The following is a 57671-nucleotide window of genomic DNA, read 5'->3' as shown; positions in this document are numbered from 1 at the left end:
CCGCAAGAAAGCCTGGAGGCTGCGCGCAGCAGCTTCTTTACCGCAGCCAAACGCATTGCCGACCAGGCGCGCGATACGGGTTTTACCTTGCGCCAGGCTGTTGAGTTTGGTCGACAACTGCGTCCGGGTGCCTTCGTGGGCACCGCCGACACCGTCGCGGGGAAAATGGCCGAGTGGTTCGAGGCGCGCGCCGTGGATGGTTTCAACCTCTATATCGGGCACCCAGAGCAATTCAAGCGGTTCACCCAGGAGGTCATTCCGTTGTTGCAGGAACGAGGCGTGTACCGCACGGCGTACGAAGGTACGACATTGCGTGAAAACCTGGGGCTGGACATTCCTCGGTTTGCACGCGGCCGCTAGCGATCCAAGCGCTGTTCAGGCGGGCGGGTGGCTGCCCGGCGCTGACGGCTTGTGTCGTCGGCAACGCTGCGAGCAGTAGCGCACCTCGTCCCAACAGCGCGCCCATTTCTTGCGCCAGGCGAAATCCAGTCCGCAGACCACGCATTTTTTCACCGGGAGTTCGCTCTTCTTCACAACGACTCTCCGGCATCGAGCCTGGCGAGCAGTGTCTGGCCGCGGTCCCAGAGCGCTTGTTGTTTGGGCTCAGTCATCCGGTCGAGGTTTTTGTAGACCATGCCCATGCGCGGATTGCTGCGCAGGAGGTTGCCGTGACGCATGAGGAAGTGCCAGTAAAGCGCATTGAACGGGCAGGCGTCGTCAGTGGTGCTTTCACTGACCTTGTACGCGCAGTTGCCGCAATAATCGGACATGCGTTTTATATATTGGCCACTCGCGCAATAAGGCTTGGAGCCCAGGTAGCCGCCGTCTGCGTGCATGACCATGCCCAGTGTATTGGGCAACTCGACCCAGTCGAACGCGTCCATATAAATCGCCAGGTACCAGTCGCAAATCTGATTCGGCGTGATGCCGGCCAGCAGCGCAAAGTTGCCGGTCACCATCAGCCGCTGGATATGGTGGGCATAGGCATGCTTCAGGCTTTGGCCGATCGCCTGGCGCATGCAGTTCATTTGGGTCTCGCCCGTCCAGTAGAACTCCGGAAGCGGCCTGCTGTTGCCAAACAGATTGCCGCTGGCGTAGTCCGGCATTTTCAGCCAGTAGACACCGCGGACATATTCGCGCCAACCGATGAGTTGGCGGATAAAACCTTCGGCGGCGTTGAGGGGAATCCTCTGCGCCCAATACGCCGACTCGACGTCCTGGCACAGCTGGCGCAGGTCCAGCAGGCCGATATTCAGCGCGGCGCTGATCCGGGCATGAAACAGGAAGGGTTCATCGCTGGCCATGGCATCCTGGTAGTCACCGAACGCCGCCAGCCCCCAGTCGAGGAAGTACTCCCACAGCGCCTGGGCGTCTGCGTGGGTCACCGGGTAGTCAAAGGTGTCAAGGTCGCCATAATGCTCGGTGAAGTTTTTCGCCACCAGCGCCAGCACCTCCTGGGTGATGGCATCTGCGGTAAAGCGCATCGGCAAGGGCGCTCTCACCTGCTTGGGCAGGGCCTTGCGGTTATCGGCATCAAAGTTCCAGGCGCCGCCCACCGGGCTGCCGTCACCATTGACCAGCAGGCCGCTCTTGCGCCGCATCTCACGGTAGAAAAACTCCATGCGCAGCTGCTTTTTGCCGGCGGCCCAGGACGAGAATCCGCCGCGGGTGCAGAGGAAGCGGCTATCGGTATGCCACTGGATGGCCAAGTCGCATGCCTTGAGGGACTGCTCCAGGCGCCAGTCACCGCACTCGGTCAGATGCAGCGAGTCGGGCTGCAGCAGCGACTGCCAGCGCTGCAACTCGCCCGGCACCGAGCCGCTGTTGTGCGGATCATCGAGGGTGACGTAATGCACGCGGATGCCCCGCTGTTGCAGCGCCTGGGCGAAATGGCGCATCGCGCTGAAGATCAGTGCGATTTTCTGCGGGTGATGGGCCACGTGGCTGGCTTCCTCCATCACCTCGACCAGCAACACCGTGTCGTGCTCGGCATCCAACGCCTTCAAGGAGGCCAGGTCAAAAGACAACTGGTCGCCCAGGACCAGGCACAGTCGGTGAGTCTTATCCATTGCAGAACATCGCCGACCACTGCGATTTGTTGTACATAGCCTATGTCCTTGTATAAGTCTTTAACAAGATAGGCTTAAAGGGATGGACTGACAATCCACCATAAACAGAAAACCCGACACAGCGGTCGGGTTCTCTATTGAAGCGTTTTTATTCCCCGCTCGCTTTAGTTGCCCAGGGCCGCACGCGTGTGTTCGCCGTCGACCAAGCGCGCAATACCAAGCGGGTTGGCATCTTGAAGCGCTTCAGGCAAGAGGGCGTTGGGGTAGTTCTGGAAGCAGACCGGACGCAGGAAGCGATCAATCGCCAAGGTCCCCACCGACGTGCCGCGCGCGTCGGACGTCGCCGGGTAAGGCCCGCCATGCACCATGGTGTCGGTGACTTCGACGCCCGTTGGATAGCCGTTCAACAGGATCCGTCCGACTTTCTCCTGCAGCAAGCCGGTCAACCAGCTGTACTCGAGCAACTCATCGGCTTCGCCGAGCACGGTGGACGTCAGTTGCCCGCGCAGCCCATTGAGTGCCGCGACCAATTGCGCCTGGTCGGCGACTTCAATAACGATCGTGGCAGGGCCGAACACTTCTTCCTGGAGCAATTCGTCACCGTTGAGCAGCAGGCTGACATCGGCTTTGAACAATTGTGGCTGGGCCTGTTTCCCTTGCTGAGGATTGCCCGCCAGGTGCTCCACGCCCGGATGCGCGTGCAGGTGCTGCAAACCGCTGGCATAGCTGGCCAAGGCGCCTGCATTGAGCATCGTCTGGGCGGGCTGGTCATGCATCTGCGCGGTGAAGCGTTGCAGGAAGGCGCTGAAATCCGCTGATCGCAGGCCAATGATCAGCCCGGGATTGGTACAGAATTGCCCGCAACCCAAGGTCACCGATCCAGCCAGCTCCTTGGCGATGGTCTCGCCGCGCACTTGCAGGGCCTGGGGCAGAATGATCACCGGGTTGATGCTCGACATCTCGGCAAACACCGGAATCGGCTGCGGACGTTGCGCGGCCATCTTGCACAGCGCATTGCCGCCCTTGAGCGAGCCGGTGAAGCCCACGGCTTGGATGGCGGGATGTTTCACCAGCCACTCGCCGACGCCCCCGCCATAGATCATGTTGAACACGCCGGCGGGCATACCGGTGCGCTGCGCGGCCCGCATGATCGCGTCCGCGACCCATTCAGCGGTCGCCATGTGGCCGCTGTGAGCCTTGAACACCACCGGGCAGCCCGCTGCCAGGGCAGAAGCGGTGTCGCCACCGGCAGTGGAAAACGCCAGCGGGAAGTTGCTCGCGCCGAACACGGCGACGGGGCCCACCGCGATCCGGAACTGGCGCAAGTCAGGGCGGGGCAGGGGCGCCCGGTCCGGCAGGGCGCGGTCAATGCGCGCACCGTAGAAGTCGCCTCGCCGCAGTACCTGGGCGAACAGGCGCATTTGCCCGCTGGTGCGGCCACGCTCACCCTGGATACGCCCGGCAGGCAAGGCGGTCTCACGGCAGACGGTGCTGACGAAATCGTCGCCGAGGGCATCCAGCTCGTCAGCGATGGCCTCCAGGAACTCGGCGCGGCGCGCGGCTGGCAGGTTACGGTAAATCGGGTAGGCGGCGCCTGCCGCCTTGGCTGCCGCGTCGACCTCGTCTTGTGTGGCCTGGATGAAGTGGCCCGGGAGGGCTTCGCCGGTTGTCGCATCGAAACTGTGCAGCTGCACGTTGCCCGCGCCAAGTCGCTGACCACCGATGTAGTTCTGACCGAGAATCTGAGTCATGTCAGGGTTCCTGATTGGAGGATGAAGAGAAATGCCAGGCTCGACACCGGCAAAATAAAGCGGCTCCGCATCGTGCGGGACGACGGGAGCCGGCGTGTCGAAGTGAATGCAGGGCCTTAAGTGATCGCACCGATCTGCCACGGCACGAATTCGTTCTGGCCGTAGCCATGCTGTTCACTTTTGCTTTTGTCGCCTGAGGCGATGCGCAGCATCATGCGAAAGATGTACTCGCCGCGTTCCTCAATGGTCATGGTGCCGTCGGCAATCCCGCCGCAGTTGACGTCCATGTCTTCTTCCTGGGTTTCCCACAGACGGCTGTTGGTGGCGAGCTTGATCGACGGCGAGGGTGCACACCCATAAGCCGACCCGCGCCCCGTGGTGAAGGCAATCAGATTGGCGCCGCCGGCGACCTGGCCGGTAGCGGAGATCGGGTCATAGCCGGGGGTGTCCATGAACACCAGGCCGTGGGCCCTGACGGTTTCAGCGTATTCGTAGACGTCGACCAGATCGGTCGAGCCGGCCTTGGCCACGGCGCCGAGGGATTTTTCCAGGATGGTGGTCAGGCCACCGGCCTTGTTGCCCGCCGACGGGTTGTTGTTCAGCTCGGCATCCATGCGCTTGCAGTAGGCTTCCCACCAATGAATGCGCGCGATGAGTTTTTCACCCACTTGCTGGCTGACGGCGCGACGGGTCAGCAAGTGCTCGGCGCCGTAGACCTCCGGGGTTTCCGACAGGATAGCAGTGCCGCCGGCGGCCACCAGACGGTCCACGGCATTGCCCAGTGCCGGGTTGGCGGTGATGCCCGAGTAACCGTCCGAACCACCGCATTGCAGGCCGATAATCAGGTGTTTGGCGCTGACCGGCTCACGCTTGACCTGATTGGCTTCGGCCAGCAGCGACTTCACTTGAGCAATGCCACTGGCAATGGTCTTGGAGGTGCCACCGGTGCCCTGGATGGTAAATGTGCGCAACGAATCGCTGCTTTCAAGGCCCTGGGCGGCGAGCAATTCGGGAATCTGGTTGGTCTCGCACCCCAGCCCAATCAGCAGCACCGAGGCAAAGTTGGGGTGGACGGCGTAACCGCCCAGCGTCCTGCGCAGCATGGCCAGCGCCTCGCCGCCAGGGTCGACTGCGCAGCCAACGCCGTGGGTGAGTGCAACGACACCATCGACGTTGGGGTACTCGACCAGCGCTTCAGGATGAATGTCGCGGCGGAAGTAATCGGCAATCGCACGCGCCACCGTCGCCGAGCAATTGACCGAGGTCAGAATGCCGATGTAGTTGCGGGTCGCGACACGGCCATCGGCACGCACGATGCCCATGAACGTCTCTGCGGTGGGCGCAGGACTGCCTTTGGCATCGACGCCGAACGCATAGTCCCGAGAGAAATCGCCCATTGCGACGTTGTGAACGTGCACATGCTGTCCCGCTTCGATTGGCTGGCTCGCGAAGCCGATGATCTGCCCGTAGCGGCGCACGGGTTGGCCCACGTCGATATGACGTGCAGCGACTTTGTGGCCGGAGGGCACCGGCTCAAGTACCTGGATGCCTTCGGCCTTGAGCTCCAGGCCCTTGATCAGCGGTTGCCGCGCGATCAATACATCGTCGAGCACATTGAGTCTGATCACGGCATTGGCAGCGGTCTCGCTGCCTGTTGTAGTTATGAGTTGCATGACGGTTGCCTCGGTTTTTCAGGGAGCGCTATGGAGTCGGGCAGGTCAGGCCAACCCACGCTCGCGATAATCAATCAGGCTGGAGAACAGCATCAATCCTGAGGCCATGACGACGAAGAAGATCAGCGCCAGGAAGTACGAGCCGGTGAATTGCACAATCAGGCCGATCAGGATAGGCACGATCACCCCGACCATATTGCCGCAGAAGTTCATGCTGCCGCCCAACACGCCGGCTTTGGACTGGCCGCCGAGAATGGCGGGCAGGCACCAGTACATGCCGCACCAGCGAATGAAAAACAGCGCGACACAGAGCAGCGAGATAACCACGACGGCATCACTGCTGTAGGCCACGGCGAGGATACAGATCGCGGCAATCGCGGCGGAGCCTGCGAACATGCTGCGCATGACCGTGTTGGGTTGGCCGCCGGCAGCCTTCCATTTATCCGACACCCAGCCGCCAAACAGTTCGCCGATGAAGCCGCATATGAAGATCAGGAAGGTGGCGCCGCCCATGGCCTTGATGTCGAGGTTATGGGCTTTGTGCAAGTAGCTCGGCATCCAGGTCAGCAGGCCGTAGAACACACTGTTGTAGCACGCGTACCCCGCGAACATGGCCAGTACCGAGCGACTCTTGAGCAGGTCCTTGAGGATCGCCTTGCGCCCACCGGTGGCTTTTTTCGCGGCTTCGTTGGCGTCGGTGATGTAAGCCAGCTCTGCAGCATTGACTTTCGGGTGCTCACTGGGATGGTTCCTGATGTACCACCACGCCCATATGCCCACGACCATGGTGCCGACGCCCGCGATGACGAATGCGATCCGCCACGAATCAAACCAGGTGATCAGCCCTGCGATCAGGATCGCGCCCAGCGCAGTGCCCAGCGGCGCGCCGCCGTCAACCAGGGTGGCGCCGCGCCCGCGTTCATTGGGCGTCAGCCAGGCACCGTTGAGCTTGGCGCCGGCCGGCATGATCGGCGACTCCGCGACACCCAGGCCGATGCGGGTGATGAGCAACGTGATCCAGTTGTGCGCGCCGCCCGCCAAGGCCTGGAACAGGCCCCAGCCGACCGTGGCAATGCCGACGATATTGCGCGTCTGGAAACGGTCGAGCAGCATGCCGCCGGGGATCTGCATCAGCGCGTACGACCAGAAGAATGCACTCAGCATCAACCCTTCGAGCGCCGGCGTCATGTTGAAATCAGCTGAAATCAGCGGCAGTGCAACCGACAGTGACGCCCGGTCGATGTAGTTGATGGCCGAGAGCAGCAGCAGGAGCAGGAAAATCCTCCAACGTACGGTGGTCGGGCGGGCGGTGATGGCGGGACTCGCTGTCGTAGCGGTAACGACCTGTGCATTGCCAGTGGTCATTTTCATCTCACTCTTATGTTTATTATGAAATGCAGCCTTGCTTGAGGCCCGATCAAGGGCCGCATCGGTCAGAGCGTCTGTACTTCTCCAGTGCTGAAGGCGGGTGCAACCACTTCGATGGTGTTGCACAGCGGTTCACCGAACTCACGCATGCTGACTTCGAAACGGTCGCCCGGCTGGGTCTTGATGTTATCCGCTACCGACAGGGTGGCGGTGCCGAAGAAGTGCACATGCACATCGCCTGGACGCAGGAACTGGGCGTACTTGAAGTGGTGGTACTCAAGGTTCTCCAGGCTGTGGCACATGTTGTCCTCGCCACTCAGGAACTCTTTCTCCCATAACACGGTGCCGTCGCGCCAGATCCGGCTGGTCCCCGCCAGGTGCCGGGGCAACTCGCCCACGCGCAGCTCTGGCCCATAGGAGCAGTTACGCAGCTTGGAGTGTGCCAGGTAGAGGTAATTGCGACGCTCCATGACATGGTCGGAGAACTCGTTGCCCAAGGCAAAGCCCAGGCGGTAGGGCTTGCCGTCTTCGCCGATCACGTAGAGACCGGTCAGCTCTGGTTCTTCACCCGCATCTTCGGCGAAGTCCGGCGACTGGAAGGCCTGGTTCGGGCGTACCACAATGGAACCGTCGCCCTTGTAGAACCACTCCGGCTGGGCGCCCACGGTACCTGCCGCCGGACGGCCGCCGTCGAGGCCCCATTGGAACATTCTGGCGGTGTCGGTAAGCGCGGCCTTGTCGTCGACCTTTTGCTGGTGCATCTGGTCGCGGGTGGAGGCGCTCCCCAGGTGGGTGAGGCCAGTGCCGCTGATCAGGCAGTGCGCGGGGTCTTCATGGTCGAGGGGCGGCAGGACTCGGCGAGCTTCCAGCACGTGGGTATAACCTTCAGGACCGAGGGTGGTGCCCCTGGCCTCGACTTCCTTGAGCAGGCTGCGACCATTGGCAATCGCGGCGAGGGCAAGCGTGCGGGTGCTGGATGCACCGTTGACGACTTGAATCGCGTCGCCTTCGACGACGCCGACTCCACGCTGGCCGGTGGTGTCTTCAAATTGGATTAATCGCATGGAGGAGCCTCAGCTTGTTGTTATCGTTGGGGCCACTTTAAATTTCCAGGCTGTTGCTGCCTAATGAGAGTTACGACCCGAGCGATAACTTTCAGGTATACCCATGCTTCCGTCCTTCTCATCCATCGTATCTCGCCTGAGGCTCAAGCAACTGCGCCTCTTGATTGCCCTCGACGAGCACGGCTCGGTGCGCAAGGCGTCGGAGATCATGGCGCTGTCTCAACCCGGTGCCACCAAGGCATTGCAGGAAATCGAAACCATCTTCGGCTCAAGCCTCTTCGAACGCACGAGCAAAGGTTTGGAAGCCAACGACCTTGGCCGCTGCGTGATTCGTTATGCGCGTTTGATTCACACCGACCTCGAGCACCTTCGCGAGGAAATGGTCGGCCTTCTCAAGGGACACGGTGGACGCCTGGCGGTGGGCACCATCATGGGGGCCGTGCCGGCATTGGTGGAGAGCCTGGCGCGCCTTCGCGATAAACAGCCGGAGTTGTCGATAGCGATTGTCGAGGACACCAGCTCGCGGCTACTGAGCTTGCTGGATCAGGGGCGGTTGGATGTGGCGATCTGTCGAACCAGCGTCAGCCCGCGCCCGACGGCTTACCAAACCCGTTTCCGCGCACAGGAACCGCTGGTCGTGGTGGCCAACCCGGAGCATCGACTGGCCAGCGCGCAGACGCTGCAACTCGCCGACCTCATGGACAGCCATTGGGTAGTCTTCCCGGTGAATATGCCCATGCGTCTGACTTTGGAACGCGAGTTTCGCCAAGTGGGGTTGAGCTTCCCGCTGTACGCCATCGAGACCTCATCGACATTCACGACCTTGTCGCTGTTGCTCAAGGACCCGAACCTGGTCGCCGTCATGCCGAACGATGTGGCGCAAATGGCACTCGACCACGGCATGTTGGTCAAGCTGGCGTTGACCATTCAGTCGACCAGCGAGCCCTATGAAATCGTCACGCGGGCCGATGTGGAGTACACGGCGCCGATGGTTTTGTTGATTGAAGAACTCACCGGTGCAAGCGTGAGCCTAGCAGCAGGCGTTTGATAGGACTGAAGCTTGCCGTGTTCAAGTACCTGCGCCGTTGAACATGCTCACCAGGCTGTGCGGTGCGTCGTCACCAAACAGCAACTCATGCAGTTCATTGCACTCTGCAGCCGTTTGCGCGCTGCGCGGGAACATCGCCTGTTCGTACGCATGCAGCGCGGCTTCGACGTCATCCGGGTGTGAGGCGATGGCTTTGCCGAGTTCGGCGCCATCGTACATGGCCAGATTGGCACCTTCGCCATTCGGGGCTGCAAGGTGTGCGGCATCACCCACCAGCGTCACGCCCGGCACTCGGTTCCAGTGGTGTTCAACCGGCAGCGTGAAGAGCGGGCGCCATATCAGCTCGGTGTCACTGTGGGTAATCAGTGCCGTGAGGGCAGGGGACCAGCCTGTGAATACCTGCGCGATCCGTGCTGCCGCTGTTGGCGTGTGAGTGAAATCGATGGCAGCAAACCATTCCTGGGGCGCGGTGATGGCGACATAGGTGTGCAGCGTGGAGCCCGCCTCACGGTGCGCCTGGATGCCTTTTGCGGGTTGCAGGGCGAACATCGCACCGCCCCCTACCGCCTGGGCGGTGGCGGGGTGGCGGGTGTCGCTGTCGTACAGGTAGGTTTCAATGAACGAGCGGCCCATGTACTCGGGCACGGCGGTGCTGAGCAGCGGGCGGACTTTAGACCAGGCACCGTCGGCCCCCACCAGCAGGTCGGTGACAACGTGAGTGCCGTCGGCGAAGGTCACCTCATGGCGGCCCGCGCCCAGGGCGCGCACGCTGTTGACCTTGTGGCCCCAGCGCACGGTACCGGCAGGCAGTGAATCGAGAAGCATCTTGCGCAGCTCGCCACGCATGACCTCGGGACGCCCGCCAGTGCCGTCGTCGGGTTGGTCCAACAGAACGGTGCCGTCCCAATCAAGCACTCGAGTCGCCTCGCGACCTTCCAGGACAAGGGCGCGGAATTCATCCGTCAGGCCCGCCGCCTGCAAAGCCAGTTGGCCGTTGTAGTCGTGGATGTCGAGCATCCCGCCTTGTGCGCGTGCGGTTGCCGACGGCTCGGCTTCATAGACCGTGGCGGCAATGCCGTGGACGTGCAGGACACGCGCCAGGATGAGGCCGCCCAGGCCAGCCCCGATGATTGTGACGCAGGTGTGCATAAGGTACCTGTTGGCTATGAGAAAGGGGCCGGCGGCGCGGCATGTCCCGGCCATCGTTGGCCGGAGATTTCTACCCTATTTTGCCGGCAGAAAGGGGTAGCCCTGCAACAAATGATTGTTCAGCCAAGCCGCGGGGCGCTACAGATCAGGCACCGTCATTCCAGCGGGGACGTGCAGCGCATCTCCACAGCCTGCCAGCAATACCAATCCATTCCTCGCAGGGCTGATAGGAATAGGCAAGCCTCACAGATGATCCGGCATAGGTCGGCAGCGGTGACTTGACTACCATCAGTACTCATCAACCGAGAGGCATATGCATGAGCACTCACAAAACCCTGTTCATCACCGGCATCAGCAGCGGCTTCGGCAAGGCCCTCGCGACCGAGGCATTAGCGGCCGGTCATCGTGTGATCGGTACCGTGCGTAATGAGGCAGCCCTTGAAGCATTCGAGGCGTTGTCTGCCGAACGTGCCCACGGGGTGATTCTGGATGTCACCGACTTTGCGCGGATCGACAGCGTCGTCGCCGAGATGGAGACTCGCTACGGCCCGGTGGACGTCCTGGTGAACAACGCAGGGTACGGCCACGAGGGGATTTTCGAAGAGTCGTCGCTGGAAGAAATGCGCCGCCAGTTCGACGTCAACGTGTTCGGCGCAGTTGCCGTGACCAAGGCCTTTGTGCCGTATTTCCGCCAGCGTCGCCGCGGACACATCATCAACATCACGTCCATGGGCGGCACCATCACCATGCCGGGGATCGCCTACTACTGCGGCAGCAAATTCGCGCTCGAAGGCATCTCCGACACGCTGAGCAAGGAGCTCAAGCCGTTCAATATCTTCGTGACCGCCGTGGCGCCGGGCTCGTTTCGCACCGATTGGGCCGGCCGCTCCATGCAGCGTACGCCGCGCAGCATTGCCGACTACGACGCCAGCTTTGATCCGGTGCGCCAGGCGCGTGAAGCCAAGAGCGGCCACCAACTGGGCGACCCGCAGAAGGCTGCGCACGCCATGCTGCAGTTGATCGCAAGCGACAATCCACCGGCCCACCTGCTGCTGGGCAGTGACGCGCTGGGATACGTGCGCGAAAAACTTGAGCAATCCCTGCGCGATATTAGCCACTGGGAGGCTCTGACGCGTTCTACGGATGGTTAAAGTTCTTTGAGCGGCAGGGCGGGAATCGGGGGCAAGGAGGAGGGTGGTCGTCTGACATAAAGTGAACGCGGATTTAGTCGGCGCGATGGAGTTGACCACGCCCATTAATCAAGCACAAATGCCGCCCATCAGGTGAGGGCGGCCTTGTCTCTGCGTTGGGTAGACGCTCAATTGCCTCTGTAGGTCGAGAAACCGTAGGGACTGAGCAGTAGTGGGATGTGGTAGTGCGCAAGGGTACCGTCTACCTCAAAAATGACCGGTACTTCGGGGAAGAAACTCGAGACCTTGTGAGCCTTGAACCACTCACCGGTTTTGAAGGTGACACGGTAGGTGCCTTTCTCCAGCGCCTTACCTTCCGGGTACAGGCCGGGAATACGTCCTTGCTCGTTGGTCGCAGCGCTGTTGAGCAGGTTCCAATTGTTGCCGTCCTGTTTTTCCAGCGTGACATTGACGCCTGGGGAGGGCAGACCATCTTGCAGGTTGAGTACATGCACGCTCAGCGGGTTTCCTGCCGCGAATGCCAGCGAGGAGGCGACACTCAATACAACGCCAGCGAACAACGATTTTAATCCAGTCATGAGGATGTCCTTAGTTTTTGACGGTAGGTAGAATTTTGTTGATCGCGGCTAATGCGCAACCTTCATCGGTTGCTGCACCACCGGCGCCGGCCACGCCTATGGCGCCAATGACTTGCCCTTCAAACAGCAATGGCACTCCGCCGCCTAGCAGCAATAGCTCATGCAGGGTGTTGAGGTTTTCCGCATCGGGGGTGCTGCGGGCACGCTCTGCCAATAGCCGTGTCGGGGTCTTGGTCGATAGGGCGGTATAGGCCTTGCGTTGGGCTGCCAATGTATTGTGTGGGCCAACGTTATCGTCACGCTGCAGGGCGACTAAATTGCCTCCTCGGTCGACGATTGCCGCAACACCTGTACGACCATCGGCATGACACGCTGCCAGCGCGGCATTCAGCAAATCATTGGCCATTGCCAGTGATACGTCGTTGCGCTGCACAACCTGATCCGCAGATGCAACCGCGAGCGCAGAGCTCATAGCGAGTGGCATCAGCAATAAGTTCGATAGGCTTGTCCGCATGCTTTTTCCTTTGTTGGGTCTGGCTGAGTCGTGGTCAGGCAGGATGACGCGTGCGGGCCGTCAGAATGATTGCCTGATGATTACCAAGATGTAATGTGCCAAAACGCTCAGGCGCGCTAGCCTATGCTCCAGTTCTGGAGGAAAAGATGCGTATCCTGGTTGTTGAAGATGAAGCGAAAACCGCGGATTACCTGCACAAAGCCCTGACTGAATCGGGCTACGTGGTAGAGGTCGCCCTGGATGGCCTGGAGGGCCAGTATCTGGCGCAGGAAAGTGAGTTCGATTTGATCATTCTGGACGTCATGCTGCCGCGACTGGACGGCTGGCAATTGCTCCAGATCATTCGGCGCAAGTGGCAAACCCCGGTGCTTTTCCTGACCGCCAGGGATTCTGTGGAGGATCGGGTCAAAGGGCTCGAGTCAGGCGCCGATGATTACCTGGTCAAACCTTTTTCCTACGCCGAGCTGTTGGCGCGCGTACGTACGCTGCTGCGCAGGGGGCCGCCCCGTGAAGTCGAGCAGTTCCTGGTTGCAGACCTGAGCCTGGACCTGTTGCGCCGCAAGGTCACGCGCCAGGGTGAACGGCTGACCCTGACCAACAAGGAGTTTGCCTTGTTGCACCTGCTGGTCAGTCGGGAAGGCGAGGTGCTATCTCGCTCCTCGATTGCTTCGCAGATCTGGCAGATGAACTTTGACAGCGATACCAATGTGGTCGACGTCGCCATTCGGCGACTGCGCGCCAAGGTTGACGATCCTTACCCGCTCAAGTTGATACACACAGTGCGGGGCATCGGCTACATGCTTGAGGTGCAATCCTGAAACTGTTTCCGCGTACCCTGAGCTTGCGCCTGGCGGTCATGTTCGCGTTGGTCAGCGCGCTGCTGCTGGGCTCCATTGGGTTTTATCTTTATCAGTCGTTACAGCGAGAGATCGCGTGGCGCGATGACCAGGCGCTGCTCGGGCGCCTGGAGCGCATGCAAGCACTGATCAACGACAGTGTCAGCGTCGAGCAACTCAGAAATCGGCCCAAGCTCTACGAAAACATGCTGGGCAATCGCGACAACCTGCTGTGGATTCTCGATGACACCGGCCAGGTACTGATCGAAATCAACCCCGTCAGTATGCGCTTGCCCACGTTACCGGCTGCAGCCCAGGCTCAGCTCGGTGACGGCGACTCTTCGGTGTCAGTGCGGCTTGCCTGGCAGCATGTCATGCAGGGTGGTCGCGGCTTGACGCTGATTGCCGGCAAGTTGTTGAGTGAGCGCGAGCAGATGCTGGCGGCTTACCGTCTCAAGCTCTGGCTCGCCCTGTCAGTCGGCGCGCTGCTGGCTTTTGTGCTCGGCGGGTGGGTCAGTCGACGAGGCTTGCAGCCTGTGCGCAGGCTGGCGCAGCGCGCCGCCGCGATTGATGTGCAACATCTGCATCTGCGGCTGGACGAGTTCAACGAGCTGAGTGAGCTGCAAGTGCTCAGCCATGCGCTCAATCAAATGCTTGCACGTCTTGAAGACGGGTTCGCCCAGCTATCACGCTTCTCGGAAGACCTCGCCCACGAGATGCGTACCCCGTTGAGCAACCTGATGGGGCATACCCAGCAAAGCTTGAGGCACAGCCGCTCCATCGAGGACTATCAAAACCTGCTGGTGTCGAACCAGGAAGAATATGAGCGTCTGGCGCGGATGATCGACAGTATGCTGTTCCTCGCACGGACTGAGCAGCCGCAAGCATCCGTGCAGGACGAACTCATCAACCTGCATGAACTGGTCGAGCAACTGTGTGAGTATTTCGAAGGCGTGGCGCAAGAACGCGACGTCACCCTGATTAATCAGGCGCATGGCGAGTTGCGTGCCGATCCGGCCTTGATCCGTCGAGCATTGGCTAACCTGGTGGCCAATGCCCTGCGCTACGGTTCTCCCGCGGCGGAGGTGATTATCCGCAGCGTGGTGCGCGAGGCTGGGGTCGAAGTCTCTGTACACAACCAGGGCCCGCCCATTGCCGCGGAGCATCTACCGAGACTTTTCGAGCGCTTCTACCGGTGCGACCCGTCACGCAATCAGCCAGATGATTCCGGGGGCCTGGGGTTGGCCATCGTGCATTCAATCATGCACTTACATGGCGGCCGGGTGACCGTAGACAGCCGCTCATCAGGAACGAGCTTTCGCCTGGAGTTTCCTGCGCAAAACCCTCGAATTGTCTGACTCAGCGTCTGACGACTCAGCCTAAGCAGAGAGGCGCTTTTCGCAGCGCCTCTTTTTTTGTGGGCCTCAATGACCAGCGGTGGTCATAAAAAGTGGAACTCCCACTCATTCCGACCGGTCAACTTTTCTGTCCCGATAAGACGCCTATTCCTCTGGTCGCCAGAGCAGTTGGCTTAATTTGAGTTTCCACTGACACGAAGGTGTATGAATCATGAAAAGTGAACAGGTAGAAGGTGTTGCAGAAAAGCTGACTGGCAAGGCACAAAGCGCCGTGGGAAAACTGTTCGGTGATTCGAAGCTGGAAGCCGAAGGCGCCGGACGCCAAGCGGCGGGTCAGCTGACCCAGACATACGGCGACGCACTGGACAGCGTATCGACGTTCGTTAAAGAGAAGCCTGTTGCCGCACTGGCAATCGGCGCAGTAGCACTGCTGGTGCTTGACCGTCTCCTGCGGCGCTAAGCCAGGAGTAGGCCGTCAATAGCTTTCCAGAAACCTTCCCTCTGACTCTCCAGGGCTTCCCAGCAGGAGAGGGGGAGGGAGGCGATTCAGGCAGGCATCCACGCTGCTGATCTCGCTGGCTCGCCGCGTCGTAGAGGCCTCTAACAGCTGCGCTGGGTCGAATCCGGAGTTGTCAGCTGTGATTGATCATCCAGAACATAATGGCCTGTTCGCCAGGAGCTTTCGAACCTCGGCGATGATCAAGTCGATATCGAATGGCTTGGCCAATACTGCATCAAACAAATCTGATCTCTGCATGCCGATATGTGCCTGAGCACCGCTCATCAAGATAATCGGCAAATGGCCAGCGGACGGGAGGGCTCGGACAGCTGTGGCGAATTCCAGGCCGTCCATGACCGGCATCATAAAGTCGGTAATGATCAAGGCAGGCTGCTCTCTATTGAGCACCTCGAGTCCTTTTTGACCATTGCTGGCGGTCACCACCATGAACCCCTCATCCTCCAGCGCGAAGCAGAGAATATCAGCGATCAAATACTCGTCGTCGACGACCAGGATGGTGATCATGTTAATACAACCTGCTCAAAAGCTTAAAAAGTTGAACCGGGGCATGAATCAGTGGGGACTGAGGGTTCATGTCTTAAAGCCTTTTTCAGGAAAACATCATGATCACGGATGACGACCTCAAATCGAGAGGGATCGTAAGAGCTGTCTCTTACTTTAAGAATGGATAGCGTCCGGCTTAGTTCAGAGTGATTCTCAGAGAACCGCATCAGCATCAGATTGTCGACGATGCTTGACAGGTCAGAGTTCGGTGCACTGACCTCTGAGCCAAAAAGATCGCGCATTTCCCAGGACGCAAATACCGTAACGCCCCTGGATCGCAACTCGTTCATCAGCGCACTGAAGAAGTCAGTGATACGCGCGGGATTTGTCGAGACTCTTGTCATACCGCTGAGGCTATCGATGAACAAGCGCTTGATGCCCTTATCTTCAACGATACTCAGCAATCGCGCACCCAGGCCATCCAGCAGGCCTTCGGTAGTAGGCTGCCAGGCAATGCTCAGGGCGCCACTGTCTTCCATACCTTTGATATCGATACCCAGTGATTGGCCTTTAAGCCGCAACCGCTGTGGGCTCTCGTAGAAACCAAAATGCAGTCCCGGAGCCTCCACCGTCGATTCGGCCAGGAATTTGAGGCCCAGCGTGGTTTTGCCAATTCCTGATGGGCCAATGACCAGAGACACACTGGAACTGTAAAGGCCACCGCCCAATATACCGTCCAGTGAGTCAATGCCACTGGCAATGCGCGTCATGTCGGCGCTGTCTGGGGCGGACGGGTGGCTGTAAAGACTTTCGAGTCGAGGGTAAACCACCAATCCGTTGTCGGTGATCTCACATTCATGAAGGCCTGTCATTGCCCCACTGCCGCGAGTTTTACGCAGTTGAATACGGCGCACCGAGCGAGTGCCATATAGCTCTTCACCCATCTCAATCACGCCGTCTACCATCGTGTGCTCAGGGCTGCCGTCATCAAGTCGCGAACTGGTAAGAAACAGGACGGTGCAACCGGCGAAAGCCGCATGCCCTTGCAGCTCTGAAATGAATTTCTTGGTGTCGATGTGCGAATCGGCTTTTGAGCGCGCATTCAGCAAGCCGTCGACTACCATCACGGTGGCTTTTTGGCGACTTATCTCGCGCCGAAGCAGCTTTACTACTTCATCCAGGCCTTCGTTTTCCAGGGTGTCAAACGCACTGACAAATTGAATTTCGGCGCCAACTTTGGACGAGTCGAAAAAACTTAGCGTAGAAAGAAACTGAAACAGACGGTCATGTGACTCGGCCAGTAGCGTGGCGACCAGAACCCGGCCTCCATTGCTCGCATGATGGAACCCAAGTTGGTTGGCGAGGATCGTTTTTCCAGATCCCGGGCGCCCTTGGATTATGTATGAAGCGCCTGCGACCAGCCCTCCCTTGAGCAGAGCATCGAGCCCTTCGATTCCACTTTGGAGGCGTTTTAGCTTTTCCACGTTGCGACCCTGATCTGAAAAAACAAGCTGTTTAAGCCGAGTAAGGCGGAATGCTAACGCCATTTTCGCTCTGGGGCCATTTTCGGTTAAAGCATGGCTGACTAAGAGCGTTAAATGCCCCATTCCAGCTGCTTTGAACTCGGACTTCGCCCCTCCAAAGTTACGGCGAAATCAGCCTTGCTAGCAGATGACCCTTTAATCTCGCAGTGATTCAATTGCAGTAAAAGACAGCGAGCGTTTGCGACAAGTGGAATGAAGTCAGGCAAAGCGTAGGAGGGGCGTTGAGCTGGCCTGATCTTCATCGCATCGCAAGCGTCATGTTGATGAACTCTTCATTCTTGCTGATTGTGTCCAAAGCACCACGTACGTTGCCAACGACCTCTGCTGATCCGCGCTGTTCGACCCACAGCGTCAGCTCCATGATCGCGGCTTCGAGGGCCAACTGATTCTGATTGATTTTGAAGAGTAGGGAAGGGAGCAGGTCTGTGTCCGACATCGTGACTCCTCCGTGGAAGGGCTCAGCCTAGCAGGTGAATACTATTCCCATTCAAGTTGCCTGGCATCGGAGGTGACCGCTTCCATGATCGATACCAGCTCCTCCAACAGTTCTGCATAGTAGCGGCTCAGATAGCTGGCACTGACGTCACTTACCTTTTTCTTTACCTCCAACCATCATTTCGGGTCGCCACACCGCCAAAACCATTCGATCGTAATTACGCGTAAAACAGTTAGCGGAGATCATCATTTCAACTGTTTCGATCTGTCGAAGTTGCTTCATCTGTCGATAGGAGCGAAACCCTCCAGCGAATGTTTAGCTGTTTCCCATTACCGGGTTGGTCTTCAATCGCCAGAATATCCCTGTCGAAAACAGTGTTAGAGCGCCCATGAAAGCGAATGTAGCGCGAAACGCCATGCCTATCACTTCAGGCTGCCCCGCAAACCAGTGGCTGAAAAACACTAGCAGTCCCCCTGCACATGACACGCCCATGCCCATGGATAACATTTGCACCATGGTCAGCGCGCTGTTGCCACTGCTGGTCTGATGGGTGCCAAGATCCTTGAGCGTCAGCGTGCTCATGGCGGTGAGTTGCAGGGAATTCAGCGCGCCGAAAATGCACAGCGCCAACACTTGCAACGCGACACCCCGTGGCTCGTGCCCGCTCGCGAAGCTGCTGATGGTCAAGCCAATGAGCAAAGTATTGGCGACCAGAAAGCACCGGTATCCCATGCGCGTCACCAGCCGGTTGGTCAACGACTTCACGGCGATGCCGGTCAATGCGACGGGGAGCATCAGTAACCCGGCGTTGAGCGGTGAGTAGCCTTGCGCGACTTGCAGGAATAGTGGCAGCAAAAACGGCGTCGACGAACAGCCTAGGCGTGCGACGAAATTGCCGACCAAGCCAATGCGCAAACTGTCGACCGTTAATAAATTCAGCGGGTACAACGGCGCTCGATGGCGACGAGCATGTTGCCAATAGCCCGCAAGAGCAGCCAGACCGGCTATAGCCAGCGTCGATGCCACACGCCAGTCAAAACCGAAACTGGCAATGCCATCAAGTGCGAGGGTGAGGCAGAACATGCCCGCGCCCAGCAAGCCGTAGCCGACGAAATCGAAACGGCCGAGCCCGGTCAACGGTTGCCCCGGCATGTATTTCCAGGCGCCGAGCACGCCAAGTAGTCCCACCGGTACGTTGATCAGAAAAATCCACTGCCAGCTGGTGAACTGTACCATCCAGCCGCCCAGTGCCGGGCCGATCAAAGGGCCGATGAGACTGGGAATAGTGACAAAGCTGATCGCCGGCAACAGGCGGCTGCCGGTAAACATACGGATCACCGCCAGCCGTCCGACCGGCAACATCAACGCACTGCCCACGCCCTGCAGGATGCGAGCAATCAGCAATTGATCAAGCGATTGCGCCATCCCGCAGCACAGCGAACCCACGGTGAACAAGGCAATCGCCGTGATGTAAGTGCGGCGTGTGCCGAAACGATCCGCCAGCCAACCCGAGGCCGGAATCAGCAGGGCCATGGTCATCACGTAGGCGACGATGACCGATTGCATGCTCAGCGGACTTTCACCGAGGTTGCGTGCCATCGCCGGCAGCGCGGTAGTGACGATCGTGGCATCGAGGGTGAGCATGAAAAGGCCGCCCGCCACCAGCCACAACAACGACCGGCTGGTTTGCGGTGTTACTTCTGTGGTCAACATCCACGAGGTTCCTGTGAGGCAACACGGCTCAAATATCAGCGATCCAGAGGTTCAGGCGCTCGGCAATTTCCGCGCTGTTATGCTCCAGCATCAGCATGTGACCGTTGCCGGTGATGCCAAACTCTTCGAGCTGCCAGTGAGTCACCGGCACGCCGGCCTGTTGCAGATACGCGGCAGTCGCGTGGTCGTAAAGCGCATGGAAAGACGCTTCGCCAGTGACGATCAGAAACGGGATGGCTTGCAGATTGATCAATTGCCGCGCCGGTTCCTGCTGCAACCAGCCGGGCAGCCGATCGGCTCGAGTGGCTGGGCTGCGAACCACCGCCAATTGCTGGTCTGCGAGCAATGGCGGCGCGTAGGTCAACTCAATGTCGGCAATGCCCCAGCGACGGCGCTGTGTGTCGTCCAGCGTCTGGCTTTCGCCTTTCTGCGCCTGCTGCATCGACATGTTCACCACCGGCGGGCCTTGTGGCTCGATGGACACCACGGCTTTCACCAAGGACGGGCGGACATCCGCCAGCAGCCAGCCATAAGGCCCCGACTGCGAGTGGGTGATCAGAATCGCTTCACCGATTTTATCCAGCAACGCCGCCCCGGCGTTCTGGAACAATTGCTGACTTTTTGCGCTATCGGCAATGTAAGGCACATGCGTGGCGTAAAAAGCATCGAACACTGGATCGCCTTTGCGACCGGTGCCGGGCCACTGCGTGTGCTTCTTCGCTTGCGGCCATTCACCTTGAGTGGTGGCGGTGAAGTAGCGCTCGACAACCACCACCGGGGCAACACTCAACTCACCGTCCAGTTGCGCGTGCCAAGGCGAGCGGCCGCGCGCTGGCTGATCAACCAGATAAACCTCATAGCCGAGATCGACGAAGATCCGCGCCCAGCCCGGGCGACCGTCCGGGGTTTTCAGCCAGTTGGTCGCGGTTTGCGCGGTGCCATGCACGAACATCAGCGGATAGCGGCGCGTCACCGTGGCGGGCCTGAGTACCTCGACATACATCTGCCCGCTCATGACTTCTTTGCCGGGCGGGCCTATGTATTCACCGCCGATGTAGAAAAAGTCGTGGGCAATGGTTTCAGTCTTGTTGTTATTCATCATTCACATCCAAACAACGGGTGAAAAAACACACGGGTTTCAGTCGTTGATCTGTTCGAGTGTCTGGTCACGGGTGAGCGGCCCTAACAATGCCACCGACAGGGCACAGATGACCATGCACCCAGCCACCGCAATCAGCGCGGACTGCACGCCGAAGTGGCCCATGGCGAAGGCAATCATGAAACCGCTGAGACTGCCACCGAGGCGGCCGGTGGAATAGACAAAACCTACCGCCATCGCGCGAATCCGCGTCGGATACAGTTCCGACTGATAAGCGTGATAGCCGACCGAAAGAATCGTTGTGCCCATGGTCAACAGACCGCCGCAGGCAATGATCAGCAGCGGCACACGGAACTCGGCAAACGACAGGCCCGCGACGGCGATCAGCATGGCACCAAAAACGATCTGCCATTTGCGCTCGATGCGATCCGCAAAGAACAGCGCCAGAATCGGCCCGAGCGGTGCGCTGCATCCCATCACCACCGTATACGCCAGGCTTTTGCTAACCGTCACACCCTGTTCGATGAGAAATGTTGGTGCCCAATTCAGGAAGCCATAAATGCCCATGGCCTGGAACACGTGAAAGAGCACCAGCATGATCGTGCGCGTGCGGTAACGCGGGCTCCATAGTTCGCGGAAACTGCTTTTGTGTACCACCTGCACCTTGGTCGTCGGGATCGCCGCAGGCAGCGGCCGGCCGGTTTCCTGCTCAACCGTACGCTCCATGCGGCTGACTTCGGCATCGGCTTCTTGCAAACGACCTTTGTCTGCCAGCCAGCGCGCGCTTTCTGGCAGCTTGCGACGCAGCACCCACACCAGCAACGAACCGACTGCGCCAATGGCGATCACCCAACGCCAGCCATCAATGCCCAGCGGTTCATGCGGCACAAACAGGTAGGCGGTGATGCCGCAGGCTGGAACGGCCAGATAGGACATGATCCGGTTGATGGCAAATGCGCGTCCGCGCAAGGTCGGCGGCACCAGTTCACTCAGGTAAGCGTCGATGGCAATCACCTCGACTCCGAGGCCAATCGCGGTCATCAGGCGCCAGAAGTTCAAGCCCAGCGGGCCGGTCTGGCAAGCCATGATCAGCGAACACAAGGCATAGCCGATCAGGGCGTAAGTGAACACCGCACGACGGCCAAACTTGTCGGCGATCATGCCGAACCCCAGCGTGCCGATGAACAGCCCGATAAAGGTTGCGGCAATGTAAGCCGCCGCGCCGTTGAGGGCAAAGAAGCTGTCGGTGGTGCTCAACAGCACGCCACTACGTACCATCCCGGGGATGACGAACGAGGTGGAAAACATCTCGAAGGTTTCAAAGAAACCACCGAGCGCCAACAGCGTGACGAAACGCCAGAGGCTTTTGCTGGCCGGCAACCGGTCAAGGCGCGCAGCGATCATTTCACCACTCAGCGCACTGGGCGTGGCGGTCGCGACAGAACCTAAAGCAGCACTCATTTTTTTATCCTTATTATCGTGTGAGTCTGGCTAAACCGACTTACTCCGGAACGGCGATGGACAACAGCGGCACGTACTGTTGGCCGCCGTAGCAGTCGCTGTCGGCGAGTTCGCCTTGATACACCGGGCGCGGGAACGACGCTTTGATCGCGCGCGCAGCATCGTGATAGACCAGCACGATGTCTTCTTCTTTCTGCTGATAAAGCTCCGCCAGCAGGGCGCGAGTGATTGGCTGCGTACGCCGTACCCGGGCGTAGTTGTCTTCGTTGGTGAACATCAGGTCGAAGGTCAATACAAACGGGCCGGCGTTCTTCGAACGCACCAGGCTGCAGAGTTGCGAAACAGTGGTCATGGGTCAAACCTCCAAGAGCTTGGTGCGGAACATTTCCAGCGGATTGTCGGGGAGCAGCACGTGGTTGACGCTGAAGCGATAGACCTGGCCGCGCTCCATTTCCGGTGGCGAGAACGGGTAAGCGATGGTGCTGATCAAGCCTTCGTAGCCCGGCACCGGCAGGTGTGCGCTGACGTGGGCGACGAAACTGGCGATCTTGCTGGCGTATTCCTGGGTCGGCGCAGTCACGGTGATCAGTACGCCGATTTCGTTGGGCGAGGGCGCCTTCTCGACTTCCAGCGGGCCCATCACCACGCCCATGCCATACAGGCGGAAATTGATGTCGTAGTCGCCCGGCTGCAAGCGGCCGCCGAACAGATCGGCGATGCGCGCGTTGAAGTATTGCTGGGCTTTGGGCAGCAGTTTATCCAGCGCCATAAACACGTTGGGATCGCGAATCCCGCCGACCACCACGGTCTGAAAACCGTTGGGCTGCGCGCCTTCCAGTTTGATCGTATAGACATCCGCCGGGTGAAATGCCGAACCACTGACTTTCACCGTGCGATCGCTGAGCGCCGTATAGACGGCGGCTTCGGTGTCGACGACGCCGGACGGCTCAGTCAGCAGGTATGGGTTGGCGTTCTCATAAAGGGTGTGCGCCGCGACCGATAGTGGAGTGACTTTAGCGTCAAGATCCAGCGGCTCGATTTCGAAATGATCGTCGCGGATATAGGCGATCAAGCCATCGGCTGCCGGGTTGACGCAGCACGCCGCGCCGCACTCGATGGTCTTGGCGGCGTGCCAGGTCAGCCCACGGTCGGCGCCCATGCGCTCCGGCACCACGGCGTACAACGCCGAATCACTGGCGCGACCGGCGAGAATGACTTGCGCGCCTTGATCGAGTGCTGCGCTCAACGGTTCGGTGCCCATCATGCCGACGATGTGGCTGCTATCGATAACGGCGGCGTCCAGTATTGGCGCAGGGTTGAGCGGTTTGATCCGGCCTTGTTCAAGGCGCTGGTGCAAATAGGCAGCGGGCTGGTCGGCGTAGATCAGGCCGAGTTTGAAATGCAGGCCTTCTTCGTCAGCAATTTCCAGGGCGATGTCAGCCATCCAGTCGACGCCGCTGTCGCGTCCGCTGGTGCCGCAGGAACCGATGATCAAAGGGATTTGCAGTTTGTCTCGGCCCAGTAACAGCAGACGCAAATCACGTTTGCAGGCGTCGCGTGAGAGTTTGGCGCGGCCACTGCCCAGGGCTGAAGGGCCGGAATCCGTGGAGCCGGCATCGCAGGCGATGACATGAGGGGCGAGGGCGAGGCCCCGTTCCAGAGAAGTTGCCTTGAAGCCGGCGCCGATTACGCCGGTAGGTGCCAGAACGCGTATTTCCACAATGCTCCCCTTTACGCCTACATATATAGATCAATATATGTACTTTATTTTTGTTGGGGCGAAGATATAGTGCAGTCTGCACGCTGTAAATCTGTACAAAATTCATCAACGCGAGAGCCTGAAATGGAAACTCCTGAAGACGGTTTATACCTGTCCGCCGACGAGGCTGCGGCGATTCTTGGCATCAGCCTGGCGACGCTGTACGCCTACGTCAGTCGCAAAAACATTCGTTCATTGAAGGTTGATGGTTCACGCAGTCGCCGATATTGGGCAGCGGATATTCAGCGTTTGGCCAAGCCGAAAAACGATGTGATCACCACGGTGACCGAGCCTCCGCGCGTCGCTGCTTCAAGTGCGATCACGCTGTTGACCGACAAAGGTTTGTACTACCGGGGCCAAGATGTCGCGCAATTGGCGGAGACTGCCAGCGTTGAAGAAGTGGCCGAACTGATGTGGCAATCGCCGGGAGCGTTCGGTGACACGTTGCCCAAGCGCCCGAAAGCTGCAACCCCGTTGCTGAAGGCGTACGCGGAGATGCACCCGGTCGAAAAAGCCATTGCCTTGTTCCCATTGATCGAGCGGGAAAACCCCAAGGCTTACGACCTGTCGCCCGAAGGCTATGCCCGCACCGGTGTCGACGTTGTGCGTTGGCTGGCGGCGCTGATGGTCGGCGCCGAAGGGCCCAGTACGCAACCGTTGCCGACGTTTATCGTGAACGCGTTGGGGGTCGACAGCGCGTTCGAAGACCTGGTACGCCAGGTGGTCATTCTGTCGATGGATCACGAACTCGACCCGTCGACCTACACCGTGCGCGCAGCCGCCAATACCGGCGTTACACCGTACTACGCGGCGATCATCGGGCTGGCCGCTTCGCGTGGGCGGCGACTTGCCTACAGTCGCGGTGAAACCGTTGGTCGTCTGCTGGAAGAAATCTGTACAGCGCACAATGCTCAGGATCCGGTGTTGCAGCGCTACCGGGAAGGGGAGGCGATCCCCGGTTTTGGCTCGAACATGCACGGTGTCGCAGACCCCAGAGCGCAAAGCCTGTGGCTGACGCTGCAAGATTTGTTCGCCGGCGATATTGAGTTTCAACGCTTGCTGAAAGCCGCGCAGATCGCCCAGGAATTGCTTCAGCAACCACCGGATTTCATCCTGCTACTCAGCTTCGTCGGGCGCAAACTAAAGCTCGAAGGGCGCGAGTTGGCGTTGCCGGGAATCGGCCGGGTAATCGGCTGGCTGGCCCATGCCAGCGAACAATATCACCACCAAACGCTGATCCGCCCCCGCGCTAAATACACCGGCATCCTGCCGGACTGATCCTCCCCAGCCCGCCACGTGCGGGCTTTGCACTCCTATTGAGTCACGGTGGCCATCGCCGCTTCGCACAGCCCTGAGCATTGACAAAATTCGTACAGATTTACACTGATTACTTGATTGATTAGGCTCGCCGTCGTCAAGTTGAAATCAATGTATTTTGTATTCGTCAATGTTTAAGCCTGACTGACGATCACGAAATGCCGCGCCACAACTCAAAACAAAAATAATAGGAGCTGCTGCATGTCACCACGCACGCGTCTGTCATTTACTGACTCCCCTTGGCTCGGCACCACGTTGCTGGCCTTGACCCCGTTAGCCTGCGCCATATCGTTCAGCGTCCACGCCGACGATTTCGAATTCGGTGACATCACCGGTCGCTACAACGGCAACATCACCGCCGGCGCGATCTGGAGTACACAAAGCCCGACGACCTCAGCGATCAACCAGGGCAGCGCCAACAGCATCGGTTATGGCCATGCCGGTCAGTTCAGCAACGGCGGCGGGCGCACGTCGGACGACAGTCGCCTGAACTTCCACAAACCCGGCGAAGTGGTTTCTTCGCCGGTGACCTTGCTGGCGGAAACCGAGCTCAAATGGCAGAACTACGGATTATTCCTGCGCGGCAAGGCTTGGTACGACTACACCCTTAATCACAAGGAAGTCGACTACGGCAGCTCCGCCAACGGTTACCAGCCCAATCACACGCTCAACGACGATCACTACGATAAGCTTGCCAAGTTCCAGGGTGTCGAGTTGCTGGATGCCTATGTGTACGGCAACTACGACATTGACGGCCGTCCGCTCAATGTTCGCCTCGGTAATCAAGTGGTGAACTGGGGTGAAGGCCTGTTCTTCCAGAACGGTATCAATGCCGTCAACCCGATCGACGTCGCGGCCCTGCGCCGTCCGGGTTCGCAACTGAAGGAAGGCTTGCTTCCGGTGCCGATGCTGTACGGCAACTTCGGTTTGACCGACAGCCTGAGCGTGGAATCCTTCTATCAGTTGGAGTGGCGCAAAACCGTGCTCGAAGGCTGCGGCACGTTCTTTTCGACAAACGACTACATTCCTGACGGTTGCTACGGCGTGCCACGCGCCGGCGCCAATGATCGCGAATCCTTCGCCAACGGCCAGATCATCCAGCGCGGGCCAGATAAAGAGCCGCGGGACATGGGCCAGTTTGGTGCGGCCCTGCGCTATTTCTCAGACACGCTTGATACTGAGTTCGGCGCGTACGCGATGAACATTCACTCGCGCACGCCGTATTCCAACTCGGTGATCGGCACGCGTTCGATTGCCACCGGGCCTTATCCCGGTTGGGTTAGCCCGACCAGCAGCCCCGAGCTGGCGGCGGGCAACGGTGCTTACAGCGTGAGCTATCCGGAAGATGTGCGTATTTTCGGCCTGAGCTTTTCGACCACGTTGTTGAGTACGTCGGTATTCGGCGAAGTGAGCTATCGCCCCAACCAACCGGTGCAGTTGGCTAGTGCTGACCTTATTGCCGGGTTCGCCGCGCTGCCGCCAGATCAGGGTCGGGCGCTGGGCATCACCCTCGCGGATCAGGCGTATCAAAACTACGCGCCGGGCACGGTGGTCAACGGTTATGAACGGCTCAAAGTGACCCAGATGTCGATTGGTGCGGTCAAGTCGTTCCAGAACGTGTTGGGTGCCAACGCGTTGAACCTGGTCGGCGAGTTCGGCATGAAGTACATGAACAACCTGCCGAGCCTGGACGACGCGCGTTTCAATCGTACCGACCAGTACGGTTCCGACCTATCCAACGGGAGTGCGTTGGGTTGCGCACTGGGAACACGATCCAACCCTACATACGCCAAGCTCGGCTGCTCGAAAGACGGCTACACCACGAAATTTTCTTCGGGGTATCGCCTGCGTGCACAGCTGACCTACAACTCGCTGCTAGCCGGCGTCAACGTCTCGCCTTACGTGGCCTTTGGTCAGGATTTGCAGGGTTATTCGTACGACAGCAACTTCATTGAAGGGCGCATCGCCGGATCGGCGGGCGTCAAGGCTGATTACCTGCAGAAATACTCTGCTGACCTGTCGTGGTCGGGCAGTGGAAGCTCGCCGTGGGCGTCAACCGACAAAGACTTCGTCGCGCTCAGCGTAAGCATGGGTTTCTAACCAGCATTCGGACAACGAGGCATCCAATGAAAACAACAAAAATGATTTGCCTGACGGTCATGGGCAGCATGCTCTCCGTCATCAGCGCCATGGCGCTGGCTCAAGCAAGTGCCGTCGATGTGGCACGTCTGGGCCAGGATCTGACACCGTTCGGTGCACAGATGTCCGGTAATGCCAGCGGCACGATTCCGGCCTGGACGGGTGGTCTGACCCAGGCGCCGCAGGGTTACGTCGCCGGCAAGAGTTATGGTGATCCGTACGCCAATGACAAGCCGCTGTACACCATCACTGCCGCGAACATGGGCCAATACGCCGACCAGTTGACCGCCGGCTACAAAGCCATGTTGCAGAAGTTCCCCGGCTACAAGATGCTCGTTTACCCGACCCATCGATCAGTCGCGTTGCCGGCCAGTGAGTACGCGCAAATCAAGCAGGAGGCCGGCAAGGTCGTCCTCAATGACAGCGGCTCGGGCATGGCCAACTACGAGAAAACCAGCGTGCCGTTCCCGATTCCGACCAAGCCGCAGGAGTTGCTCTACAACCACTTGGCGCGCTATCGCCAGGGAGGCTACCAATATTTTCCGACGGAAATGGTAGTCAAACCGGGCGGCAACTTCACCGTGATCCATCGCGACGCAACACTCGCCATGGCCTCAGCGCTGGGCAATCCTGAACCGAATCGGCTGTATTACTACCTGCTTAAAGTGACCGGGCCGGACAGCGTTGCTGGTCAACAAACGCTGCTGCACGAGCCGATGGATCAGGTCAAGGAACCGCGTCTGGCCTGGCAGTACAACCCAGGGCAACGCCGCGTTATGCGCGCGCCCGAGTTGGGTTACGACAGTTTTGATGGTTTGTCCGACGGGCTGCGCACCTATGACATGTACGACATGTACAGCGGCGCTTTCGACCGCTACGACTGGAAACTGGTCGGCAAGAAAGAAATGCTCGTCGCCTACAACACTTACAAGCTGGCCGACCGTTCGTTGCAGTACAGTGACATCGTCAAGCCAGAGCATCTCAACCAGGATCTGATTCGCTATGAAACCCACCGTGTGTGGGTGGTGGAAGGGACGTTGAAGCCAGGTGCGCGCCACATCTATGGCAAACGCACGCTGTACATCGACGAAGACAGCTGGGCGATTCTGGCCACTGACTTGTTCGATGGTCGCGGTGAATTGTGGCGCATGCAGGAAGCGCATTCGTTGCAGCGTTTCGATGTTCTGTCGAGCATCGCCATCAGCGACGTGGCGTATGACCTGCAATCGCGCAGCTACGTGGTCAACGGCCTGGCCAACCAGGAACGTGCCGAGCGTTTCGGCGTACACACGACGTTGCAGGACTTCAGCCCGGCGGCCCTGCGCCGCGCCGGTAACTGATTGCTGACGAGTGAATAAGCGTGGTCGTGCAAACGGCCACGTCGAGTGTTGCGCCCTTTATTCCAGAGACAACTTCGCGATGAAAAGTTTGATTTCGTTGCCGGCGCTGGGCCTGGCGTTTTTGTTGAGCGCCAGTCTGGCCGTTGCGGCCCCGGATCGTCTGCAACGCCCGTCGCCGATGTCGGATGCAACCAGTCGCTCGGCGCTGACGTCGATTCAGACATTACCTGACCTCCAGGTGATGGTCGGTGACAGCGGCCATATTCTGTTGCTCGGCGCGGATGGCCGGGTCGAACAAGCCCAAGTGCCCGTGGATTTGTTACTGACGGCCGTGCATTTCGTTGACGGCCAAAACGGCTGGGCGGTGGGGCATGACGGGGTGATTCTGCACAGCGCTGACAGCGGCAAGACCTGGCAAAAGCAGCTCGACGGCAACGAGATCAACGCGCTGCTCAATGAGTCTGCGGAAGGTGAAGTGAAGCGACTGCTCGAGGAAAAAGCCGCCCATCCGGATGACAGCGCGCTAGGCCTCGCTCTGGAAAACGCGCAGTTCGCGGTCGACGACGCTAAGGCGGCGACTGCCGGCGGCGCGTCGCGGCCCTTGCTCGACGTGTGGTTTCGCGACGCCAATCAAGGTTGGGCGGTGGGTTCTTACGGGGTGTTGTTGTCGACGATCGATGCTGGCCGTCGTTGGCAATATCAGTCCGGCGTGGACAACCCGGATCGCTTGCACCTGAATGCGCTTCTCGGCCTGGCCGATGGCACCTTGTTGATCGCGGGTGAGGGCGGGCGCGTGTATCGCTCAGCGGACAACGGTGCGCATTGGCAAACACCAATTACGCTCGGGCCTGCATCGATCTACAAACTGTTGGCGTTGAAAAACGGCAACGTACTGGCCATGGGGTTTGGCGGCGCGCTGTTTACCAGTCACGATACCGGCGCCACTTGGCAAGCGCTGGTCAACCCAGTCAAAGCTGCGTTGTATGGCGGGCAGCAACTTGTGGACGGCAGTGTTTTGCTGGCCGGGCAGGGTGGCGTGGTGTTGTACAGCGACGACGGCGAACACTTCAAAGTCTGGCGTTCGTCTAGCCGCTTGCCGTTGCTTGGCGTGGGGCAGATGTCCGCCTCGCAAGTCGCGCTGATCGGCAGTGGAGGTCTAAAAGTCCAATCCTTGGCAGAGCTCAAGGAGCACCTGCAATGAACGCCAAACTGAATGTCGATGTGCATCACGCAGGCCTCGCTTCGCGCCTGGTTGGGCATCTTGAACATGCGTTGTTCGGCTACCGCAAAACGGTGCTCGTTGTGTTTGCACTGGTGTCGCTGTTGCTCGGATTCGCCGCGCTGTCGTTGCGCCCGGATGCCAGTTTCAACCGGATGATTCCGATGCATCATCCCTTTGTCGCCAACTACCTGAAATTCGAAGACGTGCTGCGCCCGCAAAGTAACGTATTGCGCGTCGTGGTGGAAAATCCGCAGGGCGATATCGTCAATAAGGCGTTCCTTGAAACCCTGCGCGAAATCAATGATGCGATCTTCTACGTGCCTGGCGTCGATCGCGGCAACCTCAAGTCACTGTGGACGCCAAATGCGTTGTGGGCCGAAGTCACCAACGAGGGCATCCGTGCCGGGCGGGTGATTCCAGATGATTACGACGGCGGGCCGCAGGCACTCGCGCAAGTCAGGCAAAACATTGTTAGGGCCAACATGCTCGGTAGCTTTGTCGGCAACGACTTCAAGTCGGTGGTGATCCGCGTACCGCTGCTGGAGAACGACCCGCAAACCGGCAAGCCATTGGACTACGGCGTACTCGCACAGAATCTGGAGCAGCAGGTACGCGAGCGCTTCGACGCCCAGGGCGTGCATATCCGGGTCATCGGTTTCGCGCAGATCATTGGTGATCTGTTGGCAGCGTTCGGCGATATTGCGCTGTTCTTCGCCATCACCGTCGGGCTCATCACTCTGTTGCTGTACGCCTATTGCCGCTGCTGGCGAAGCACCGCTGTCACTGTGTTGACCTGTCTGCTGACGGTGCTTTGCCAGCTTGGCCTGCTCAGCCTGTTTGGACTCGGCCTCGACCCGTATTCGATTCTGGTGCCTTTTCTGGTGTTCGCCATCGGTATCAGCCACGCCGTGCAGAACATCAATCTGATGGTGGTGGAAGTGGATAAGGGCGTGACCTCGTTGCAGGCTTCACGCCGCACTTTCAGAGCGTTGTTCCTGCCGGGTTCGACGGCGTTGTTGGCGGACGTCGTGGGCTTCATTACCTTGATGGTGGTCGACATCGGCGTGATCCAACAATTGGCGATCACCGCGAGCATCGGCGTATTTGTCGCGCTGTTTACCAAGATGTTCCTGCTGCCGGTGTTGATGTCGTACGTCGGTGTCAGCCCGGCCGGGTTGCGCAAACAACAACGGCGGATGAACTACACTTGGCCGCTGTTCACCCGACTGTCGCGCGTGTGCGAACCACGCTTCGCCTGGCCACTGATTCTCGCCTGCCTAGTGTTGCTCGGTTACGGCTACCACGCGCGTCAGACCTTGCAGGTCGGCGACCTCGACAAGGGCGCGCCGGAGTTTCGCGCGCAAGCGCGCTACAATCTCGACAACGCTTATCTGCTCGATCACTACACCACCAGCACTGACGTGTACGTGGTGATTTTCAAAACCCCGCAAGAACAATGCGCACGGTTCGCCGCCGCCGATCTGGCCAACCGCTTTGCTCGCACCATGCGCCAAGTGCCGGGAGTGGAATCGGTGCAATCGCTGTACGACGCGATGCGTTTCAAGATCATGGCGACCAACGAAGGCAACCCGAAATGGGCCGAACTGTCGCGTGATCCCTACGTGATGAACACCGCGCGCTCCGGTGCCGCCAGCGAGTTCATCAACAGCGATTGTAGTGCCGCACCGATCAGCCTGTACCTCGCCGATCACAAGGCAAAAACCCTGACCGGCGTGGTCAACGCCGTCAACGCTTTCGCCGCCGAGAACAACACCGGTGAGCTGAAACTGTTACAAGCCGCTGGCAGCGCAGGCATCGAGGCTGCTACCAACATCGTCATCGAGCGCGCGGAAACGCTGATGCTGATCTTGGTGTTCATCATTATTACTGCGGTCGTGTGGTGGGAATTCCGCTCGCTGAAAGTGGCGTTTGCGTTGATGGCGCCGCTGTATCTGTCGACAGTCCTGTGCGAAGCGGTGATGGCGAAAATGGGGCTGGGGGTAAAGATCGCAACGCTGCCGGTGATCGCGCTGGGCGTGGGGATTGGTGTGGATTACGGGATTTATCTGTATAGCAAGATTGAAAGGTTTCTGCGTCAGGGGCTGGCGCCGCAGGAGGCTTTTCTGGAGTCGCTGAAAACGACTGGTACTTCGATTGTATTCACCGCGCTGACGCTGGCGGCGGGTGTCGCAACGTGGATGTTCTCGGCGCTTAAGTTTCAGGCGGACATGGGCATGCTGCTGATGCTGCTGTTTATCTGGAACATGATAGGGACGTTGGTGCTGACGCCAGCGTTGGCTTCGGTGTTGGTTTTCGGCAAGGCTGGGAAAAGGGGGAATGGATAAGCGGGGGTGATACGTTGGGAAGTAGGTCGTTTATAAAAATTTGAAACGCTAAAATCCTGGGCTATGAGCCGCTGCTGGGCGGTTTAGAAGCATGCATTTTTTGAAACGGTACTCGGTTGCTATCGGCCCAAGGGCGGACATTCGTAAATGCGCGTGGGCGGCATCGACATTTGAAAGAGTCAAACCTTTCGTGCCCAGCTTCCGAACATCATATCGCCGATGTAGAGGCCTGATGAGGCTGAACGCTCCTGATCCAGACGCTCTTGCAGCGTTTTAATTTCGACTTCTTCTGCACTGCCCCCCTAATGTGATGATTCGCGGCAAGCAGGCTTGAGCAACGTTACCAAGACCGTAAGGAGTATCAGATGTTTGTATCAGGCATTCTGCCCGCACGCTTTCAACGGTCAAGCCTGCTTGGGTAAAAATGCCGTGCAGATTAAAGCTGATGTATTGCAGGTTGATAATCCTGGTAAGCCTATCAAGGCGTGGAGGCAATCGTCTCTGATGAAAATGATGTCATAGCTCCAGTGTTGGATGCAGATTTCGAGATGACCGAAGTAGCCAAACATTCACCTGCCGTTTTGGTTGCATGCTCAGAGCTCAGAGCTCAGCGAGCAGTCGCTCAAGCTTTTCTCGCTCCCAGACGCTCAATAGCTCGACAGGATCGGCGCCGTCGCGCTGCCAGAGTTCAAGCGTGCCGAGATAATTTCTGTTTTTGTCCTGAATTCGCAAAGTAGGCCGGCGACTCGGTTTTTGTCCTCATATCTCAAAAAGCCGGCTGGAGGCCCCGGTTTCATTGGGTTTCGATGGCCCCGAATCGTCGCGCAGATTCGGTAGTAGTGTCCGCAATTAAGCGATATTGAAAGAAACGCCTCATACAACCGTTTGAACATGATTCCATAAAAATCAATGGGTTAGAGAATCCATGCCTGCCGATCAGTGTCCGGATATCGTTAAAAAAAGTGAGCTTTGGCACAGGAGAAGTGGGCTGAACGCCTTTATTCACAAGGCCTCCAGAGCGACGATCGCTCATTTTGTCCTCGTTTCGCAACGGTCACAAAGGCGGTTAAACCAGCGGCGACGGCTCTCAGGAAGAAGGCGGCTTTAACATAGCACCTCGTTTAACATAATATACATTATGCGTAATACGACATTGCGTAATCAGGGGCAGTGCCCATCAGATTTCAACGGGCAAAACCCCTCTCTGGATCAAACCTGCGCAAAGCCTCCATCCACGAACATTTCGCTGCCTGTCATGAAGCTGCTTTCATCCGACGCCAGGAACAACGCCGCTGCTGCGACTTCTTCAGGTTTGCCGATGCGGTCCAGTGGGATCTGCGCAACCATCGCGTCGATGATCGCATCTTTCTGTCCTGTGCCGGAAAGCGCCAGGTCCAGGCCCGGTGTCGAGATTGGCCCGGGTGAAAGTACGTTGACGCGGATGCCGGTGCCTTTGAGGTCCAGTGCCCAGCTCCTGGCGAAATTACGCAGTGCGGCTTTGGTGGCGCTGTACACGCTGAACGCCGGCGTGCCCATGGTGGCTGTGGTTGAACCGGTCAGGATCACCGAGCCGCCTGCGCTCATCAGTGGCAAGGCCTTTTGCACGGTGAACAACGTGCCTTTGACGTTGATGCCAAACGTGCGATCAAACGACGCTTCAGTGATGGCGCCTATGGGCTGGAAATCGCCGAGCCCTGCGTTGGCGAACACGATATCGATCCGGCCCTTGGTCGCTTTGACTTGAGCGTAGATGCGATCGAGGTCCGCCAGGTTGGAAATATCGCCCTGGATCGCGATGGCTCCAGGCCCGATCAGCTGTAACGCCTTGTCCAATTCCTCTTGGCGACGCCCCACGATAACAACCTGTGCGCCTTCTTCTGCAAAGCGTATGGCGCTGGCCAGGCCGATGCCGCTGTTGCCGCCGGTAACCACTGCGATTTTGCCGTTGAGCCTGCTCATGATGAACTCCGGGAAAGGTTGAAGCCCAACTGTAGATCCACGCTATTATTTTGAATAGTATGCACCTTTAAGTAAGTACCCCTTGGGAGCAACCCCCCTCATGGCAAACAATTCGTTCAACTGCGGGCTTGAAGCTGCGCTGGCGGTGATTGGCGGTAAATGGAAGCCCTTGGTCCTGTTCAACCTGGCGCAAAATGTTCACCGCTATGGCGAGCTCAAACGTGCGATTGGAGGCGTGACCGATAAGGTCTTGATTCAGCAACTCAAGGAACTGGAGCGTGATGAAATCATTGCGCGCGTCGACTTCCAGGAGATTCCGCCCAAGGTCGAATACTCCCTCACACCGTTCGGCCGTTCCCTGGCCACGGCGCTGGGTGGGCTGTGTGCCTGGGGTACCGAGCATATGCAGACGGTCGAACGCATCAGTGAACGGCGTACCGCCGCCCTCTCCCAGGCCTGAGCCCTGCCCCGATAGCCAACTCAACTAAATGACTATTTAGTTGAATTAAATCATATAGTTACGAAACAATCACAAGCTTCACTGCAATCCCCCGCACCGCGCAAACATCAAAAAATCCAGATGCCAGCCTACAAACATATGGATTTTCCCAAATGTTTGCCTCTCTTAAGCTCTCCTCACTCCTCCCCGTGATGGAGGATGCGTCGTCGGTACGCCCTGAACACAAGGGCGATCCTAAAAATAATGTGTCTGCCGACCCAAGGAATACCTATGTCCTCTCATTTGTCTGACCGGCAAAACGCCGATGAGCGCCTGCTGCACAGCCAGGGTTATGACCAGCAACTGCATCGCGGCCTGTCGCTGTGGTCGTCGTTTTCGGTCGGTTTCGCCACGGTCTCCCCCGTGGTGGGTATCTATTCGGTGATGTCGCTGGGCGCCATGAATGCCGGCCCTTCCTGGGTGTGGATCGTGCCGTTGTGCCTCGCCCTGCAGCTGTTGGTGGCGTTGGTTTACGCCGAGCTTGCCTCGCAGTACCCGTTGGCCGGTGGCTGTTATCAGTGGGTCAAGCGCCTGGCTGGCGAACGCCTGGCCTGGTTTACCGGGTTCATGTACCTCGCCTCCGCCCTGGCTTCCTTGACCACCGTGGCGTATCTGGGCGGGTTTTGGCTGTGGCTGTTCGTTACCGGTGAACCGCCGGCGGCGAATGCCCAGGTGTTCAGCGGCGCAGTGCTGTTACTGCTGGGGCTGGGGGTGAACCTGTTCGGGATCAACCCGCTGAAGTATTTCGTCAACGCAGGAATCGTTGCGGAAGCCATCGCCTCGATTGGTATTGGTGTGCTGTTGCTGCTGTTTTTCCGTAACCATTCGTTTTCGATATTGCTGGAAGGCCTGAACGCGACGTCGACCAGTGACGGGACCTACTTCTCGGGTTTCCTCACCGCCATGGCGGTCGGCGGCTGGGCGTTTCTGGGCTTTGATGCGTGCTCGCAAGTCTCCGAAGAAACCGCCGACGCCCGCACCTCGACGCCCCGCGCGATCCTGCGCTCGATGATTCTGGTGGGTCTGACCGTGATGCTTACCGCATTCGCCGTGACACTGTCCTATACCGACACTGCCGCCATGGTCTCCGGCCAAGTGATCGATCCGGTCACGCCCGCCGTGGTCGATGCGTTCGGCGCCTGGGCTGAGCGTCCCTTCGTGGCGATTGTATTGGTGGCGTTCATTGCCTGCGTCGTCTCGGTCCAGACCTATATCGGTCGCGCCGTGTTTGGTATGGCCCGCGACGAAATCCTGCCGGCGTCTGCACTGCTGCGACGGGTGGATAAACGCAAGGTTCCGTTCGCCGCGATGGTCTTCAGCACGCTGTTCGCCAGCTTCGGCCTGGCCCTGGGGTTGAACGCAACCGCCGTGGGCACCTTGATCGCGTTCGGCAGTGGCGGGTTCTTCTTTGTCTTCCTGATCGTGGTGACCTGCGCCCTGCTCGCCCGCCTCAACGGCCGCTGGAAACCCGAGCCCGGCACCTTCAGTCTCGGACGCTGGGGCTTGCCGGTCAACGTCGCGGCCTTTGCCTGGCTGATATTCGAAAGCATCAACGTGGCCTGGCCGCGGGTGGCGTTGGCACCGCCAGACGCGCCGTGGTTCCAGGTATGGGCGGTGGTCCTGGTGTTCTCGGTATTGGCCGTGCTCGGGTTGATCTACCTGTTCTGGGCCAAGCCGTATCAACGCGGCGTCACCGTGCAATTGCGCGCTCAATAAACTGGACACGGAGTTTCAGATGTCAGCCCTTCACTATTGGAATTACCCCACCGAAATCTTCTGCGGACCCGACGCGCTGGCGGTCCTCGCGCAACGCTGCAATTTGCTCGAAATGCGCAAGCCTATGCTGGTGACCGACCCGGGCATGCTCGCCCTGGAACCGCTGGCCTTACTCAAGGCGCACCTGATCGAGGCGGATATTCCCTTCGCCGTGTTCAGTGACATTCACAGCAACCCCACGCTGGACGACGTCGCACGCGGCGTCAGCGCCTTTCAGGCTGGCGGCCATGATTCGTTGATCGCCCTCGGCGGCGGCAGTGCCATGGATGCAGCCAAAGGCATCAGCCTCGCGGCTGTCGATCGGCATGGTCTCGAACGCTTCGAATGGTCCCAGGTGATCGGGCGCTACCCAAGCCTGGCGGACTTTCCGCGCCTGGAGTTGCCGAAGCTGATTGCCTTGCCGACCACCGCCGGCACCGGTTCGGAACTGGGCCGGGAAGCGGTGCTGACCCTCAGCGAACACAACATCAAACAGGTGATCAGCCACCCGGAGCTGTTGCCCGCCACGGTGATTCTCGACCCGATCCTCACCCGTGGACTGCCACCGGCGCTCACTGCCGCGACAGGCATGGACGCCCTCACCCACCACATTGAAGCGTTCTGCTCACCGCTGTATCACCCGATGTCGGCCGGGGTCGCCGTCGAGGGCGTGCGCCTGATTCAGCAGCACCTGGCCGCCGCCTGCGCGGATGGCCAGGACATGGTGGCGCGCGAAGGCATGCTGGTCGCGTCCGCCATGGCCGCGGTGGCATTCCAGAAAGGCCTCGGTGGTGTGCACGCCCTCGCCCATCCGCTGGGTGCGCGGTACCACCGCCACCATGGGTTGTTGAATGCGATCCTGCTGCCTTATGTAATGGTGGCCAACCGGGCGGTGATCAGTGATGACATCGCCCGCCTGGCGCGCTACCTGGAACTGCCCCAGGCGGACTTCGATGGCTTCCTGCGCTGGATACTGCAGCTACGCAGGCAACTGGGCATTCCCCATTCACTCGGCGAGATCGGCCTGGAGGCAGACGCCGCGCCGTGGGTCGGTGAGCAGGCGGTGGCCGACATTTCGTCCTCCGACACCAATGCCCGTCCCTTGAGCGCCGATGAATACAGCCAGATCTTCCGCAACGCGGTGCATGGCGAATTAGCGCTCGTGCTCGACGCGTAAATCCTCGATAAACGCGCGCACCGCCTCACTGCGTGGGTGGCCGATATGCGTGATCATGCTGTGCTGCACCGCGTAATGCAGGGTGTCGGGGTGCAGCGCCCGCATATGGCCACTGGCGATCCAGGGCGCCGCGTAATGCGCCGGCAGATAACCCAGGTGTGTCCCGGCGAGGACACCGTGGGCCACCGCTTCCATGTGGTATGCAGTGGCCGACGCGCGCGTGGGCACCACCGGCAGGACCTGGTCAGCGGGCAGAAAGCCATGCTTGATCCAGTCACAGGCTTGCAGTTGGTCTACGCTCGGCGAATCGACGCCGAACAGCGGGTGCGCGCGGCCACAAAAAATGCCGATCGCCTCACTGTAGAGCGGCTGGTAGTCCAGGGTCGGCAATGGCCGGCTGAAATACGAGATGGCCATGTCCAGTTGCCCATCGATTACCGCCAATTCCAGCTCCGTCGGCGAGTTCACGAAGATGTGCAGGTGCATGTCGTGCTCGCGCGCATAGAACCGCGCAATCGCCGCGTCGATACGGGCCGTGGGCAAGGTCGCAATGTTGTCCGCCAGGCCCAGGTATAAGTCGCCGACCAGGCGCCCGGCCAAATCTTGGGCCTCATCACGAAACGCATCCACCGCCCCAAACAGCGCTGAGGACGCCTTGAGAATGCGCTGGCCTTTTTCGGTCAGGCGAAAGCCCCCTTTGCCGCGCTCGCAAATGCGATAACCGAGGCGTTTTTCCAGGCCGGAGATATGCGTGCTGATGTTCGATTGGCTCATGTTCAGCTCGGCCTGGGCCGCTGTGAACCCGCCGCACCTGACCACTACGGCAAAAATGCGCAGCAGGCGCAAATCCATGTCCGTGACATTTCTAAGCACAGCAATTCCCTGAGTGCAGGCTTATGAAGGGGCTCATTCAACGCGAGCGCTTCGCCAGCGTCAATCTTGCTTGTGTGCCAGCGGTACGAAACTTAAGCTGACGCTCTTTTGCACGCCCTCCCCCGGATATTCCATGTCTCGAAGTATTGCCCACCTCGCCCTCCTGCTTGGGTTGATCACCGCCGTCGGGCCTTTCGCCATCGACATCTACCTGCCGGCCCTGCCGACCCTCGGCGCCAGCCTGCAGGCGTCGCCGGCGGCGGTACAGATGAGCCTGACGGTGTTCTTCATCATCGTTGGCGTGTGCCAACTGTTCTACGGCCCGATCAGCGATGTGTTCGGGCGCAAGCTGCCGATCTATGCCGGCCTGGTGATCTTTGCCGTGGGCAGCATCGGTTGCGCGCTGGCCCCGAGCATTGAAGTGCTGATTGGCTTTCGCGCGGTGCAGGCGTTCGGGGCGTGCGCCGGGATGGTGATTCCGCGAGCCATCGTGCGCGACTTGTACACCGGCCACGAAGCCGCGCGCCTGATGGCCTTGCTGATGCTAGTAATGAGCGTCTCGCCGATCCTTGCGCCGCTGGCCGGCAGCCTGGTGATTTCGCTGTGGAGCTGGCGTGAAGTGTTTGTCGTGCTCGCCGTGGTGGCTGTGCTCTGCCTGGTGATGACCGTCGTGCAACTGCCGGAAACCCACCCCGCCGAGCGGCGTCTGGGCAAGACCCTGGGCAGCGCGTTCGGCAGTTACGGCGCCCTCCTCCACGACCCGGTCTTCACCGGTTTGTCGGTGGTCTGTGGGTTTGGCCTGGCGACATTCTTTGTGTTTATCGGCAGCGCGCCGTTCGTGTACATCGAGTATTTCGGCCTGACTCCGACCCAGTTCAGCCTGTGCTTCGCCCTCAACGCCGCGTCGTTTTTTGCCATGAGCCAGCTCACCGCACGCCTCAGTGCGCACTTCGGCCTGGCGCCGTTGATTCGCTGGTCCGTGGTCAGCGTCGCGGCGGTGATGGTCCTGCTCGCTGTGACCACCCTATGGAGCGACAACCTCGCCCTGATGATGACGCTGCTGTTTATCGGCTTTGGCTTTCTCGGCCTGTTGTTACCAGCCGCCGGCGTATTGTCCCTGGAAGATCATGGCGCGGTGGCGGGTTCGGCGTCGGCACTGCTGGGGGCTATCCAGATGGTAACCGCCGCCGTGTCGATGACCCTGGTCGGCGTGTTCGCCGACCACACGCCGGCACCGATGTTGATCGGCATCGCACTGTGCGGGGTCGCGGCGCTGCTCACGACACTGTGGACCTTGCAGCGCCTGCCACCGCATCTGGCGTCCAGCGTGCCGCACACGCCGCCCGCTCAGTGAACGCACGATTTTGCGGGCATGGCGCCTGGGCTAGGCAATGCTGGCCGTGCCTGCAACCGAATGCACGATGCCGACCAGCGCCACCGCAAGCAACACCAGGCTGGCCACCCGGTTGATGCCGTCGCGGTACTTCAGCGCAAACGGCCTGCGGGCAATGGCGATGTAGAACGCCAGCACCAGGAAGTCGATGACCACCCACGCCAGGGTCAACAGCGTCACACTGCGGCTGAACGAGTCGGTTACCTGGATGAACTGCGGGAAAAACGCCACGAAGAAAATGATGTCCTTGGGGTTGGAGATGCCCACCAGGAAGCCGGTGCAGACAGTGCCACCGCGACGGCCGGCCGCAGGCGTTTGACCTGCAGGGCAACGCAGGCCCTGGATGCCCAGGTAGAGGATAAACAGGCAGCCGATAACACTGATGCCGTTCAACAGTGCCGGGCTGACCGACAGGCTGCCCGCCAGAATCAGCACTGCCAGTACTGCCAGGGTCAGCGACGCGAGGTTGGTCCCCACAGCCGTCCACAACGCATGTCGGGTGCCGGCCTGCTGGCTGGTCGTGATGATCAGCGCCACCACCGGGCCCGGGGTGGCGATCAGCATGAAGACGCTGAGCAGGTAGACCAGCAGTAATGAAGTGTCCATGGTGCGCACAGCCTAGTGGGGTTCAGGGGCTGGCAGCGTGAGGCATCAGGCACGCGTTGAAAAACGCAAAAGCCTGTGACCTACTATGAGTATTTATCACAATGAATAATCGCCATGGCCGAACGCATCCCGCCACTGTATGCCCTGCGCGCCTTTGAAATCGCGGCACGCTCTTCTTCGTTTACCCGCGCGGCGCAAGAGCTGTCGTTGACTCAAAGTGCGATCAGTCGCCATATCAAGACACTCGAAGGCATCCTTGACTGCCGGCTGTTCGAGCGGCATGGGCCCAGGCTGCAACTGACCGCTGCCGGTGAGCGGCTGGCGCAGGAACTCAAGGTTGGCTTTCGCATCATCGAACAAGCCTGTGCACCGTTTCGTGCCGGCACCGGCAACTTGCGCCTGAAGGCGCCCTCCACGCTGACCATGCGCTGGCTGCTGCACACGCTGGACCTTCTCAAGGCCGAGCTGACCGTGCAACTGGCCAGTGTCTGGATGGATTTCGACAGCGTGGACTTCTACGCCGAGCCCTACGACTGCGCGATTTTGCTCGGCAACGGCCATTTCGGTGCCGATGTGCAGGCGTACAAGCTGTTTGATGAATGGCTGATCCCCATCTGCGCGCCGGGCAAGATCGACGTCGAACTGCCGCACGCCGAACTGATCCATCCCACTCCCGACCGTCGCGACTGGCGCCGCTGGCTGGCGGCCCTGTCGCTGGAAGCCCGGATCAATCTGGATCGCGGCAAGGTCTTCGACACGCTCGACCAGGCCATTTCGGCGGCCATGCGCGGCCACGGTGTCTCCATCGGCGACCTGCACCTGGTGGCCGACGATGTCCGCGACGGGTTGATCGGCTTGCCGTACGGCAAGGCCGTCGCCTCCGGTGATGGCTACTACCTGGTATGGCCGAAAGGGACTCGGCACACCCAGCAAGTGAAGGCGCTGCGCGATGCGCTCAGCGGACATATCCCGGCCATCGACCTGCCGGGCCTGGTGTTTTTACCCGCCACGGGTTGAGACCATTCGTCGGGCCCGCCAGGCATCCATTACAACTATCGCGGCCGCCAAAACTACTAACCCCATAGCACCCTTGATGCGCTATGGAGATTGAAATGACTGACTATCCACGCCCACCCTTCGCCCCTCAAGCCCAAGCCGTGCCCGGCACCCAGAAGAAAATGGAGCCTTATCCCGATTGTGGCGAGAAGAGCTACAAGGGCTCCGGCCGACTGGCCAACAAGATCGCCCTGATCACCGGTGCCGACAGCGGCATCGGTCGCGCGGTGGCCATCGCGTTTGCCCGCGAAGGTGCCGATGTTGCCATTGCCTACCTGGACGAACACGAGGACGCGAAGGAAACCGCACGCTGGGTTGAAGAAGCGGGCCGCCAGTGCCTGCTGCTGCCCGGTGATATCGCGCAGAAAGCCAACTGCCAGGCACTGGTCGACAAGACGGTCGAACAGTTCGGCCGCATTGACGTGCTGGTGAATAACGCGGCGTTCCAGATGACCCATGAAACCCTCGAAGAGATCGAGGATGAGGAATGGGTGAAGACCTTCGATATCAACATCACCGCGATGTTTCGTATCTGCAAGGCTGCACTGCCGCATATGCAGGCCGGCAGCTCGATCATCAACACCAGTTCGGTCAATTCCGACATGCCCAAGCCGACCCTGCTGGCCTATGCCGCGACCAAGGGCGCGATTGCCAACTTCACCGGCGGCCTGGCGCAATTGCTCGGCAGCAAGGGGATTCGGGTAAACAGCGTGGCACCTGGGCCGATCTGGACGCCGCTGATCGTGGCAACCATGCCCGATGAAGACGTCCGGAGCTTTGGCAGCGAAACCCCGCTGGGCCGCCCTGGCCAGCCGGTCGAAGTGGCACCGATCTATGTGCTGCTGGCCTCGGATGAAGCCAGCTACATCTCCGGCTCCCGCTATGCCGTCACCGGCGGCAAACCCATCCTGTAGCAACTGGCTTGCCGGCGGTGTCGGCCTCTCGGCTTCCCAGGAAGACCGAGGCGCCTGCATCGCGGGCAAGCGCGGCTCCCACAAAAACCGCTCTACAGATCGAACCGATCCACCGCCCGCCGCCGCTCATTGTCGTCACGCACGTCATAGCTGGCGGTGGTCTGGATATTGGTGTGGTGCGCGAGCTTCTGTGCGATCGACAGATCATGCTCCTCGATCACCCGCGTGATGAACGAGCGCCGGAAGTCGTGGGGCATGATCTTCACGCCCACCTGCTCGCCGCGCTGGCGGGCAATGTAGTAAATCGCATGTTTGGTAATGCGTTCGCGGGTGATATGGCTGCCGCGACGGATGCGATTGAACAGGAAACTGTCGTCCTGCTCACCTTCCTTGAGTTGCTCGCGCCGAAACGCCAGCCAGGCCTGCAACTTGGCGAAGGCCCAGTCCGGCGCATACTTGACCAGCTCCTTGTTGCCCTTGCCGATCACCCGCAGGCTGCGCTCTGCAAAATTGATCTGCGCCAGGTCGAGGTTGACCGACTCCGACTTGCGCATGCCCGAGCCGTACAGGATGCCGATCACCGCCGCGTCCCGCAGGCCCTGTGGGCGTGGGTCGGCGGCGCAGACTTCCATCATTTCGCGGATCAGCGTGCGTCGCAGGTTGCGCCCCTGGCCCAGGCGGGTACCGGGCGCGGCCTTGACCGTGCGCATGCGCAGCAGGTGTTCCTGGCTGATCAGGCTCAGGCGCCACGCCTCGTTCATCACCCCGCGCACGGCGTTCACATACAACGATGAGGTGTTGGGCGCGTAGCCGTCCTCACGCAAGGCGGCGACCAGGGCGATCACGTGTTCAGGCTGCAGCAGGTGCCAGTCGATGTCTTCGAGGTTGATGTCCTCGAAGCCCAGGCGGTCGGCGGCGTCCTGCAGCACGTAGCGCATGGTCAGTTGGCTGGAGGGCGCCAGGCGGGTGAGGTAAAGGGTCAGCGGGTTGCGGATAGACTCAGTCAAGGTAGATCAGCCTTTGGATTAAATACCTCGAACAAGCCATTGTTTAATCGAGGTATTTAGTGAATTGGCGAGGCCTGAGTCTACCCCAGCAGGAGCCCTCGCACCACATCACGGGGCGCTGTCGTCATCCTCGGTGGGGTCTTGCGGTTGGGTCTGGGCCTGGCTCCAATCCGTGTCCTGCTTCTGCATCAGCGCGAACCAGTGCTGACGCATAAAGGTCAGGTACGCCTCAGGGGCCTTGGCAAAATCCTTCTCATCGCCATAGCAGCCCGGCAAGGGCAACTCGGTGCCTTGCTCCTTGTATTGGCTGACCAATGCCTGCTGGCCGGCCACGCTGCAATCCTTGGGCAACGGCATGCCGCGCAGGGCGCCCGCTTCTTCATCCCACCAACTGGCGCCGACCCGGTCGACACCGCGCAGGCGGTACTTCTGCGACTTGCCCACGTGCATGATCAACTTGAATTCATTGGGGCTGACGTCGCTGGTGCAGGTGCGCGAGTAACCCACGGTCGCCTGGGTGATGCCATCGCCGGTAAGGTCGGTGACCTTGGTCGCCTCCCTGTCGAAGCGCAGGGCGGCATCGAATTCGCAGTGCTGCACGTCGTCGTAGAGCATCCACACGCGTTTGGGGCGATTGCCATCGATCAGGTACTGAGCCGCGTAGACGAAGGCCGACTGAGTCCCGTCATCGTCGCGCTCGCTGACTTGCTCGGCGAGCACCAGCAGGTTCTTGCCCTGGCGATCCTCCCAGGTATACGCGGCGATCTGCTTGCCGCGCACTTCCACCCCGTCCGGCACCTGGTCGATGCTGGTCAGCGCCACGCCGTCGTCGGCGCGCACCGTGGTGACGCACGCCACGGTCATCAACAATCCCATCAACACTGGCCGCAACTGGCCGCGTAAAAGCTGCACGCTATTCATCCGATCACCCTGGCAAGAGACGGCTTACTTTACCGGCACTTGGGGCGCATTGCAGAGAAGATTCTTGAATAAAGTGCCAACGCACAGGACGCACGTTTGCGTTGAACCAAACACCTGCGCGGCCGTTCCTATTTCGCCAGCCAATTCAATGGACAACGCCGTGGATGTCTAGCTGAACCCTAGCTGTCTACCTGTCAAATAAACGAGTTTTTCATCCGCCTTTCATATCTGTTCAACATTTTTGCGCTTAATCTTGAACGTGAAACTTAATAGCAAATTGCGCAACGCCGTCTAACCTGTTGATTACGCTTCACCTTTAGCACCGTCCCTACTTCTACGGTCTAGACGTTTGCCCAGTGTTTATTGATGTTTTCACGCTCCAAGTTGCGCTAACCCCCGAGGTCATGAATCTTTGAAACCCTACCCTATTCATTGCGTGTCGATCGTCATCCCGGTCTACAACGAACAAGAAAGCCTGCCTGAACTGCTGCGTCGCACCACCGCAGCGTGCCAGCAACTGGCCTACGAATACGAAATCATCCTGGTGGATGACGGTAGCCGCGACAATTCGGCCCAACTGCTGGAAGACGCTGCCGCCGTAGACGGCAGCAAGGTGGTCGCGGTGATCCTCAACCGCAACTACGGCCAGCACGCCGCAATCATGGCCGGTTTCGAGCAGTGCCGGGGCGAGGTGGTGATTACCCTCGACGCCGACCTGCAGAACCCACCCGAAGAAATCCCGCGCCTGGTCGAACAAGCCGCGCTGGGCTACGACGTGGTCGCCACCGTGCGCAACAATCGCCAGGACTCGGCCTTTCGCCGCTGGCCGTCGCGCCTGATCAACCTGGCGGTGCAACGCTCCACCGGCGTGGCCATGACCGACTACGGCTGCATGCTGCGCGCTTACCGGCGCACCATCGTCGACGCCATGCTTGCCTGCCGCGAGCGCAGCACCTTCATTCCGATCCTGGCCAACGGCTTTGCCCGCCACACCACCGAGATCCTGGTGCACCACGCCGAGCGCGAGCACGGCGAATCCAAATACAGCGCCATGCGCCTGATCAGCCTGATGTTCGACCTGCTGACCTGCATGACCACCACCCCGCTGCGGCTGCTGTCCATCGTCGGCTTCAGCCTGGCGGCACTGGGCGTTTTTTTCGCCTTCGCGTTGATCGTCATGCGCCTGGCATTCGGTGCCGACTGGGCCGGTGATGGCCTGTTCGTGTTGTTCGCCGTGCTGTTCGTGTTCACTGGTGGCCAGTTCATCGGCATGGGCCTGCTGGGTGAATACCTGGGCCGCATGTACAGCGACGTGCGTGCCCGCCCCCGGTTCTTCATTGAAAAAGTGCTGCGCAACCAACCTGCAGCACCGGCACCCGTGGTCGTCGTCGACGGCCTGGTGTCTTCCCATACCACTTCTACTTCTCCTTCCGATCAGGTTTCGTCATGAATTCAAACGCCGTTGTCTTCGCTTACCACGATATTGGCTGTGCAGGCATTGAAGCCCTGCTGGCTGCCGGCTACGACATTGCTGCCGTGTTTACCCATGCCGACGACCCCAAGGAAAACAACTTCTACGGTTCCGTCGCGCAGTTGTGCGCCCGTAACGGCATTCCAGTGCACGCGCCGGAAGACGCCAACCACCCGCTGTGGATCGAGCGTATTGCCAAGCTCAAGCCGGACTTCATCTTCTCCTTCTACTACCGCAACCTGCTGAGCGAAGCCCTGTTGGCCACCGCCAGCAAAGGCGCGTTCAACCTGCACGGTTCGCTGTTGCCCAAATACCGTGGCCGTGCACCGGCCAACTGGGTGCTGGTGAAAGGCGAAACCGAAACCGGCGTGACCCTGCACCGCATGGTCAAGCGTGCCGATGCCGGCGCGATCCTGGCCCAGCAGAAGGTCGCCATCGAGCGCACCGACACCGGCCTGACCCTGCACGCCAAACTGCGCGACGCCGCCAGCAACCTGCTGCGTGACGCCCTGCCGCAACTGGCCGCTGGCAAGCTGACTGAAACCGCCCAGGACGAAAGTCAGGCCACCTACTTCGGTCGTCGCACCGCTGCTGACGGCAAGCTGGAGTGGAAAAAGCCGGCTGAAGAGCTGTTCAACCTGGTTCGCGCCGTGACCCAACCGTACCCGGGCGCCTTCTGCGCCGTGGGCGAGCACAAGCTGATCGTCTGGCAGGCCGAGGTGGTGAAGGGCAATGAAGGCCTGGCGCCGGGCCGCGTGATCAGCGTCAACCCGCTGCGCATCGCCTGTGGTGAAGACTCGCTGGTGGTCAAGTTCGGCCAGCGCAATGACAACGGCCTGTACCTGGCCGGCCCATCCCTGGCCAATGAACTCGGCCTGGTCGACGGCTCCGTGCTGCGTGGCGCCGAGTCCGGCCGCAAGCCGCGCCGTACCCGCGTGCTGATCCTCGGTGTGAACGGCTTTATCGGTAACCACCTGTCCGAGCGCCTGCTGCGTGACGACCGCTACGAAGTCTACGGCCTGGACATCGGCTCCGACGCCATCGAGCGCCTGCGCAGCCACCCGAACTTCCACTACGTGGAAGGCGACATCAGCATCCACACCGAGTGGATCGAGTACCACATCAAGAAGTGCGACGTGGTCCTGCCGCTGGTGGCCATCGCCACGCCAATCGAATACACGCGTAACCCGCTGCGCGTGTTCGAGCTGGACTTCGAGGAAAACCTCAAGCTGGTGCGCTACTGCGTCAAGTACAACAAGCGCGTGATCTTCCCGTCGACCTCCGAAGTCTATGGCATGTGCCAGGACCAGTACTTCGACGAAGACACCTCCAACCTGGTGGTCGGCCCGGTCAACAAGCAGCGCTGGATCTACTCGGTCTCCAAGCAACTGCTCGACCGCGTGATCTGGGCCTACGGCGCCAAAGGCCTGAACTTCACACTGTTCCGTCCCTTCAACTGGATGGGCCCGCGCCTGGACCGCCTGGATTCGGCTCGTATCGGCAGCTCCCGCGCGATCACCCAGTTGATCCTCAACCTGGTGGAAGGCACGCCGATCCGCCTGTTCGACGGCGGCGAGCAAAAGCGTTGCTTCACTGACATCGCCGACGGCATCGAAGCCCTGGCGCGCATCATTGATAACGACAACGATGTCTGCAACGGCCAGATCATCAACATCGGCAACCCGGAAAACGAAGCGAGCATCCGCCAGCTGGGCGAAGAGCTGCTGCGTCAGTTCGAAGCGCATCCGTTGCGCGGCAACTTCCCGCCGTTCGCCGGTTTCCGCGACGTCGAGAGCAAGGCGTTCTACGGCACCGGTTACCAGGACGTGGCACACCGCAAGCCAAGCATCGAAAATGCCAAGCGCCTGCTGAACTGGGAGCCGACCGTGGAGATGAGCGAGACCATCGGCAACACCCTGGACTTCTTCCTGCGTGAAGCCATGCTCGAAATCGCGGACAAGAAGTAATGAAGGCAGGCTTGCGCATTGACGTCGACACCTACCGTGGGACCCGTGAAGGGGTGCCGCGGCTGCTCGAATCCCTGGATGAAGCCGGGGTCAAGGCGACGTTCTTCTTCAGTGTCGGGCCGGACAACATGGGGCGCCACTTGTGGCGCCTGATCCGCCCGCAGTTCCTGTGGAAGATGCTGCGTTCCAACGCTGCCGGCCTGTATGGCTGGGATATTTTGCTCGCCGGCACTGCCTGGCCGGGCAAACCGATCGGCCGTGACCTGGGGCATTTGATGCGCCAGGCCAAGGCTGCCGGCCATGAAGTCGGCCTGCATGCCTGGGATCACCATGGCTGGCAGGCCAACACCGGGCGCTGGAGCGACGCGCAGCTGGTCGAGCAGATTCGGCGCGGCGTCGACACCCTGAGCGATATCCTGGGTGAACGCATCGACTGTTCCGCGGCCGCCGGTTGGCGCGCCGATGAACGCGTGGTGCAGGCCAAGCAAGGGTTCAACTTCCGCTACAACAGTGATTGTCGGGGCACCAGCCTGTTCAGGCCAACCTTGGCCGATGGCAGCGCGGGCACCCCACAGATTCCGGTCGACCTGCCGACCTTCGACGAAGTCGTCGGGCCGGTGGTGGCTGCCAAGGATTTCAATAGCTACATCCTCGAGCGCTTCGCGGAGTCGAAGCTCAACGTCTACACCATCCACGCAGAAGTAGAAGGGATTCTGATGGCCAATGATTTTCGCCAGTTGCTGGCCCAGGCAGGGCAGCGCGGCATCGATTTCCAACCGCTGGGCGAGTTGCTGCCTGCCGATGTCACCACCCTGCCCCAGCAACAGCTGGTGCGCGGCGCCCTGAGCGGCCGTGAGGGTTGGCTCGGAGTGCAACAGGCATGATCCGCCGTTGGGCCCTGCCCCTGCTCCTGTTGGCGTTCGGCGTGTTCTATCTGCTGCCGCTGGCCACCCACGGCCTGTGGATTCCGGATGAAACCCGCTATGCGCAGATCAGCCAGGAAATGCTGCTGACCGGCAAATGGGCGTCGCCGCACTTCATGGGTATTCGCTATTTCGAAAAGCCTGCGGCCGGTTACTGGATGATCGCGCTGGGCCAGGCGATCTTCGGGCAGAACCTATTCGGCGTGCGCTTTGCGTCGGCATTGAGCACCGGCCTGAGCATCCTGCTGGTGTACCTGGTGTCACGCCGGTTGTGGAATGACCCGCAAAAAAGCCTGATCAGCACCGTGCTGTACATGAGCTTTGTCAGCGTCGCGGCCCTGGGAGGCTATGCCAACCTGGATCCGCAGTTCACCTTCTGGGTCAACCTCACCGGTGTGGCCCTGTGGTTTTGCTTCGACAGCATCACACGCAGCGGCCGGTTGTGGTCCTGGGCAGTGCTGGGCCTGGCATGTGGCATGGGCTTCATGACCAAGGGGTTCCTGGCCTGGCTGTTGCCGGTGTTGATCGCCCTGCCCTACGCAATCTGGCAGAAGCGTTTTCGCGAACTGCTGGGTTATGGCCTGGTGGCCGTAGCGGTGGCGATTGTGGTCAGCGTGCCGTGGGCATTGGCCGTGCACCTGCAGGAACCGGACTACTGGAATTTCTTCTTCTGGCACGAGCATATCCAGCGCTTTGCCGGCGACGACGCCCAGCATGCCGAACCGTTCTGGTATTACTTGCCGCTGCTGGTGGCGTTCTCGCTGCCGTGGGTCGCCCTGCTGCCGTCCACCCTCAAGCAGGCGTGGCAAGACAAGCGCACGGCGAAGATCGGCTTTGTGTTGCTGTGGCTGCTGATGCCCCTGGCCTTCTTCAGCCTGGCCAAAGGCAAGCTGCCCTCCTACATCATGCCGTGCCTGCTGCCGCTGGCCTTGCTGATGGGCAACACCCTGGCGGATAAATTGGCCCAGGGCCGCGGTCGCGCGTTGCGCCTCAACGGCTGGCTGAACCTGGTTCTCGGTGTGGTGGTATTGCTCGCCCTGAGCTGGTTCCAACTGAAAAAGCCGCTGTACGAACATGGCCAGGAAACCTTCAGCCTGGTGCTGGTGTTTGTCTTCCTGTTCGGCTGGATCCTGGTCAACCTGCTGCAGGCTGCACGGCCATTGCACCTGTGGGCCGCGCCGGTGATCGGCAGTTGGCTGATGGTCGCCCTGCTGCCGGCCGCACTGCCGCATTCGGTGGTCTACAACAAGACCCCGGATCAATTCATCATCGATCACCTGCAGGCACTGCGCCCGGCCACGGCGTTGCTCAGCAACGACCTCGGCGCGGCATCGGCCCTGGCGTGGCGCCTGCAGCGCCCGGATGTGACGCTGTACAACACGGTCGGAGAAGTGAAATACGGCCTGGCCTACCCGGATGCCGGGCATCACAAGGTCGACACCCGCCAGGTCCAGCAATGGATGAGCGAGGCGCGCAAACAAGGGCCGGTGGGTGTGGTGATGCGCGTCAAAGGCGACGATGAAATCGCCGAAGTGGCGCTGCTGCCCACCGACGGCGAGCGTTATGAGCAAGGCAATATCGTGATTCTGATCTTCCCGCAGGTGCAGCCGTGATCACTCTGCTCCTGCTATTGGCCGCCTGCCTGCTGACCTGCATGGGCCAGGTCTCGCAAAAGTTCGCCGTGGAAAGCTGGCGTGACCTGCCGGACGGCTGGGCGCTGAAACTGCGCTCGCCGTGGCTGTGGGCGGCGTTGGTGTGCCTGGGCCTGGGCCTGCTGGTGTGGCTGCTGGTACTGCAGCGCCTGGAGGTCGGCATCGCCTACCCGATGCTCAGCCTGAATTTTGTCTTGGTCACGCTGATGGCGCGTTTTGTGTTCCATGAACACATCGATGGCCGTCACTGGCTGGGCGTGGCGCTGGTGATCGGCGGCGTCGTGCTGCTGGGGCGTCACGTATGAGCCGGGTCCAGGGGTTTGCCCTGGCCCTGGGCAGCGTCGCACTGGTCAGCGCGGCCCAGCTGGGCATGCGCTGGAGCATGACGCGCCTGCCGCTGCCCAACGAATGGCTGACGGCGCAGATCGACCTCGGCGCCCTGGCTGTGGTGCTGCTGGCGATCCTCGCCTATGCGCTGTCGATGCTCTGCTGGCTCGGCGCGCTCAAACACCTGCCGTTGGGCCGGGCCTATTCGCTGCTGAGCATCAGCTACGCGCTGGTGTACCTGCTGGCGGCCAGCCTGCCGGTCTTCAACGAACACTTTTCGATTTCAAAAACCCTGGGGGTGGCCTTGGTCATCCTCGGTGTGCTGGTTATCAACTCTCGCCGTGCTAGCGCTACAAGTCCCAGGAATGCCCCATGAAAATCAGTGTATTTGGTAGTGGTTACGTCGGTCTGGTGCAGGCCACCGTATTGGCCGAAGTCGGTCACGACGTCATCTGCATGGACGTCGATCAAAACAAGGTCAAGCTGTTGCAGCAAGGCCATGTGAGCATCTTCGAGCCGGGGCTGGCCGCGATGGTCAAGGAGAACCTGGAGAGCGGGCGCCTGCACTTCACCTTTGATGAAAAGCTGGCCGTCGAACACGGCGAAGTGCTGTTCATTGCCGTGGGCACACCGTCGGATGAAGACGGCTCGGCCGACCTGAAATACGTGCTGTCGGTAGGTGATGCCGTGGCCCGCCACCGTATCGAGCCGGTGATCCTGGTGGAAAAATCCACCGTGCCGGTGGGCACCGGCGACACCCTGCGCGCGCACATCGAGAAGGCCCTGCACCTGGCTGGCCGGCACCTGGAGTTCGATATCGTCTCCAACCCGGAATTTCTCAAGGAAGGCTCGGCCGTGGCCGACTGCCGCCGCCCGGATCGCATCATCATCGGCTGCGAGCGCGAAGAAGTGCGCGACGTGATGCGCGACCTGTACGCGCCGTTCAACCGCAACCATGACCGCATCATCTTCATGGACCTGCGCAGCGCCGAGCTGACCAAGTACGCCGCCAACTGCATGCTGGCGACCAAGATCAGCTTTATCAACCAGATCGCCGAGCTGGCCGAACACTTGGGCGCGGATATCGAAGCTGTACGCCTGGGCATCGGCGCTGACTCGCGCATTGGCTACCACTTTATCTACCCTGGCTGCGGCTACGGTGGCTCGTGCTTCCCCAAGGACATGCGCGCGCTGATCCACAGTGCCAAGCAGGCCAACTGCTCCAGTGACCTGTTGGAAGCCGTGGAAGCGATCAACCAGCGCCAGAAGAGCAAGCTGTTCGAGCGTATCAATGCGTTCTTCAAGGGCAACCTGCGCGGCAAGACCTTTGCCCTTTGGGGCCTGGCGTTCAAACCGAACACCGACGACATGCGCGACGCCCCCAGCCGTGTATTGATGGAAGCCCTGTGGGCCGCCGGCGCCAACGTACGCGCGTTCGACCCGGAAGCCATGCAGGAAACCCAGCGTATCTACGGCGATGACCCGCGCCTGATGCTGATGGGCACCCCGGAGTCGACCTTGAGCGGCGCCGATGCGCTGATCGTCTGCACCGAATGGCAGCAGTTCAAGGCACCGGACTTCGACCTGATTCACCAGCGCCTGAAAACCCCGGTGATCTTCGACGGCCGCAACCTGTATGACGGCGAGCGCCTGGCGCGCAAAGGCTTCCAGTACTTCCCGATGGGCCGTGGCGACTCGTGCCAGTTGCCGATTCCGCAGCAACAGTGGGTGCCACAGGTCGTGGAAGCCTGATACGTGAACAAAGCTCAACCGTCCCTGCTGAGCCCGACGATTCGCCGCCAATCCCTGCTGCTGGGGTTGCTGGCGCTGGCGTTATTCATCGCTGGCAGCTGGCACCAGGCGATTATCGGCTTCGACTCGCGCTTCGTGGTTTTTGCCCAGGAGATGCTGCGCCACGGGCCGGGCTTTTTCCCGACCACCTACGGGCAGCCGTATGCGGATTACCTGGCCACCTCGACGCTGCTGACCTGGTTGCTGTCGTTGCCCCTGGGCCAGGTCACCAGCCTCACGGCCTGGTTGCCCACGGCGCTGGCCTCGGCAGCGATCGTGGTGCTGGTGTATCGCCTCACGGCGCCCTACTCCCGGCACTGGGGCCTGCTGAGCATCGCGGTATTGCTGCTCAGCAGTACCTTCATCAGTGAAACCCGCTCGGTATCCCTCGACCAGATGCTCGCTGCAATTGCCCTGGCGGTGTTCTACCTGGGTTACGCGCATGACCACTTCGGTGCTGGCAAGCGCTTGCACTGGCTGTACCTGCTGCTGATCCTCGGCTTTGCGATTCGCGGGCCGATTGGCCTGGTGATACCCACCGGCGTGCTGTGCAGCTACTACCTGATCAATCGGCAATGGCGACAGTTGTTCAGTTTTGGCTTGCTGGCGCTGGCGCTGTTGGTGGCGTGTGTCGGCCTGCTGTTGCTGATGGCCAAGCTCAGCGGCGGTGAAAGCTTCATGCAGGACGTGATCCGCATGCAGTTCCTGGGGCGCATGGACGGCAGCGAAGGCTCCAGCGGCGTGCTGTATTACTTCACCAGTTCGCTGGGCAATTACGCCATGGCCTATCCCGTGGCGCTGCTGGTGCTGCTGGCAATCGCCCTCGGCGGCCGGCGTACGCCGGAGCCGGCCTTGCAATTGGTGCTGTACTGCGCGGCCGCCGGCCTGCTGGTGATGCTTGGCCTGTCGATCCCACAGGCGAAAAAGGCGCGCTATGTGCTGCCGATGTTGCCCATGGCGGCAATCATTGCGGCCTATCCGTTCCAGGTTGCCGAGGATCGGCTGTTTGCCGGGTTGCGCAGGCTGATGCTGGGCATTTGGACGTTGCTTCCGACGCTGCTGATCGCCGGGTTGTTGTTCGCACGCACTCGTTATCCGCAGCAGCTGGAGCATCTGGGACCCATGTTTGGCCTGCTGGGCGCGCTGCAGGTCTTGGCTTTGCTGGCGTTGTTCAAGGCGCAACTGCGCCCGCTCGGCCCGGCGTTGGCCGGTGTACTGGCGGTGTGGGCCAGCTATATCGGCGTGGTCGAGCCGCTAGAGCGCAGCCTCTACGACACCCGCACGTTTACCCTGCAGGTGCACGAGCAGGTCATGCAGCAGCGCGCACCCGTGGTATTGCACGGCCTGGGTAAAGACGCCAAGGCCATCAAATACATGGTCAACCTTGATTGCGACCAAGTCCCGTTGTTCACCCAGAACCCTGCTGACCTTAACCCGATACAAGGGCCGGCCTGGCTGGTGATGAGCGAGGCGGATTTCGAAGGGTTGAAAGACCCGCGCTTTCGCGCCCTCACGCCGACCCTGAGCGGTGAGTTCGACCGCAACCCCTACGTGCTGCTGCACCTGGCCCAGGCCCCACCCCCTTGAGTGCTCTGCGTCGGGGCTCCCGACGCAGAAAACTCCTACGCAGCTATGCGTAATTGCTGCGACCATTGCCCTTCCCTGCGTCCGAAACCCAACGGTAAACTCGAATGCCATGTGTGGTAATCATTTACCGCCACGGGTCATGCATAACAACAAGGAAGCTGTAGGCCCGCGGTGTATGCCGCAGCCTATCCAATAAGAGGACAATGCCGTGTCAGATGATGTTTCGCCGGGCGTCTACGCGACCCCGGAGCCCGATCTCGTTCGCGTTGGCTATTTGCCGGTCCCGCCCCTGGAGCGGCTGATGGAATTACGCGACGCGCTGGTAGCGCTCAAGGGCCCACTTGCCAGTGATACCGGGCTGCAGGCGGATCTGCGAAAACGCTTGTTCAACGACGAGACCGACGATCGTGTCCTGGGCAAGCTCAGTGTGCAGGTCCCTCTTGTGTAAGCGTGGCAGTCTGATTTAACTGCATTATTTTTGGATTCAACCTGCATTAATATGCATTGGCGCGGTGTCGACAGGCACGGCACACTGCACAGGTTCCTTCCCCCAATGTTGGAACTTTCAAAGGGCTTTTCCGGGCAACCAGACAAGCCTTTTTTTTGCCTGTCGTTTATGGAATGCCTGTCAATGCTCGCTCGCTGGTTCCCTGCTGCTATCAATACCCGTCCCACTGAATGGAGTCGTGCCGCTATCGGCATGGCGCTCGGCACGCTGTTCAGCGTGTGGTTATGTGCCCAAGTGTTTGGCATGGACGTGGCCCTGCACCTGCTGGGCCCACTCGGGGCCTCGGCGGTGTTGTTGTTTGCGGTCTCATCCGGCGCGCTCGCGCAACCCTGGTCGATCATCGGCAGCTACCTGTGTGCCGGCGTGGTGGCCTTGCTGGTGGCCCGCGTCCTTGGGCGCACCCTGGGCGGTGCCTGCCTGGCGGCAGGCATGACGGTGGTGTTGATGTGCTGGCTGCGCTGCCTGCATCCACCTGCCGGTGGCCTGGCCATGACCCTGGTACTGGCCGACCCGGCCTCGGCCGCCCTCGGCTGGCATGAGATGGGCGCGGTGCTGCTGGGTGCCGGCGCCCTGCTCGCCTGTGCACTGGCCTACAACAATGCCACGCGCACTCGCTACCCCAAGGGTGCGGTCGAGGCTCCCGCGGTGGTCCTGCCAGACACCCGGGCCGCTCAAGACCCGGCCATTACCGCTGCCGACCTGAAGCTCGCGCTGGCCGACATGGAGCAGTTCTACGATGTCGCCCCCAGCGAGTTGGAACAGTTGATCCACGCCGCCGAAACCCACGCGCGGCGCCGCAGTATTGGTGAAGTCCTGGCCAGCCGCATCCCCTGACGCAGACACGCGGCCTGCTGCATAAATGCAAAAACGACCTGCATGATTGAAGGTTGTACTGGGCAAATTTGCACTGGTACGATCGCGAGATGGTTCTTCGCTGAACCTCTTGATAAAGAACAATAAAAGCAGGGAGTTACAGATGACTGCTCAGGTTTCAAACCAAGCAAGCAGCGCCGATATCCTTCAAGACGACGTCCTGGCCGAAGTGCGCAACCACATCGGCCACCTTACCCTCAACCGCCCTGCCGGCCTCAACGCCATCACCCTGGACATGGTCCGCAGCCTCGCCCGCCAGCTGCAGGCGTGGGCCGACGATCCGCAGGTGCATGCCGTGGTGCTGCGCGGCGCCGGCGAAAAAGCCTTTTGCGCCGGCGGTGATATTCGCTCCCTCTACGACAGCTTCAAAAGCGGCGACACCCTGCACGAAGATTTCTTCGTCGAGGAATACGCGCTGGACCTGGCGATCCACCATTACCGCAAACCCGTCCTCGCGTTGATGGACGGGTTTGTCCTCGGCGGCGGCATGGGCCTGGTGCAGGGCGCGGATTTGCGCGTGGTCACCGAGCGCAGCCGCCTGGCCATGCCGGAAGTGGCAATCGGTTACTTCCCGGACGTTGGCGGCAGCTACTTCTTGCCGCGCATTCCCGGCGAGCTGGGGATTTACCTCGGCGTCACCGGCGTGCAGATTCGCGCCGCCGACGCCCTCTACTGCGGCCTCGCCGATTGGTACCTGGACAGCGCGAAGCTGGCCGACCTCGACCACAAGCTCGACCGCCTGCAATGGCACGAGTCGCCGCTCAAGGACCTGCAGGGCGTACTGGCCAAACTCGCCGTGCAACAGTTGCCCGACGCGCCGCTGGCCGCCTTGCGCCCGGCCATCGACCATTTCTTCGGCCTGCCGGATATACCGAGTATCGTCGAGCAATTGCAGCAGGTGACGGTCGCCGACAGCCATGAATGGGCGCTCACTACCGCCCAACTGATGCACACCCGCTCGCCGCTGGCCATGGCCGTGACCCTGGAAATGCTGCGTCGCGGCCGGCGCCTGCCGCTGGAACGCTGCTTTGCCCTGGAACTGCACCTTGACCGCCAGTGGTTTGAACGCGGCGACCTCATCGAAGGCGTTCGTGCGCTGATCATCGACAAGGACAAGGCCCCGCGTTGGAATCCACCGACGCTGCACGGCCTGGACAACACCCATGTCGAGAGCTTCTTCCATCACTTCGAGAAGGTTGCGAACTAAGCCATGCAAGATATTGAATACACTGAAGAACAAGTGATGATTCGCGACATGGCGCGTGACTTTGCCCGTGGCGAAATCGCCCCCCATGCCCAGGCCTGGGAGAAAGCCGGCTGGATCGACGATGCCCTGGTCGCGAAGATGGGCGAACTCGGGCTGCTGGGCATGGTGGTCCCTGAAGAATGGGGTGGCACTTATGTCGACTACGTCGCATATGCCTTGGCGGTCGAGGAAATTTCCGCCGGCGACGGCGCCACCGGCGCGCTGATGAGTATCCACAATTCAGTCGGTTGCGGGCCCATTCTCAACTACGGCACACAGGAACAGAAACAGACCTGGCTGGCCGACCTCGCCAGTGGCCAGGCAATCGGTTGCTTCTGTCTCACCGAACCGCAGGCCGGTTCCGAAGCGCACAACCTGCGCACCCGCGCCGAGTTGCGCGATGGCCAATGGGTGATCAGTGGTGCCAAGCAATTTGTCAGCAACGGCAAGCGCGCCAAGCTCGCTATTGTGTTCGCCGTGACCGACCCGCAATTGGGCAAGAAAGGTATCTCCGCATTCCTGGTGCCCACCGACACCCCAGGCTTTGTCGTCGACCGTACCGAACACAAGATGGGCATTCGCGCCTCGGACACTTGCGCCGTCACCCTCAACCAATGCAGCGTGCCGGAGGCCAACCTGCTGGGTGAGCGCGGCAAAGGCCTGGCGATTGCACTGTCGAACCTGGAAGGCGGCCGCATCGGCATTGCCGCCCAGGCCCTGGGCATCGCCCGCGCGGCGTTTGAAGCTGCGCTGGTCTACGCCCGCGACCGCGTGCAGTTCGACAAGGCAATCATCGAGCACCAGAGCGTGGCGAATCTGCTGGCCGACATGCAAACCCGCCTGAATGCCGCGCGCTTGTTGATCCTGCACGCCGCGCGCCTGCGCTCGGCCGGCAAACCGTGCCTGTCGGAAGCCTCCCAGGCCAAGCTGTTCGCCTCGGAAATGGCCGAAAAGGTCTGCTCCTCGGCGATGCAGATTCACGGTGGGTATGGGTATCTGGAAGATTATCCCGTGGAACGCTACTACCGCGATGCGCGGATCACGCAGATTTACGAAGGGACCAGCGAGATACAGCGGATGGTGATTGCCCGGGAACTGAAGAACTATCCCCTCTAACTGAAAGACCACACCCCCCATGTGGGGGGGGGGGGGGGGGGGGGGGGGGGGGGGGGGGGGCGGGGGGGGGGGGGGGGGGGGGGGGGGGGGGGCGGGGGGGGGGGGGGCGCCCC

Annotated in this window: 51 protein-coding genes (1 of these 51 running past the window's edge); 29 read left to right on the top strand and 22 right to left on the bottom strand. The window is 60.3% G+C overall.

What is annotated here, in order from left to right; translation table 11 throughout:
- Window positions 1–360, top strand: the final stretch of a protein-coding gene (locus NTD80_RS12910) for an LLM class flavin-dependent oxidoreductase (RefSeq protein ID WP_262133910.1). Its footprint begins 966 nt before the window's first position; only the last 360 of its 1326 coding nucleotides appear in the window; its start codon lies beyond the left edge, outside the window; the stop codon is at window positions 358–360.
- Between the two features lie 15 nt (window positions 361–375).
- Here the strand turns inward: NTD80_RS12910 and NTD80_RS12905 are convergent, their stop codons facing one another.
- The 6 genes from NTD80_RS12905 to araD1 all read right to left on the bottom strand — a co-directional run bounded on the left by NTD80_RS12905 (window position 376) and on the right by araD1 (window position 7925).
- Window positions 376–534, bottom strand: coding sequence for a DUF2256 domain-containing protein (locus tag NTD80_RS12905; protein WP_120448592.1), 159 nt, complete (start codon window positions 532–534; stop codon window positions 376–378).
- Window positions 531–2069 carry a cryptochrome/photolyase family protein gene (locus NTD80_RS12900; protein WP_262133908.1) on the bottom strand — a complete coding sequence of 513 codons (1539 nt, stop codon included), beginning with the start codon at window positions 2067–2069 and terminating at the stop codon, window positions 531–533. The genes NTD80_RS12905 and NTD80_RS12900 overlap by 4 nt, the downstream gene beginning before the upstream one ends.
- Before the next feature lie 164 nt (window positions 2070–2233).
- Window positions 2234–3820, bottom strand: a complete 1587-nt coding sequence (locus tag NTD80_RS12895) for an aldehyde dehydrogenase (NADP(+)) (protein WP_262133907.1) — start codon at window positions 3818–3820, stop codon at window positions 2234–2236.
- A 116-nt stretch (window positions 3821–3936) separates the two neighbouring features.
- Complete coding sequence (locus tag NTD80_RS12890; protein WP_120448595.1) at window positions 3937–5493, bottom strand: UxaA family hydrolase; 1557 nt, start codon at window positions 5491–5493, stop codon at window positions 3937–3939.
- A 45-nt stretch (window positions 5494–5538) separates the two neighbouring features.
- The gene (locus NTD80_RS12885; RefSeq protein ID WP_065905300.1) at window positions 5539–6858 is read right to left on the bottom strand and encodes an MFS transporter; all 1320 of its coding nucleotides are present in this window, start codon (window positions 6856–6858) and stop codon (window positions 5539–5541) included.
- 68 nt (window positions 6859–6926) lie between these two features.
- Window positions 6927–7925, bottom strand: a complete 999-nt coding sequence (gene araD1, locus NTD80_RS12880; RefSeq protein WP_262133905.1) for an AraD1 family protein — start codon at window positions 7923–7925, stop codon at window positions 6927–6929.
- A 103-nt stretch (window positions 7926–8028) separates the two neighbouring features.
- Between araD1 and NTD80_RS12875 the strand changes: the two genes are divergently transcribed.
- Window positions 8029–8973: a LysR family transcriptional regulator gene (locus NTD80_RS12875; RefSeq protein ID WP_262133903.1), complete on the top strand. Its 945-nt coding sequence runs from the start codon at window positions 8029–8031 to the stop codon at window positions 8971–8973.
- A 21-nt stretch (window positions 8974–8994) separates the two neighbouring features.
- On the opposite strand, the gene NTD80_RS12870 is transcribed toward NTD80_RS12875, so the two are convergent.
- Window positions 8995–10122: an FAD-dependent oxidoreductase gene (locus NTD80_RS12870; RefSeq protein ID WP_262133902.1), complete on the bottom strand. Its 1128-nt coding sequence runs from the start codon at window positions 10120–10122 to the stop codon at window positions 8995–8997.
- A 317-nt stretch (window positions 10123–10439) separates the two neighbouring features.
- Here NTD80_RS12870 and NTD80_RS12865 point away from each other — a divergent pair, with 317 nt between their 5' ends.
- The gene (locus tag NTD80_RS12865; RefSeq protein ID WP_262133900.1) at window positions 10440–11273 is read left to right on the top strand and encodes an oxidoreductase; all 834 of its coding nucleotides are present in this window, start codon (window positions 10440–10442) and stop codon (window positions 11271–11273) included.
- 167 nt (window positions 11274–11440) lie between these two features.
- Here the strand turns inward: NTD80_RS12865 and uraH are convergent, their stop codons facing one another.
- On the bottom strand, window positions 11441–11851 hold the full coding sequence (gene uraH, locus NTD80_RS12860) for a hydroxyisourate hydrolase (protein WP_065905269.1): 411 nt from the start codon (window positions 11849–11851) through the stop codon (window positions 11441–11443).
- 10 nt (window positions 11852–11861) lie between these two features.
- Entirely contained in the window at window positions 11862–12365 is a 504-nt protein-coding gene (locus NTD80_RS12855; RefSeq protein ID WP_262133898.1) for a GlcG/HbpS family heme-binding protein, read from the bottom strand.
- Window positions 12366–12511: 146 nt separating this feature from the next.
- Between NTD80_RS12855 and NTD80_RS12850 the strand changes: the two genes are divergently transcribed.
- From NTD80_RS12850 to NTD80_RS12840, 3 genes are all read left to right on the top strand, one after another.
- Complete coding sequence (locus NTD80_RS12850; RefSeq protein WP_065905273.1) at window positions 12512–13183, top strand: heavy metal response regulator transcription factor; 672 nt, start codon at window positions 12512–12514, stop codon at window positions 13181–13183.
- Complete coding sequence (locus NTD80_RS12845; protein WP_262134014.1) at window positions 13180–14559, top strand: heavy metal sensor histidine kinase; 1380 nt, start codon at window positions 13180–13182, stop codon at window positions 14557–14559. Before NTD80_RS12850 ends, NTD80_RS12845 begins: the two co-directional genes overlap by 4 nt.
- A gap of 211 nt (window positions 14560–14770) precedes the next feature.
- Window positions 14771–15019, top strand: coding sequence for a CsbD family protein (locus tag NTD80_RS12840; protein ID WP_065905276.1), 249 nt, complete (start codon window positions 14771–14773; stop codon window positions 15017–15019).
- A 186-nt stretch (window positions 15020–15205) separates the two neighbouring features.
- Here NTD80_RS12840 and NTD80_RS12835 read toward each other — a convergent pair whose 3' ends face one another.
- The 8 genes from NTD80_RS12835 to NTD80_RS12800 form a co-directional block, all read right to left on the bottom strand.
- Window positions 15206–15583: a response regulator gene (locus NTD80_RS12835; RefSeq protein WP_262133896.1), complete on the bottom strand. Its 378-nt coding sequence runs from the start codon at window positions 15581–15583 to the stop codon at window positions 15206–15208.
- A 23-nt stretch (window positions 15584–15606) separates the two neighbouring features.
- A complete protein-coding gene (locus NTD80_RS12830) occupies window positions 15607–17046 on the bottom strand; it encodes an ATPase domain-containing protein (RefSeq protein ID WP_262134013.1) in 1440 nt (479 codons plus the stop codon).
- A 298-nt stretch (window positions 17047–17344) separates the two neighbouring features.
- Complete coding sequence (locus NTD80_RS12825; RefSeq protein ID WP_262133894.1) at window positions 17345–17542, bottom strand: hypothetical protein; 198 nt, start codon at window positions 17540–17542, stop codon at window positions 17345–17347.
- 315 nt (window positions 17543–17857) lie between these two features.
- On the bottom strand, window positions 17858–19255 hold the full coding sequence (gene mdtD, locus NTD80_RS12820) for a multidrug transporter subunit MdtD (protein ID WP_262133892.1): 1398 nt from the start codon (window positions 19253–19255) through the stop codon (window positions 17858–17860).
- Window positions 19256–19283: 28 nt separating this feature from the next.
- A complete protein-coding gene (locus NTD80_RS12815) occupies window positions 19284–20354 on the bottom strand; it encodes an alpha/beta hydrolase (RefSeq protein WP_262133891.1) in 1071 nt (356 codons plus the stop codon).
- A gap of 39 nt (window positions 20355–20393) precedes the next feature.
- Complete coding sequence (locus tag NTD80_RS12810) at window positions 20394–21815, bottom strand: MFS transporter (RefSeq protein ID WP_262133889.1); 1422 nt, start codon at window positions 21813–21815, stop codon at window positions 20394–20396.
- 40 nt (window positions 21816–21855) lie between these two features.
- The gene (locus NTD80_RS12805; protein WP_249674067.1) at window positions 21856–22167 is read right to left on the bottom strand and encodes a DUF4387 domain-containing protein; all 312 of its coding nucleotides are present in this window, start codon (window positions 22165–22167) and stop codon (window positions 21856–21858) included.
- A gap of 3 nt (window positions 22168–22170) precedes the next feature.
- Window positions 22171–23535, bottom strand: coding sequence for a DUF1446 domain-containing protein (locus tag NTD80_RS12800; protein WP_262133885.1), 1365 nt, complete (start codon window positions 23533–23535; stop codon window positions 22171–22173).
- A gap of 123 nt (window positions 23536–23658) precedes the next feature.
- On the opposite strand from NTD80_RS12800, the gene NTD80_RS12795 reads away from it, so the two are divergent.
- The 5 genes from NTD80_RS12795 to NTD80_RS12775 all read left to right on the top strand — a co-directional run bounded on the left by NTD80_RS12795 (window position 23659) and on the right by NTD80_RS12775 (window position 31937).
- Window positions 23659–24852, top strand: a complete 1194-nt coding sequence (locus tag NTD80_RS12795) for a citrate synthase (protein ID WP_262133884.1) — start codon at window positions 23659–23661, stop codon at window positions 24850–24852.
- 240 nt (window positions 24853–25092) lie between these two features.
- Window positions 25093–26991: a DUF1302 domain-containing protein gene (locus NTD80_RS12790; RefSeq protein ID WP_262133883.1), complete on the top strand. Its 1899-nt coding sequence runs from the start codon at window positions 25093–25095 to the stop codon at window positions 26989–26991.
- Between the two features lie 26 nt (window positions 26992–27017).
- Window positions 27018–28370, top strand: a complete 1353-nt coding sequence (locus tag NTD80_RS12785) for a DUF1329 domain-containing protein (RefSeq protein ID WP_262133882.1) — start codon at window positions 27018–27020, stop codon at window positions 28368–28370.
- A 79-nt stretch (window positions 28371–28449) separates the two neighbouring features.
- Window positions 28450–29571: a WD40/YVTN/BNR-like repeat-containing protein gene (locus tag NTD80_RS12780; protein ID WP_262133881.1), complete on the top strand. Its 1122-nt coding sequence runs from the start codon at window positions 28450–28452 to the stop codon at window positions 29569–29571.
- Window positions 29568–31937: an efflux RND transporter permease subunit gene (locus tag NTD80_RS12775; protein WP_262133879.1), complete on the top strand. Its 2370-nt coding sequence runs from the start codon at window positions 29568–29570 to the stop codon at window positions 31935–31937. Before NTD80_RS12780 ends, NTD80_RS12775 begins: the two co-directional genes overlap by 4 nt.
- Window positions 31938–33146: 1209 nt before the next feature.
- On the opposite strand, the gene NTD80_RS12770 is transcribed toward NTD80_RS12775, so the two are convergent.
- Window positions 33147–33896 (bottom strand): SDR family NAD(P)-dependent oxidoreductase, encoded by a 750-nt coding sequence (locus NTD80_RS12770; protein ID WP_065905292.1) that lies wholly within the window; start codon window positions 33894–33896, stop codon window positions 33147–33149.
- Window positions 33897–33996: 100 nt separating this feature from the next.
- On the opposite strand from NTD80_RS12770, the gene NTD80_RS12765 reads away from it, so the two are divergent.
- The 3 genes from NTD80_RS12765 to NTD80_RS12755 all read left to right on the top strand — a co-directional run bounded on the left by NTD80_RS12765 (window position 33997) and on the right by NTD80_RS12755 (window position 37327).
- Window positions 33997–34356, top strand: coding sequence for a winged helix-turn-helix transcriptional regulator (locus NTD80_RS12765; RefSeq protein WP_065905294.1), 360 nt, complete (start codon window positions 33997–33999; stop codon window positions 34354–34356).
- Between the two features lie 270 nt (window positions 34357–34626).
- The gene (locus NTD80_RS12760) at window positions 34627–36111 is read left to right on the top strand and encodes an APC family permease (protein ID WP_410017413.1); all 1485 of its coding nucleotides are present in this window, start codon (window positions 34627–34629) and stop codon (window positions 36109–36111) included.
- Between the two features lie 19 nt (window positions 36112–36130).
- Window positions 36131–37327 carry an iron-containing alcohol dehydrogenase gene (locus tag NTD80_RS12755; protein ID WP_262133877.1) on the top strand — a complete coding sequence of 399 codons (1197 nt, stop codon included), beginning with the start codon at window positions 36131–36133 and terminating at the stop codon, window positions 37325–37327.
- Here the strand turns inward: NTD80_RS12755 and NTD80_RS12750 are convergent.
- A complete protein-coding gene (locus NTD80_RS12750; protein WP_262133875.1) occupies window positions 37304–38200 on the bottom strand; it encodes a LysR family transcriptional regulator in 897 nt (298 codons plus the stop codon). The two genes, NTD80_RS12755 and NTD80_RS12750, sit on opposite strands and share 24 nt — an antisense overlap.
- A 133-nt stretch (window positions 38201–38333) precedes the next feature.
- Here NTD80_RS12750 and NTD80_RS12745 point away from each other — a divergent pair, with 133 nt between their 5' ends.
- On the top strand, window positions 38334–39554 hold the full coding sequence (locus NTD80_RS12745) for a multidrug effflux MFS transporter (protein ID WP_262133874.1): 1221 nt from the start codon (window positions 38334–38336) through the stop codon (window positions 39552–39554).
- Window positions 39555–39584: 30 nt separating this feature from the next.
- Here the strand turns inward: NTD80_RS12745 and NTD80_RS12740 are convergent, their stop codons facing one another.
- A complete protein-coding gene (locus NTD80_RS12740; protein ID WP_262133873.1) occupies window positions 39585–40199 on the bottom strand; it encodes a LysE family translocator in 615 nt (204 codons plus the stop codon).
- A gap of 114 nt (window positions 40200–40313) precedes the next feature.
- On the opposite strand from NTD80_RS12740, the gene NTD80_RS12735 reads away from it, so the two are divergent.
- Window positions 40314–41216, top strand: coding sequence for a LysR family transcriptional regulator (locus tag NTD80_RS12735; RefSeq protein WP_262133871.1), 903 nt, complete (start codon window positions 40314–40316; stop codon window positions 41214–41216).
- A gap of 95 nt (window positions 41217–41311) precedes the next feature.
- The gene (locus NTD80_RS12730) at window positions 41312–42169 is read left to right on the top strand and encodes an SDR family oxidoreductase (RefSeq protein WP_262133870.1); all 858 of its coding nucleotides are present in this window, start codon (window positions 41312–41314) and stop codon (window positions 42167–42169) included.
- A gap of 92 nt (window positions 42170–42261) precedes the next feature.
- Here NTD80_RS12730 and xerC read toward each other — a convergent pair whose 3' ends face one another.
- Together xerC and NTD80_RS12720 are read right to left on the bottom strand one after the other, a co-directional pair.
- A complete protein-coding gene (xerC, locus tag NTD80_RS12725) occupies window positions 42262–43176 on the bottom strand; it encodes a tyrosine recombinase XerC (protein ID WP_065905329.1) in 915 nt (304 codons plus the stop codon).
- A 108-nt stretch (window positions 43177–43284) separates the two neighbouring features.
- Window positions 43285–44097 (bottom strand): M949_RS01915 family surface polysaccharide biosynthesis protein, encoded by an 813-nt coding sequence (locus NTD80_RS12720; protein WP_262133869.1) that lies wholly within the window; start codon window positions 44095–44097, stop codon window positions 43285–43287.
- A gap of 412 nt (window positions 44098–44509) precedes the next feature.
- Between NTD80_RS12720 and arnC the strand changes: the two genes are divergently transcribed.
- From arnC to NTD80_RS12660, 12 genes are all read left to right on the top strand, one after another.
- Window positions 44510–45547, top strand: coding sequence for an undecaprenyl-phosphate 4-deoxy-4-formamido-L-arabinose transferase (gene arnC, locus NTD80_RS12715; RefSeq protein ID WP_065905334.1), 1038 nt, complete (start codon window positions 44510–44512; stop codon window positions 45545–45547).
- Complete coding sequence (gene arnA, locus NTD80_RS12710) at window positions 45544–47535, top strand: bifunctional UDP-4-amino-4-deoxy-L-arabinose formyltransferase/UDP-glucuronic acid oxidase ArnA (RefSeq protein ID WP_065905336.1); 1992 nt, start codon at window positions 45544–45546, stop codon at window positions 47533–47535. Before arnC ends, arnA begins: the two co-directional genes overlap by 4 nt.
- Complete coding sequence (gene arnD / locus NTD80_RS12705; RefSeq protein ID WP_065905338.1) at window positions 47535–48419, top strand: 4-deoxy-4-formamido-L-arabinose-phosphoundecaprenol deformylase; 885 nt, start codon at window positions 47535–47537, stop codon at window positions 48417–48419. Before arnA ends, arnD begins: the two co-directional genes overlap by 1 nt.
- Complete coding sequence (arnT, locus tag NTD80_RS12700) at window positions 48416–50071, top strand: lipid IV(A) 4-amino-4-deoxy-L-arabinosyltransferase (protein WP_262133868.1); 1656 nt, start codon at window positions 48416–48418, stop codon at window positions 50069–50071. Before arnD ends, arnT begins: the two co-directional genes overlap by 4 nt.
- Window positions 50068–50415: a 4-amino-4-deoxy-L-arabinose-phosphoundecaprenol flippase subunit ArnE gene (arnE, locus tag NTD80_RS12695; protein ID WP_065905342.1), complete on the top strand. Its 348-nt coding sequence runs from the start codon at window positions 50068–50070 to the stop codon at window positions 50413–50415. The genes arnT and arnE overlap by 4 nt, the downstream gene beginning before the upstream one ends.
- The gene (arnF, locus tag NTD80_RS12690; protein ID WP_065905346.1) at window positions 50412–50813 is read left to right on the top strand and encodes a 4-amino-4-deoxy-L-arabinose-phosphoundecaprenol flippase subunit ArnF; all 402 of its coding nucleotides are present in this window, start codon (window positions 50412–50414) and stop codon (window positions 50811–50813) included. Before arnE ends, arnF begins: the two co-directional genes overlap by 4 nt.
- Window positions 50810–52189, top strand: coding sequence for a UDP-glucose dehydrogenase family protein (locus NTD80_RS12685; protein WP_065905348.1), 1380 nt, complete (start codon window positions 50810–50812; stop codon window positions 52187–52189). The genes arnF and NTD80_RS12685 overlap by 4 nt, the downstream gene beginning before the upstream one ends.
- A 3-nt stretch (window positions 52190–52192) precedes the next feature.
- Window positions 52193–53815, top strand: a complete 1623-nt coding sequence (locus NTD80_RS12680) for an ArnT family glycosyltransferase (protein WP_262133867.1) — start codon at window positions 52193–52195, stop codon at window positions 53813–53815.
- Between the two features lie 289 nt (window positions 53816–54104).
- Window positions 54105–54263 (top strand): hypothetical protein, encoded by a 159-nt coding sequence (locus NTD80_RS12675; RefSeq protein WP_262134011.1) that lies wholly within the window; start codon window positions 54105–54107, stop codon window positions 54261–54263.
- A 183-nt stretch (window positions 54264–54446) separates the two neighbouring features.
- The gene (locus tag NTD80_RS12670) at window positions 54447–55157 is read left to right on the top strand and encodes an HPP family protein (protein ID WP_065905352.1); all 711 of its coding nucleotides are present in this window, start codon (window positions 54447–54449) and stop codon (window positions 55155–55157) included.
- Between the two features lie 142 nt (window positions 55158–55299).
- Window positions 55300–56403, top strand: a complete 1104-nt coding sequence (locus tag NTD80_RS12665; protein ID WP_262133864.1) for an enoyl-CoA hydratase/isomerase family protein — start codon at window positions 55300–55302, stop codon at window positions 56401–56403.
- Window positions 56404–56406: 3 nt separating this feature from the next.
- Window positions 56407–57558, top strand: a complete 1152-nt coding sequence (locus NTD80_RS12660) for an acyl-CoA dehydrogenase family protein (protein WP_262133862.1) — start codon at window positions 56407–56409, stop codon at window positions 57556–57558.
- Window positions 57559–57671: the final 113 nt, after the last annotated feature.

The sequence above is a fragment of the Pseudomonas sp. 13B_2.1_Bac1 genome (assembly GCF_025466155.1).
Lineage (GTDB): Bacteria > Pseudomonadota > Gammaproteobacteria > Pseudomonadales > Pseudomonadaceae > Aquipseudomonas > Aquipseudomonas aylmerensis.
The sequence above is the reverse complement of the archived record's forward strand: the minus strand, read 5'-3'. Positions and strand labels throughout refer to the sequence as shown.

Excerpts from the sequence above, each read along its gene's own strand:
- NTD80_RS12665 (WP_262133864.1), top strand. The coding sequence starts at position 55,300 with ATGACTGCTCAGGTTTCAAACCAAGCAAGCAGCGCCGATATCCTTCAA.
- NTD80_RS12740 (WP_262133873.1), bottom strand. The coding sequence starts at position 40,199 with ATGGACACTTCATTACTGCTGGTCTACCTGCTCAGCGTCTTCATGCTG.
- araD1 (WP_262133905.1), bottom strand. The coding sequence starts at position 7,925 with ATGCGATTAATCCAATTTGAAGACACCACCGGCCAGCGTGGAGTCGGC.
- NTD80_RS12810 (WP_262133889.1), bottom strand. The coding sequence starts at position 21,815 with ATGAGTGCTGCTTTAGGTTCTGTCGCGACCGCCACGCCCAGTGCGCTG.
- NTD80_RS12720 (WP_262133869.1), bottom strand. The coding sequence starts at position 44,097 with ATGAATAGCGTGCAGCTTTTACGCGGCCAGTTGCGGCCAGTGTTGATG.
- NTD80_RS12825 (WP_262133894.1), bottom strand. The coding sequence starts at position 17,542 with ATGTCGGACACAGACCTGCTCCCTTCCCTACTCTTCAAAATCAATCAG.
- NTD80_RS12670 (WP_065905352.1), top strand. The coding sequence starts at position 54,447 with ATGCTCGCTCGCTGGTTCCCTGCTGCTATCAATACCCGTCCCACTGAA.
- NTD80_RS12735 (WP_262133871.1), top strand. The coding sequence starts at position 40,314 with ATGGCCGAACGCATCCCGCCACTGTATGCCCTGCGCGCCTTTGAAATC.
- NTD80_RS12755 (WP_262133877.1), top strand. The coding sequence starts at position 36,131 with ATGTCAGCCCTTCACTATTGGAATTACCCCACCGAAATCTTCTGCGGA.
- NTD80_RS12815 (WP_262133891.1), bottom strand. The coding sequence starts at position 20,354 with ATGAATAACAACAAGACTGAAACCATTGCCCACGACTTTTTCTACATC.
- NTD80_RS12775 (WP_262133879.1), top strand. The coding sequence starts at position 29,568 with ATGAACGCCAAACTGAATGTCGATGTGCATCACGCAGGCCTCGCTTCG.
- NTD80_RS12795 (WP_262133884.1), top strand. The coding sequence starts at position 23,659 with ATGGAAACTCCTGAAGACGGTTTATACCTGTCCGCCGACGAGGCTGCG.
- arnF (WP_065905346.1), top strand. The coding sequence starts at position 50,412 with ATGAGCCGGGTCCAGGGGTTTGCCCTGGCCCTGGGCAGCGTCGCACTG.
- NTD80_RS12730 (WP_262133870.1), top strand. The coding sequence starts at position 41,312 with ATGACTGACTATCCACGCCCACCCTTCGCCCCTCAAGCCCAAGCCGTG.
- mdtD (WP_262133892.1), bottom strand. The coding sequence starts at position 19,255 with ATGTTGACCACAGAAGTAACACCGCAAACCAGCCGGTCGTTGTTGTGG.
- NTD80_RS12850 (WP_065905273.1), top strand. The coding sequence starts at position 12,512 with ATGCGTATCCTGGTTGTTGAAGATGAAGCGAAAACCGCGGATTACCTG.
- NTD80_RS12685 (WP_065905348.1), top strand. The coding sequence starts at position 50,810 with ATGAAAATCAGTGTATTTGGTAGTGGTTACGTCGGTCTGGTGCAGGCC.
- NTD80_RS12780 (WP_262133881.1), top strand. The coding sequence starts at position 28,450 with ATGAAAAGTTTGATTTCGTTGCCGGCGCTGGGCCTGGCGTTTTTGTTG.
- NTD80_RS12865 (WP_262133900.1), top strand. The coding sequence starts at position 10,440 with ATGAGCACTCACAAAACCCTGTTCATCACCGGCATCAGCAGCGGCTTC.
- NTD80_RS12760 (WP_410017413.1), top strand. The coding sequence starts at position 34,627 with ATGTCCTCTCATTTGTCTGACCGGCAAAACGCCGATGAGCGCCTGCTG.
- NTD80_RS12855 (WP_262133898.1), bottom strand. The coding sequence starts at position 12,365 with ATGCGGACAAGCCTATCGAACTTATTGCTGATGCCACTCGCTATGAGC.
- NTD80_RS12785 (WP_262133882.1), top strand. The coding sequence starts at position 27,018 with ATGAAAACAACAAAAATGATTTGCCTGACGGTCATGGGCAGCATGCTC.
- NTD80_RS12745 (WP_262133874.1), top strand. The coding sequence starts at position 38,334 with ATGTCTCGAAGTATTGCCCACCTCGCCCTCCTGCTTGGGTTGATCACC.
- NTD80_RS12870 (WP_262133902.1), bottom strand. The coding sequence starts at position 10,122 with ATGCACACCTGCGTCACAATCATCGGGGCTGGCCTGGGCGGCCTCATC.
- NTD80_RS12890 (WP_120448595.1), bottom strand. The coding sequence starts at position 5,493 with ATGCAACTCATAACTACAACAGGCAGCGAGACCGCTGCCAATGCCGTG.
- NTD80_RS12895 (WP_262133907.1), bottom strand. The coding sequence starts at position 3,820 with ATGACTCAGATTCTCGGTCAGAACTACATCGGTGGTCAGCGACTTGGC.
- uraH (WP_065905269.1), bottom strand. The coding sequence starts at position 11,851 with ATGACTGGATTAAAATCGTTGTTCGCTGGCGTTGTATTGAGTGTCGCC.
- NTD80_RS12900 (WP_262133908.1), bottom strand. The coding sequence starts at position 2,069 with ATGGATAAGACTCACCGACTGTGCCTGGTCCTGGGCGACCAGTTGTCT.
- NTD80_RS12885 (WP_065905300.1), bottom strand. The coding sequence starts at position 6,858 with ATGACCACTGGCAATGCACAGGTCGTTACCGCTACGACAGCGAGTCCC.
- NTD80_RS12875 (WP_262133903.1), top strand. The coding sequence starts at position 8,029 with ATGCTTCCGTCCTTCTCATCCATCGTATCTCGCCTGAGGCTCAAGCAA.
- arnA (WP_065905336.1), top strand. The coding sequence starts at position 45,544 with ATGAATTCAAACGCCGTTGTCTTCGCTTACCACGATATTGGCTGTGCA.
- NTD80_RS12765 (WP_065905294.1), top strand. The coding sequence starts at position 33,997 with ATGGCAAACAATTCGTTCAACTGCGGGCTTGAAGCTGCGCTGGCGGTG.
- NTD80_RS12835 (WP_262133896.1), bottom strand. The coding sequence starts at position 15,583 with ATGATCACCATCCTGGTCGTCGACGACGAGTATTTGATCGCTGATATT.
- NTD80_RS12805 (WP_249674067.1), bottom strand. The coding sequence starts at position 22,167 with ATGACCACTGTTTCGCAACTCTGCAGCCTGGTGCGTTCGAAGAACGCC.
- NTD80_RS12790 (WP_262133883.1), top strand. The coding sequence starts at position 25,093 with ATGTCACCACGCACGCGTCTGTCATTTACTGACTCCCCTTGGCTCGGC.
- arnD (WP_065905338.1), top strand. The coding sequence starts at position 47,535 with ATGAAGGCAGGCTTGCGCATTGACGTCGACACCTACCGTGGGACCCGT.
- NTD80_RS12660 (WP_262133862.1), top strand. The coding sequence starts at position 56,407 with ATGCAAGATATTGAATACACTGAAGAACAAGTGATGATTCGCGACATG.
- NTD80_RS12840 (WP_065905276.1), top strand. The coding sequence starts at position 14,771 with ATGAAAAGTGAACAGGTAGAAGGTGTTGCAGAAAAGCTGACTGGCAAG.
- NTD80_RS12770 (WP_065905292.1), bottom strand. The coding sequence starts at position 33,896 with ATGAGCAGGCTCAACGGCAAAATCGCAGTGGTTACCGGCGGCAACAGC.
- arnT (WP_262133868.1), top strand. The coding sequence starts at position 48,416 with ATGATCCGCCGTTGGGCCCTGCCCCTGCTCCTGTTGGCGTTCGGCGTG.